Consider the following 55,284-nt stretch of genomic DNA (forward strand, 5'->3'; position numbering starts at 1 on the left):
CCCGAATTTCCCGCCCGCGTAGATCAGGGCGGCGATCCCGGCCAGGCTCACCAGCCAGGCCAGATAATTGACCAGGTTGATGATCTGCTTCGAGCCCGGCGGGGTCGTGGGCGTGATCTTGATTTCCTGGGCCAGCACGGTCGAGGCCACGTCGGTAGCCAATGCGACGATGGTCATGTCGTCTCCGAATCAGGATGTGCCGCAACCGATGTGTGGGTCGCGGACAAGCGGGTGATGATCTGGGTTCCGGCGCGATGCACATCAGCGGGAACGGCGTGGCGCAACCCGGCGCGACGGGGCGGTGGTGGGTCGAAGGGGGTGAATTCGGCCAGCTCGCCGAGTTCGATCTCGAGGAGCTGGTCGTGCCAGCCGATGTCGTAGACGTCGGTGACCAGGTCGGTGACCAGTGCCCGGTAGCGGCGAACCACCGCCGGGACCTTGCCGGGCCGTATCGGGGTCAGCACCAGCCCGATCACCTCGACTCCGGTCGGTGCCAGGCCGGCGTGCCATTCCCGCAGTCGATCGGCTGCCGCGGTCAGACCGGGTGTGCACAGACGCGCGGCCACGAGCACGCGTTGGGTGGTGTGCGGGCAGGCGGGCCAGGCCGCGCCGGTGTCCGCGGCCGGTGCCCACCAGCGCGCCAGGGTCGAGGCACCAGCGCCTCCGTGCGCGCCCAGAACCGCGAACAGCGGCGGGTGCGCGCCGGTGATCGCCAAGGGCTGTTCACGCACCGGGGCACGGTGCTGCGGGTCTGGCACGGCGACGGTGTCCGGGTTCAGCCGCGCCGGCCCGGGCGGTCGCGTGGTGTCGGCGAGGCGGTGCGCGGCGGTCATCCTCACCCTCGCTTCTGGATGTTGGAGATCACCAGATCGCCGCTGTTCGGGGTGCCGGCGCGGACGTTGATCAATTGCAGGTAGTCGATGCGGCTGCCATCGGGATGCCGCTGGACCAGGTGCACTTCGGCGGTCGTCTCGGCGACCGCGGTGATCGCCACGCAGTGCGTGCTCCCGGTGGGGATCGAGGCGATACCCGCGGCCAGGGCCTCGGGGACCAGACCGGCCTCGGGTGCGACCAGCCGCAGCGCGGCCTCGGCGTCGCGGCGCTGGTAGTAGGCGTGCTCGAAGGCCGCGATCACCCCGGCTATCGTGCGAGGGTCACCGGCGGTGTCGGTGACCACGTCACCGCTCAACCCGGTGCACGCCGCGGCGAGGACCGCGGTCGTGGTGGGCGGCGCGGCCAGGGCGGTGGGCGCCACCCCACTGGTGTCGGGTTCGTGGCTGCCCCAACGGACTACGACAGCGACGAGGACGACGACAGCGACCAGTGCCGTCCCCAGCGCGATGCCTATCCGCCCCAGTCGCGCCGTGGGCCGGGCGGTCCGGCGGTTGCGGGGTTGTGGTGGCTCCTCCGGAGGCCGATCCAGCCACCGCCACGCGTGATCGTCACCGTCGGCGGTTCCCGTATCGGGCGCAACGGCTTGCAGGGCCGCGGGTGTCGATTTCTCGAGCCACCCGGCCCCGTGTGGGGAGTCGATCTCGGTGTCCGCCATTGTCGGTGTGTCACCTCCTTCGGTGGCCGGTGTCGGGGTCGGGGTGGGCCCTCCGGGCGGAAGTTCCGGGGAGGATCAGCAGACCGAAGGGGTAGCGTCCGCTGAATCCGGCTTCCGCCCGAAGGGGTCTGGGGTGGTTCACCGGCTCGACGGAGCCACGGAGCTCGTGGACACCGGTGGGAGGGAATTCGGCCGGGAGGGCGCGGTGGCCGAGGGCGTTCTCGTCGTCGAGGTCGCCGTCGTCGGTGTGGTCGGGGCGGTCGCCAGGTCGCGGGCAACGGCGGTGAACCAGGCCGACACCGCGCGCAGCGCGGATTCGCCGGTGCCGGTCGCGGGCACGCTGTCGTAGGAGCCGTGGCGGCCGGTGGTGTCGCTGTACTGGGCGGACCCGGCCAGGGTGTAGAGCTGATCGGGGGCGGTGACGGTGCTGGTGATCGCGTCGAAGGCGTCGTTGACCCACCGGCTGGCGGTCTGGGGCGGCACAAGTTGCACCACCGCGGCGGCGAGTTTCGTGCCGAGAATCCCGACCGCGGCCAGCGGGTCAGCCATGCCGACGGTTGCCAGCTCGCCCACCGTCGCCGGAGTGATCACCGTGCGGGCGACCGAGATCGCGGCGTTGAGCCCGATCGTGCCGAGTTTGAACAGCGCCGAGAGCGCGTCGGCCTGGCTCGGTGGTGTGGTGGCCGGGTCGGAGGCTTCGGCCAGGCGCTGTCCGAGGGTTTTGGCGGGGTCGTAGGACAGTTGGTCCAGGCTGGTGCCGGACAGGTCGTCGTTGACGACGCCGACCGCGGTGGTGAACACCGTCGTGGACAAGGCGGTGGCGATGGTGGAGATCGCCGCGATCGGATCCCGCAGGTCCGAGCGCGCCGCGATGTTGGCCACCGTCGTCGCCAGCGGACTGCCGGGTGCGGTGTCGCAGGTGGCGTCGCCGCCGACACACAGATCCGCCACCCGCCCGGTCAATGTTCCGTAACCGGTCGGGGCGGTGGTCGGGGCGGTGATCCCGGCTCCGGTCAGCGCCGAGTTGAGCAGCGTGATCGTCGAGACATGGGCTCCGCCGGTGCCCGGCGCGGCCGAGGGGGTGTGCGCTTGCGGACGGCCGGGCAACACGGGTGTGCCGAGTTGGCGGGCGGGATTGGCCAGCAGCGCGACCGCTGCCACCCGGTCCGCGTCGACCGTGCTGCTGCCCGCGCCGACCCGAGTGGCGAAGCGGTCCGCCGCCGCGGCGCCGTGCGCGTATCCCGCAACCGCGAGACGGGTGTCCGGGCAGCGGGTTTCCACGGCCGCCGCGGCCTGCTCGAGCTGGTCGGCCGCTGCGGTGACCGCGTCGTCGTAGGCCAGTGAACTCCCGTCGCCGCTGCGCCCGAAGGGGATGTAGGCGCGCTGCACGGCCTGTCCCGCCGCAGCTGTCAGCGGTCCGAATACCTGTCCCAACGCGCCGGTGTCGCTGCCGGAGGCGACATCACCTTCCTCGCCGCCTTGCACACCGAGCACGTACAGCACCGGGCACGGGCCGTCCACAGCCGCGCCGGGCTCGGCTGATGCCGTCACGGTGACGTTGACGGTGGTAGTGCCGATGATCAACGCGATCACGGCGCTACGGAGTAGGTGGCGGGGTCGTATGCGGTTGCTGTGCATGAGATTTCACCTCGATGGGGGGTGCCTGCCCGCCCCGTGGCGAGGGGGCCGGGGCGGGCAGACACGATTCAGGTGGCGGGTGGTTGCGAGATGGTGGCCGCAGAGGGTGTCCGGTGGCGCGGCAGGAAGCTGTTCAGCTGCGTCAGCGCTTCGCGTGCCCCGACGGCGGCGGTGCGGGTGTGGCCGGTGTTGTATTCGCGCCAGCTCAGATCCGCCCCGAGAGCCCGGTATTCGGCGAACAGGGCGCGACTCAGCGCGATCGGGACCAGCGCGTCCTCGGTGCCGTGGTAGAGGTGCACCGGCACCCCGGGGGCGCGATAGGCGGCGGATTCTGCGGCCAGCACGTAACGCCACATCGGGTCGTTCCAGGGTTCGCGGCGTTCGCACCACGTGCCGAGTGGAATGTGCCGGTAGGTCTCGATCAGCTCATCGACGGTCAGCGTCTGGGCGTGCGCGAGGCCACGCCGTCCCTCCTCGGTGAGCAGGTGGGTGACGGGCAGATGGCTGTAGGCGCGAGCCAGTCCGACCATCCCCGCGAAGACCAGTCCGGCCCACGGTCCGGCGTCCAGGTCGGCGACCAAGGCTCGCAGGTTGCCGACGACCGCGCCGGCGGCGACGCCGCGCAGGTCGAGTTCGGGGGCGTAGTCGGGGTGGGTTTCGGCGGCCAGCACCGCGGCCCGCCCGCCGTCGCCGTACCCCCAGATCGCACACGGGCCGGATGCGCCGAAATCGGTCGAGCTGGTGATGGCCCGGCCCAGGTCGAGCACGGTGTGCGCGGCGGCGGCACCGGACAGGAACGGGTGCGCGCCCAGAGCGCTCATGCCCACGCCCTGGCCGTCGGGCACCCCGACGACCCAGCCCCGCGCCAACGCCATCGCCACATCTGCGGCCACATCCGCGAGGGCCGTCTGGTCCAGGCGCCGGGATGGGGCGATGCGCCCTCCCAGTCCCTGGAACCGCGGGCAGTACAGCAGTATCGACCCGTCACCGCCGACGGCCTGCTCGGGAGCCACCACCAGCCCCGACGCCGGCAGTGGGGCGTGGAACGCGGTGCGGGTCGAGTACACCACCTGCCACGCGCGTCCCGCTCCTGCTAACACCGGGACCTCGACCTCGCGTGCTCGTAGCAGCGCACCTGCGGGCTGGGTGAAGTCGTCGGAGTCCGGTGCGTAGAACTCGTCCTCGGTGTCGTCGATGCCGAAGGTGGTCATGGTCACCGTCCCGCGAGGTCGTGGGCCAGGGCGACCATCCACGCCACCCCGGAAGCGAGTTGGCCGCCGGTGGCGTAGCCGTTATGGCGGGCGATGGTGTCGACGTAGCGCAGCAGCACCGCCGGATTCATCAAGTCGGCGTTGTCGGCGACCAACTGCCCCCACGCCGCCGACAGCTGTCCGGCCAGCTTCGGTAGCAGCACAAAGGGATTCGAGGCGACCGTGGCCGTGATCTCACCCCAGCGGGCCGCCGCCGCCTGTCCGTCCGGTGTCGGGGTGCGCGGGTCGGCGGCCTCGACGAGCCGATCGGCCAGCCCCTGCTGCGGCCGGTAGTCGACATCCCCGCCGTCGACGTAGAAGTCGTTGAGCAGCACCGTGTTCCACGCATCGCCGAGCGCGGCCTGCAAGAGGCCGCTGAGGGTGCCCAGCGCGGCGATCGGGTTTCGCAGGTCGGCTTGGGCCGCGATCTCGGCGCCGACCCGCAGGAGCGCGGCGCGGTCGGGGGCCGAGCAGGCCAGGTCGCCGTCGGTGCAGATATCGGCGACACGGCCGGTCAGCTCGCCGTAGCCGACCGCGCCCGCGATCCCGCCGCCACCGGCCGCGGGGTTGGTGATCGCGACCTGCGAGACCGCCGCACCGCTGGTGCCCGGCGCGGGATCGGGCACCACCTGCCCGGGCCGGCCCGGTAAGACCGGGGCGCCGGGCGCGCGATCGGGGTTGGCATACAGCGCGACACCGGCGATCCGGTCTGCACCGATCGGGCCCAGGCCCGCGCCGATGTCGGCGGCGAAATCCGAGACAGCTTGTGCGCCTTGGGAGTATCCGATTCCGGCGATCAAGGTGTCCGGGCAGGTATCCACGATCTGGACCGCGGCGGCGTCGAGCTGGCGGCGGGCGTCGGTCACCGACACCGCGTAGGGATCCGGGCCTCCGCCGGGAACGGCACCGCCGAAACCGGCACCGTAGGGGATATAGGAGCGCTGCACCAGGCCGGGGGCGGCCGACAGCACCGGAGCGATGAGCGCGCCCACCACCCCGGTGTCGGCGAGCGGGTCCGCCGTCGGGGACGACTGGCCCGTGCCCTGCACACCCAGCACGTACAGTGCCGGGCACCCCGGGCCGATCGGCACCGCCGAGGCGGGCGCCGAGGCCAGCGTCAGACCGGACGCGGTGGCGGCGATCGCCACGGCAGCGGCCAGTCGGCGGACGTTCGAGGTCGTCGTGGTCACTGGCCGACTCCGACTCCGGCACCGAAGCCCGCGCCGACGGTTCCGGCGGCGACCGCGCCGACAGCGGCGACGGGGACACCGGCCACGACCGCCCCGGCGACGGCACCGGCCGCCGCACCGAGTGCGGTACCGGCGACACCGGAAGTCACCTCGCCGATGACCGGGACCGGCACGATCGTGCCCAGGGCGGCGCCCGCGATCCCGCCGACCGTGCCCCCGATCAGGCCCCCGGCGACCGCACCGGCGACCGCTGCGGGCGCACCGACCGCGACCGCACCGACCGCGCCGCCGATCCCGGCACCGGCCAGCGTCGCACCCGACACCCGATCCGAGCGCCCGGCCGGGATGCCGATCGAGTCCAGCGCGGTCGCCAGCTGCGCCTCCACGCCCGCGGAGAAATCATTGATCGCGTCCGCGCACTGCGGATCCAGCCAGCCGGGACGCGCGGTCTCCCACTGGCCGAACCGGATCACATCGTCGGGGACCTCGACCGGCGCGACCGGCTCCACCGGCTCGGGAAGATGCAGGTCCTCGATGCGGATCGGCTCCACCGGCTCGTCCGCCGACGGCGCCGGGCGCGTCGGCGCGTTGCGCACCTCCGGCGGCTGGGCGTAGTACACCGGCGGTGCCGGCGCGGACTCCGGCGGCGGCGCCGGTTCGGGGGACGGCTCCGGCGCGGGCGGCGGTGGCGGCGGCGCGGTGGTTCCGGGCTGACCGGGGCTGGTGACGCCGGGCTGGTCGGCGATCGCGGTGAGCGGCTCGGCGGCCTGCGCAGTCCCCGCTGTCGCGAGAAGGACCGCGACCGGGACCACCGCGCAGAGGGTGACGCGGGCTACGTGTGTGGTGCGCGGCGTGTGCCGGGCTCGGCGTGCGGCGCGATTACCAGGCGTATGCGACGCGTGGTGGTCGGCCGACGTGCGATGGAGCGGTGAATTCCCGGATGAGGGCATGACGAAATAAGCCTTCCAGTGAGGGTGAGCGATACGGGGAGTGGAATTGCCGCGCGAGAGTGCGGCCTAGGAATTGGGCGGCGTCTCCCACAGCGGGAGATACGCTGTGGGAGACCGCTTCTCAGGTCATCTCGGTCAGATGAAGGGCAGGATCAGGCTGAGTGCCTGTGCTGCGACGTTCAGGCCGCTCGACAGCACCGACAGCCCGGCGTTGATGTAGCCCAGAATTACGAAGGGATCCACGATCGCGTTCCTCTCAGCGTCTTTCGGATTCTCGGCGGGATCGGTGTCGACCTCGCGCTTCCAACCAAACGCCCGGAACTGCTGGAAATCCAGGGTTTTCAGGTATGCAGTTTGCGGTACCGCAACTTGCATACATTTGCTATTCACTACTTGATCAGCAGATTTGCTGCGGAATGTATGCAAGCTGCAATACCTGGAATTTCCACCGAAGTCGCTCCGCCACAACGCCGTCCATCGAGACGACCATCCTCGGCGCTCGCATCCTCGGAGCTACTGGTTTGGATGATGTGATCATCTAAACGCTTGCCGGGCGGTACCCGCTCTGGTAGGAACGAAACATCACCTGGGGGCCAACCGATCACCATAACCTCTGCCCATCCTGCCGTGGAAGACTTTCGAGGAGGGGGATTCCACTCCCATGACCCGTGATCCCGAACTACGCCGATCACCCGGATCCCGACACGCACTACCACCGCGTGTCCCCACTCTCGGCAACACCGTCCGCCGAATCCGTGACGAACGCGGTTACACCCGCGACTACGCCGCGGCCATGCTCAGAATCAGCCGAAGCTACCTCACCGATATCGAACGAGGCCGCCGAAACCCCAGCCCAGAACTGCTGGAGCTGATCATCGCCGGCTACCGACTCGATTCCGCCCTCGCCCGCCACGTGCGCGAATTAGGAGTGGCAGCGCTCGACCTCGAACCCACTGCGGTTCTGGCCAGGTCGGTCACCGCCAACGACCTGCTCATCGCCCATCTCCGCGACCTGAACGCCCGAGGCGACCTCGCCGCCTACATCGACCCGATATGGAACGTGCTGGCCTGCAACAATTTGTTCCGCGAGGCGACACCAGGACTCGAGCGCACCGGGTCGGTCCCGGTGTGGATGTTCAGCGACAACACCAAACCGATCCTGACCGACCGGCCTTTCGAACTCGACTACGCGGCAGCCTCCATTCGTGCCATGACCGGCCGCTATCGCCACACCGAGCAGGTCCGAGTGGTCTTCCGACACCTGGGCCCTAACATCGAGTTCCGGAAATCGTGGAGCGATGGCGTACGCGCCGCCTACGGGCGTGACCCCAGTGCGCTGATGCACACCATCCATCCCGTCACCGGCCAGCCGGTCGCCTACAGCCTGACCATCTCCAATCAGTCCGAGTCCGTCCTGCTGCTCATCCTCTCGCCCAAACCGTCCCCCGGCTCGACCACGAACCGAGAAGCCGACGGATAGAAAACTTTCGACACGCGCTACGACACGCCGAAGACCTCTCTCGGAGTTCAGCCGACCGCCAGGTCATGTTGATCAAGCTCAGCGTTACCGCACGCCGACATGTTGCCCGCCCGAGGCTGTCGATGCCCCTCCATCGGCAACCTGGGGGCACCGTGACATATCTGTAATCCGCTGCCATGAAGCGGACGCAAAGAACTCGTCGCCCCACAGCCGTCGAAAAATTGCTGGAATATTCGGATCGAATCGACGTCTCGACGTCGATTTCGCCGAATCCGCACTTCGGGATCCATAACTGAGCGCAGGATCTGACCATGGTTGAAAACCCTCGCACCCCCGCACCCGGTCCGGACCCACCTCTTCCCACCGGACCTCACGAGCAGACCTATCCGGTATCCGCCGGTGCCCGCAACTAGGGAAATCCGAACGCTGGTACGTCCAACAACTCAAGAGTGGACGCTTCCCGGCCACAAAGCCGGCCGCACCTGGTTCCTCACCGCCAGCGACATCGACGCCGCGATCGAAGTCTCCCGAAGCCCATTTTCGCGCCCCACCAAACGCCAACCTGCACCACAACCAACCAACCGAGCTCGACCCACCTGGCCCGGCCGACCAAACGAACCCGCCACCGCCGATACATCCCGCCTCAAGACCGATGACCGAATTCACCGATGGTTTGCGGGTCTCAGCAGGCTGATCATGTGCGCGGCGGGCTCGACGCGCCAGTGACCCCACGATGCATGTACCGCCAGCGGCGACGGGAAGCAGGTGATGCGCGCGGTGCACTGTTCGGTGACTGCCCTCGTGCGAGCTCTACGATCGTGTGCATGGCAGCTGTGCCGCATCCCGATCCGCCGCCCTCGTCCGTTCTCGCGCACCACATCTCATCCTGTGGGGACACGCTCCCTGTCCTGGGTGTGGCCGCCGCCGAGTTGCACCGCCAGGCTCTGGACAGTCCGAACGCGTCGGCCGGGTTCTACAACCGCAATATCCGAGTCGATGTCGCTTGCGTCGCGGTGAATGTCCGTATACCGCTCGAACACGCGGACATCATGGATGTGACCCAATGGCCCGAACCGCGGATCCTAGCCGCGATCGCCGCCCACGTCGCTGCGGCCCCACGCCTTTACAGTTCCTGTGACCAGCCGCGCTACCAGATCCAGGAATACATCCACGGCCACCAACTCGATGCGATCGCACCGCGCGGCACCGCCGTCCCCGAGCACGTCCCGGCCGACGTCGCCAGCCTGTTCGGGCAGCTCCGCGCGATCCCCACCGACCAGCTGCCCTCTCCGGCAGACGAACTCGACGACGATCCGCGCCGGTTCGCGAACCGGTTGTGGGACAACACCCGCCGCTTGCACGACAGCCACCGCCCGGACTTCACCGCGCTGTTCCGGCGCCTGGGCATCCCCGAGGATCCGTTCGCGCCCCTGTCGGGTGCCGCCGAATCGCTGCGTGCACGCCCGTTTCGGCTGATCCATTGCGATGTCCACCGAAAGAACATGATGATCCGCGAGGGTAGGACGGTGTTCCTGGACTGGGAACTGGCCCTCTACGGTGACCCGTTGGCCGATGTCGCGATCCACTTGGCGAAAATGACCTACCTCCCGCACGAACAGCAGGCGTTCCTCACCGCGTGGGCCGCCGCCGAAAAAGAGGCCGCACTCCCAGGCTGGCCCGAAGACCTGGACCGCTACCTCGCCGGCGAGCGGATAAAAGCCGCTGTCATCGACGCGGTCCGCTACGCGAAGGTCATCGCGGCGGGTGATCGCACCCCCGCAGGCGAACAGGCGCTCGTCGACGGCCTGACCCGACGACTCACCGAGGCCGCACCGTTGTGGGACCGTCCGGCACCTGGGCGTGATCGGGTCGAGGCCGCTCTACGCACGCGCTGAGTCTTCAAGACCCGCTGAACTGCGGATGTGCCGATCAGATTCTCGGTGCCACCGCGTCGTATAGATGGCAGCTGCGAGCGTGGGGCCGCGCGGGCACGAGAGGCTTCGCTGCTACGCGGCCGTCGGACCGTCTCTCGAGGTGAACGCTGCCTTGTACTCCAGCATCACTTCGTGATGTTGTTGGGTAGCTTGTGTTTTCCGCGATGCCGGTGTGCCCGGTCCAGCCCCCAGATGAGAGTGAGCAGGTTGTTCACCCCAGCCAACCGGCGCACAAGCCATAGCGACCACGCTGATGGAGATCGGTCACAGGCCCCAGCTTCCCACGCCTGACGCAGCGCAATCTGCAGCCGGGGTGAGCCCGGCGAACAGGGTGTGGGCACCAACCGCCACAGAGAATCCTACGGATGTAGGGTTGAACATCCTGGTATCGAGGTACCGATTCGTCGCGGCCGCTGGGCTTGAAGGGGCTGAAGTGGGGGAATCTGAGCTGCGTGAGCAGTTCTTCCGGCAGGTGGACGACCTGTGCCAGGCGGCTGGATCGCCGCCGGAGCAACTGATCGCCGAGAAAACCAAGATCAGCATTACCACCATTCGCGGCTGGCTGCCGAGCGCTCCTGAGAAACCAACGGTCCAGCGGAAGCGGGTGGTCCCTCGCAACGGTGACCAGTTCGCCCGATTGGTCGAATTCCTGATACAGCGGGCAAAAGGAAGACGACCCGACCGCCGCGAAATCGACAGGTGGGACCGCGCCCGTCGGGCAGCGTTGACGAGCGCTACCGCAGCCGATGCTTTCCACGTGGCAGCCAGGGCTGAGGTCGAGCACGCAGGTTTGGTGTGGCTTGGGATCGTTGAGCAGGTGGGCGCAGACGGCGGCCTGCCGCACGCCACGGACCTAGATCCACATGCATTGGGCGCCATACCATCTCACGTCGGACTAGGCGACGCCAGCCGATTCGACCGGTACGTTCCCCGCACGGCGAACCAGGTTGATCGCAGAGTCATGTCGGCGCTGAAAAGTCGCCGAATGGTGGTCCTCACCGGTCCATCGAAGACCGGCAAGACGCGCACGTTATACGAGAATGTGCGCCGCACGCTGCCGCAGGCGCGGATCCTCGTACCGAGCCGCCGCACGTTGAAGGCTGCGATCGACCTCCCGGAGTTCCGCGACTGCGGCGACCAGATCGTTGTATGGCTGGACGACCTCCAGGACTTCCTCGCCGGTGAGAATCCGCTGAGTCCGATCCTCCTCGCACAGATCAGCGCACGCCCGGCCCGAACCGTCATCGCAGCGACGATTCGCGACGACGCCATCGACCGTCTCACCCGCAGCACCGGGGAACTGACGCGCGACCAGCGCACGGTTCTGGCCCAAGCTGAGACCATCAGGTTGCGGTCGACCAGTGATGATGTGAGCGAGCATGCGATGGCGGCCACCCTGTATCCATCGCTGAACCTGGGCCGGTTCGGGCTGGCGGAAGTGCTTGCGGGCGCGCCGGACCTACTTCGACAGTATGAGGTGGCCCGTCACGCGGATCCGGCCCTCGGTGCGGTGACTCAGACCGTGATCGACTGGTCTCGAATCGGACGTACCGACCCGATGCCGCACAGCCAGTTGCAGCGCCTCTCCCGACATGTTCTCGAACACCATTGGCCACATGTCGATATCGATGGCTCCGCTCTCGAGGATGCGATTGCGGCGGCGCGAATGCCGAGAGAAGGCGCCGGGCAAGTCGCGGCGCTGCACACCGAACGTTTGGTCACGGGTGAGCGTGCCTATCGGCCGTTCGACTACCTCGTCGCCGCCGACGATGGTCAGGACAGACCCGCACGGGCAATCCCGCACGACTACTGGGAGGTGGCGACCCGCGATGCCGACCCCGATGTCGTGACCACCGTCGGGTTCCAAGCCCACCTACGGGGGCATGACGAGATCGCCGACAACCTCTGGCGCCGTAGCGCTGGCGTCGAACACCCCGGGGCGCTCTACAACCTGGCCGTCTCGATGCAGGTCGCTGGGAAACTGAGCGAGGCCGACGAGCTATATCGCCGGGCTGCCGCCGTAGGGTGCGTTCCAGCGTTCGCGAACATAGGTGTCTTGTGCGCGGAACGAAACAATCTGGGCGAGGCGGAAGTCTGGTATCGCCGGGGAGCAGAAGCTGGGGATGCCGCAGCGCTGCGCAACCTGGCCACTCTGCTGACGAAGACCCGGCGTGAGGGCGAGGCCGAGCACGTGCTCGCGCTGTCGGTGGGCAATGGTGACCCGGTCGCGATGTTCAACTACGCGCACGCACTGCAACGTCACGGCGACCGAATGACCGAAGTCGAACACTGGTTCCTCCAGGCCGCGTCCGCTGGACATGCCGGTGCGGCAGTCAACCTGGCCTGCATCATGTTCGACCGCAAGGACTTCGAGGCTGCCGAGCACTGGTATGGGCGTGCACACCAGGCAGACCCGGACGGCGAGGCCGGGCTGCGCGCAGCCCAGGGTCTCGGCGCGATCTATGTCGAGCGCGAAAACCTCCAGGAAGCGGAGATCTGGATACGTCGGGCCGCAGCCGCAGGGGACACGACCGCCGTCGGGTATCTCGGGCGCGTTCTCTATCTCCGAGGAGACATCGCCGCTGCAGAGGAACTGCTGCGCCTCGGCGCCGAAGCAGGCGACTTGGAGACAATGCGCAGCTACGCCGGACTGCTTCACGATAGTGGACGCGGCGAGGAGGCCCTGCCATATCTGCGGCGGGGAGCCGCGGCAGACCATCTGCCGTCGATGTCAGCCCTATGGCAGGCGCTATACCTGCGTGGAGAGCACGGCGAAGCCGATCGCTGGCTGGAACGGTGCGCCGCCGCAGGCGACCTGGATGCGATGTTCCGGCTCGGTTTCCGACACGTTCAGGCCGACAACCTCAAGCTCGGCGAAAAGTGGTACCGGAAAGCAGCCGCGGGCGGACATCGACCGGCCATGAACAACCTCGCAATCTTGTTGAACGGCAAGGGCGAAGAGGCCGAATCACAGCAATGGCTCGGGCGTGCGCGCAACGCGCCTCCCTCCAACCCGGCATCGCCGCGACAGGCGACCTGAAGTATTACTCGGTGCTGCCGGTCCTGGCTCCCGTGCGGTGCTGCCGAGCATCGCTTGCGACCACGAAGCCTGATACGACACGAGTCGATACGAGTCGCAGGAAGCGGATGGGCGTTCAATCAGCCCCCTGACCTTCATAAACATGTCATCGGGCGAGCGCAGGCGCGTTGCGTGGGCCGCAGCCGGATTGGTGTGCTTCCACCACCAACAGTTACTGAAAGAAGCGGAGCACACATGAGCATCAAGATCCTGCTGATCGTCATCGCCGTACTTCTGGGAGTGATCATCGGAATGGTCACAGCACTGCTTGCCAAGGTCCAAGGTGCCCATGCGGCTCGCGCGATCCGCGACGCCGGAGTCGGGTTCGTCGGCACCGTTACCCTCACCGCGCTCCTCATGGACCACCTCGACCTACTGTGACCGAGCTGGGCGGGTCGGTCTCTTTCGAGGCTGCGGCAGGTCCTAGTAGGTCACGGTCGAACAGAGTTGCCCACGTTACTAGCGCGATGGTCACCGATTCCGGGTACCACGACCACGCCTCGCGCAGTTTCGGAAGCGTGAGGTCCGGTGCGAGGCTGGAGCCCGGCGAATCCGATGCCTGGACCGTGGTCGGTGGGTCGGTACGCACCGTAGCCGCACACCCCGATGCCGTCCTTGGCTTTGCGTCCGGTCAGAACCAGGCTGGCCGCGAGGCAGTTCCGCACGAACCCGGCCTCGTTGTGAGCCTCGATCGCGGCGGTCCGCACCCCCTTTCGGATAAGGGTTCGATCAGATCGGCTTGGCTCGACAGGCGCGGATGGTGGACTTCGTAGTGCTCCATCAGGCTGTCGCCCCACCATGAGATTCGCAGGAACCGTCGACGCTACGGCGACGCGGACAATTCGGAGAACAGCTTCTGCGTGCCGCTCACGGCGGTGAGCGTACCGGTCGAATGCTCACAACTGGGCACTTCGCTGATCGAAAGGGCTTCGCGTCGACCAGGCGACGTCGTTGCTACGGTGAGGTCACCGATTGGATTCAGGTGCAAAGGATTCCAGGATGCGTGCAGGTAGCGAAGTCCCCGTGGCGGAGCTCGCGGGGTGGGTGTCGACGCGAGTGCCCGGCAATTGTCGGTACATACTTGGCATCGCTGGTCCACCAGCAGCGGGCAAGTCGACGCTCGCCCAGAATTTGGCCGCGGCGATCACCGCTGCACATGGGGTCGGTGCGGAGATCGCCCCGATGGACGGGTTCCACCGGACTTCGGCCGAGTTGGACGCTGCTGGCGCGCGTCACCGCAAGGGTCAGCCAGACACTTTCGATGTGTCCGGGTTCGTGGCCCGGCTGAAACTGCTGCGCGAAGCGCCGCTCGGTGAGCATGTGCCCTGGCCCATCTATGACCGTGAACTGCACGATCCGGTACCCGACGCGATCACGTTCGCCGATCAACAGATCGCGGTGGTCGAGGGCAACTACCTGCTGCTCGACCAACCCGGGTGGGTCGAGGTCCGCAGCCAGCTCGATGAGGTGTGGTACCTCGACGCTGATGACACCGTCATCGAGCAGCGGCTGACCGACCGACACCTGCTCGCAGGCAAGACCGCCGAGCAGGCGCACACCAAGATCACCGACAGCGATCTGCCCAACGCCCGCTTGATCGCGCACACCCGCGGCCACGCCGATACCGTGTTGCGCGAAACCTCCGGCAACTACCTCATCTGCGAAGTTCGCTGAGATCACGGGCCCAGTTGCGGGTGCCGAACGATCGACATGACAGCGTGGCCACCGCGGACGCGCGGGTGAGTGCGTCGATGAAGTCGCGGCTGCGGCTGTAGTAGGCGCAGAACGCACCGTGCAGGATGTCGCCAGCACCGAGGGTGTCGCCCTCGTGTACCGACGCGACTTCGATTGTGCCCTGGCGGGCTTCCTCGGCGTACACGATCGGGTCCGGCCCGCGTGTCACCGCCGCATGTTTCGGCCCGGCTGACCGAAGGTAGTCCAGGAGCACGGTGCAGTCGCCGTTGACGCCCGGTGGCGCGAAGGCCGTCGAGCAGATCGCGACATCGACCAGCGGCAGGAGCCGGTCGTGGACTGGCTTCCAGCGACCCGCGTCGAGGACGACCGGCACCCCCACCTCTCCGGCGCGACTTGCGATTCCCACCGCGAGATCGGGATGGTGGCCGTCCACGAGTACCACGGATGCCTGGTCGACACATTGGGCGAGGTCGGCGGTGAATGGGGCTTGGATCCGGGCGGCGTCGAGGCCGACGATGGTGCGGGACTGCGCGCCGAGCGCGACCACGATAGATGACACCGGCGGCTTGTCGGTGCTGTCGGGTGTCGCATCGAGGACCGTGACGTGGTGGTTGGTCAGATCGTGGCGCACGAGGTCGGCGAGCTGGTGGCGGCCGAGCGCGGTGATCAGCGTCGCAGACCGGCCCGACACGATCGCGCACGCGACCGCAGCGTTGGCTGCGGGCCCACCGGCACCCAGGAACTGATCCAGCGCTTGGGTCTTGGTGTCCTCGGCGGGATATCGGTCGACGGCGTAGGCGATATCGAGGGTGGACAGACCCACGAACAGCGCTTCGGGCACCAGGAGCTCCTTCGGGTCAGCGGATGAGCAGGTGTTCGAGGGCGGCGGTCTGATCGGAGTAGGTGCGCACGCTGACGACCGCGGCGAATTCCCGGTCGATCACCCGTTCCTGGAGGGCGGCCCAGTGCTTGGTCAGATACCAGCTGGCGCCGGTCGTGCCATGGGGGCCGAGCCCGGCGCAGAAGAACCAGTAGCGATCTGGGTGTAGCTGCGGCGCCGGGCGGACGCGGGCGATGATGCCGATGTTACGGCTGTCGTCGGAGCTGTAACGTTGACCGTCGGCGAGTTCCAGGTGTTCCAGATATCCCCAGGTGGAGCGCGGGTTGTCCTGGATGGTGAACAGCGGGTCGCTGCTGCTTTCGAGGTACATGTGGGTGCAGTCGTTGGAACTGAGCCCGAAGCTGATGTAGGGCCGGTCGCAGGCCGCCACGACATCACGATCGCTCTGGATATCGACGGTAATACCGTCGTGGTGTTGCACCATCGACATCACGTACAGCATCCCGCGGACGTCGTTTTCGGCCAGCGCGACCGGGACGTCGATGCGGTGGGCGGCGTTGAACACGCTCGCCCGTTTACTGAAGATGTGCTGACGCGGGATTCCTGCAGCCGCAAGCGCTTCGACCGAGCTCGTGGCCAGCTCGAAGGTGGGCACTACCAGCGTGGCGCCCCGGTCGACCATCTCGGCACCGAGGAAGGCTTCTAACCCCTCGTCGGCGGGGTTGTCACCAGCCGGGTGCGGGGCGGCGGCCGCGTTGGCCATCGAAAACAGTGCATGGATAGACCAGCCGGGGAACATCCGGGCCAGCACTCTGCGGTGGTGGTTCTGCGGCAGGCCCTTCATCTCGCCCGACATCCAGCTGTAGAAGGTTGCTCGGGCCGGTGGTTCCTCCCGGGCTGCGCTGCCGAGTTCGGCGGCGTGCTTGCGGTATTCGGCGCAGAAGTCCTTATGGCTTGCCAGATGCCGCTCGTCCAGCAACATCTTGAGCACGGTCCCCAATCATGTCCCCTTTTTCAGGTGTCGAGCTGTCGAGCTAGCGCACGATCCTATCGAGATCGGTGGTCCAGTGGACGGAATCGGACGGAACCAGACAGTTACGGACCGGTTCGGCGATGCGACTGGACCCCTTGAGCGCCAACACTTCTCGTACGTCGCGACGGGAAACGCGGTCCCGGGCGGCGGGGCATCGAGACGTTCGTCTGTCGCAGCCCGCACAGCAGGCTCCGGCCGATGATCCTGCGGGCAGCGCAGCAGGAGAGGAGAGACCTTGACCATCTGCATGTCCTCACCCGCGACGGGGCTGACGTCATGACCACCGCCGCGGATCCTGTGATCACTTGGCCGCCGTCACCGGAGTTCTGGTCGACCCTGTTCCCGGCCAAGACCGATGGTGCGGTCGCGCCGTACCTGTTCAAGGGCATCGTGCCGGCCGATCGGCTCGGTCCTGACGACGTGCTCGACGGACTGCGCAGGCTGCGCCGCGCGGCCGCCCACGGCGAGCCCACCAGCGCCCGCACCCGCGTCTACGTCGGCGAGGAGCGTCGCGACGAGGTGATCGACACCTTGCTGTCGGCGCCGTGGTCCGATGAGGACTTCGTCGCCTGGATGCAGCATCTCACCGGCGCCGAACGGTTCTCGCTGGTGATCAACAATTTGGAAACCACCTCCCCGAAGCTCGCGGAGGTGCTCGGTGAGCTGATCGGATCCGCCCACGCCGGATGGGGTGTGCCGATCGGCGGCAGCGAGCAGGTCGCCTTCGCCGGGAACTACGCGGGCACCGCGTTCGGCGTGCACGAAGGCTACGAGGATGCCTTCCTGGTGCATCTCGGCCCTGGAATCAAGCATTTCTACACCTGGTCCGGTGAGCTGTACCGGGAGTTGACCGGCGGCGACACGCCGACCTTCGGCGACTACACCGCGCTGCTCGAACGGGGTGAGCGCCACGACCTCGAACCCGGCGATGTGTTGTTCCTGCCGCGGCGGGTGTTCCACGTCGGGGTCCAGGACGATTTCTCGATCTCGGTGGCGGTCCCGCTCTACACCTACTCCGACACGCGCATGCTGGCCCTGTCGATCCTTCCGGCCGTGCTCGAGTCCGCCGTCGTCGACGTCGCCGAGGAGACCCCTTCGCCGATGCATTCGGTGACCGCAGGTCCCGGCCCGGTCGCCGCGGCCCTGACCGCGGCGGCCGCCAGCATGCTCGCCACCGTCTCGGAACAGCTGGAGACCAAGGTCGGTGAGCTGATCAGCGCGCGGTGGCGCACCCTGCTCAGCAACGGCGGCTGGGAGGCCGCTGAACACGACCTCGCCCGCGAAGACGCGGCGCGGGAGGCCGCGGCCGCACTCGCTGGCGGCGGCACCCACCTGCGCGTCGCGCCGCCGTACACGCTGCACGCCGATCCGGACATCGACGAGCACCTGCACCTCGGTGTCACGGTCCGCGGTCTGGTGCTGCGCGTGCCGGAGTCCCCCGCCTGGGGCACCGCGCTGGCGTCGCTGGCCAACGGTCACACCGTGCGCATCACCGACGACCTCGGAGGGGACACGCTGACGCTGCTGCTCGAAACCGGCGGCATCCAAGTCCTCACCGACCCCGACGCCGAGGAGTCGGCATGACCGCCTCGAAGGTCGCGCGCTATCTCGACGATCACCCCGACACCAAGGCCGCCATCACCAGTGTCCTGCTAAACCAGCCCGAGGTCAGCGGGAACGACCTGGTCGACAAGCACATGGCGCCGATGGTCGCCGCGCTGTACGAGCAGATCACCGCCGAGGTATCACCGGCAACGCTGACGAAAGACCAAGCAGCGCACTACATCCGGGAACTGTCGGTGTTCGCGCGCTACAACTCCGATTTCCTGCGCCAGGCCGCCGACACGGTGCAGGGCGGGTGCATGGAGCTGGCGCACGAGTTCCGCCGCAACCACCTCGAGGAGGGCGGGGAGCGAGGCAAGGTGCCCGCGCACTACACGCTCTACTCCGGGGCGCTGCTGGCCGATCTGGGCCTGCTGGTCAACGGGCACCTGCCCGCGCCGGAAACGCTCACCCTGGTGTCGCTGCACGACTGGCTGGTCATCGGCTCGTCGGTGAGCCGCATCTGCGGCGGCTACTACGCCACCGAGGGCGTAGCGATCGACGAAACCGAGCTGCTGCGCGCCATCACCGACCGCTACGCCGAACTCACCGTCGGCGCCGAAGCGAATCTGCCGCACCTGGACTACTACTACTCGCTGCACCTGGACGAGGGCCACGAAGCCGCGGCCGTGGACGGCCTCAGCGTCGAGGCTGCCCACATCGAAGGCATCGCACGGTTCATTCGCGAGTACCAGCTGTTCGGCCTGGACCTGCCACAGATCGTCGACGGCTGGCTCCAGATCCTCGAGGGCATGACGGCGTGGTGGTCGCAGCTGACCGACCGCGCCGCCACCCTCCGCTGATCCCCGCAGTAACCCACCGAAAAGAAGGAGAAATCGCCATGTCGCCGATGCTCAAGAGCGGTGTCCGCCCCGACGCACTCAAGGCCGGTGTTCGCCCCGACGCCGCGCTCAAGGCCGGTGTCCGCCCCGATGCCGCCCTCAAGGCCGGTGTCCGGCCGGATGCCCTCAAGGCCGGGCTGCGCCCGGACGCCTCCTGACGTCCAGGCACGAACACCCTGCGCGGGGCCACGCGACAGCACGACGCCAGCTCGTCTCGTGGCCCCGCCACCCTTTTCCAACTCCGATCGAGGCCACAGCTCGCGCACGCGCCACCGACAGCGGCTGCCATGGCCTCGTTCCTGAACTCAGCGTGGAGAACAGCATGACCATCGCGGCGCGCGAGTCCACCCGCCGACGCCCCTCGGCAGGTGCGTCCGGCCCGGTCCGCCGCGCCTTCGGCCCCGAGCTGATCGCGCGCATGGACGCCCTGTGCGCCCGCGGCCGCGCCGAAGGCCCCCTCGATCTGGCCCGGGACTATCTCGCGGCCGCCGTCACCGCCGCGGTCGGCATCACCGTCGGCCACCCGATCCTGACCGCGGTGTGCGTGATCTACATCGGGATCCGGCAACGGCACCTGTCGAACTTGACCCACGAGGCAATCCACACCAAGCTCACCCGCTCCCGCCGCGCGAACACCATCCTCGGGCACCTGAACTGCCTCGCGCTCGGTGAACCGTTCACCCCCTATCGGCGGTCGCACCGCATCCACCACGCCAAACTCGGCAGCCCCGACGATCCGATGCTGCGCTCCTACATCTCCCGCCGCGCCCACGCGCCCTGGCCGGACAAACGGGCCTTCGTCACCCACGTGATCATCGGCAACGCGCTGTGGCAGCTGCCCAAATACGGATTCCTCACCCTCGCAGGCAAGGCCGGTGACGAAACCTGGAAGGCCGCCGGAACCCGATGGGCGGCCTGGGCCGCCGTCGCCGCGGCGGCCGCCGCGCTCGGGCACGGCATCGACTTCGCGCTGTACTGGGCGCTGCCGCTGATCGTGGTGCGCCCCATCGTGACCTGGCTGACCGACCTGGGCAACCATGCCGGCCTGATCCACAACACCGACGTCATCCGCCAGACCCGCGGCTGGACCTCGCACGCGCTGACCCGGCACCTGCTCGGCGGCCACAACGACGACATGCACCACCCGATCCACCACTGGTTCCCCAACATCGGCTGGCGAGAGCTGCCCGAAGCCGCCACCATCCTGCGCGAGCACTACCACCGATGGGACGAGGTGCCCTGGTGCTCGGGGTACTTCTTCCGCCGCCGCGCCACCCCGCACATCCCCTGCGTGCTCGACGACATCGTGGCCACGCTCCACCTCCAGCTCACCGAACGCCAGCCCAACACCTGACTCTGCGGACGCCGCGCCGCGATAACGACCCCGAACAGGATCCGAATGTCTCTGCCTGTCAACAGTTTCGATGAATTCACCACGTTGCGTGAGGTGATCGTCGGCGAACCCCACGGCTACACCTCCCACGACGCTGATGCGAGTTTCCGCCTGTTCTACCTCGACAACGTCACTCCGACTGCGGCCGCCGGGAGCCGGGAGCTGGCGATCCCGCCGCAGCTGGTCGACGAGCTCGAGGAAGACGTGGAAGGCTTGTGCGCCGCGCTGGCCGAGGCCGGGGTGCGGGTGCTGCGTCCCGAGCCGGTCACCGAACGCACAGTGATCTGCTCACCCTGGTGGTCGGCCCGGGAGACGCCACCGCTGAACGTGCGCGACCAGACGATCATCCTCGGTGACACCATCGTGGAAACTGCCCCCCACATCCGGGGCCGGGTGTTCGAGAACGACTACCTCAAGCCCCACTTCTACCGCTACCTGCACGCCGGATCAGGGTGGATGTCGATGCCGCGGCCGGCGCTGGCGCGCCAGTCGCTGGACCCGAGCTTCTTCGACGGCCAGCCGGTCGACCTGTCGGCGGTCATCGGCGACACCGACACCCGCGTGCTGCCCGGACTGGGGCACGAACTGATCTTCGACGGCGCCCAATGCATCCGCCTGGGCCGCGATGTCCTGGTCAACGTCGCCAACACCAACCACGAACTCGGCCTGTCCTGGCTGCGGCGTGCCTTCCCCGAGCTGCGATTCCACCGGCTCGACGCCATCGCCGACAGCCACATCGATTCCATCGTGGTGCCACTGCGGGCCGGCCTGCTGATGCTGCGCTCCGCCGACTACCTCGACGCGCTGCCCGAACCGCTGCACGGCTGGGACATCGTCGTGCCGCCCGAGCAGGACGAGGACGCCTTCCCCGACTACAGCGACTTCGGCTTCAACCTGACCAGCCGCTACATCGACATCAACGTCCTCTCCGTCGACGAAGACACCGTCGTCGTGAACAGCTTGTGCCCGGATTTGATGCGCACCCTGGAGAAGAAGGGCCTGACCGTCATCCCCGTCCAGCACCGCCATCGTCGCCTGTTCGCTGGCGGTTTTCACTGTTTCACCTTGGACACGGTGCGGTCCGGCGGACGCGAGGACTACTTCGCATGAGCCGCGCCGCAGCCGGGATTACGCTGACTCCGCGGCAGACTATCGAGGTCAAATCCGATCTGCTGTATAAGATCCGAACCTTGTTGCGCGGCCAGGGGTTCGCCGAGGTCACCACCCCGACCTTCCGGCAGGCCGACGACCTGACCGGCAAACGCGCCCGCGCCACTGTGGGCGGCCGCGACGGGTGGCTGCGCAGCATGATCGGCCCCGCGTTGCGCTACCAACTCGCCCACACCCCGCGGGTGTTCGAGATCGGCGCCTGCTTCCGCAACGACCCGGCCGACCACACCCACCTCCCTGAATTCAGCATGCTCGACCTGTATGCCGCGGAGTCGAGCTACGACTACCTGATCGAGCTCGCGGAGAATCTGGTCCGTCTCGCACACCCCGGCGCCGCGCGGCGGATCTCGGTCGCCGAACACCTCGGCACCACCGTCGGCGTCGACCTCGCCCGCGAAACCCTGGACCGGCACACCGGCGCCCTCGCCGCCTACCTCGACCTGTCGGCCGATACACCGCTGCACGACCTGCTCGACGCCTATATCGCGGCCGAGCTGGAGCCACGTAGCGCCGGGATGGCCCTGTTCTTGGTCGATATGCCTCTCGGCGGCAACGAGCCGTGCGCCAAACTGCGTGAGGACACCGCCGCGGTGCTCAATCGGTTCGAGGTTTTCATCGACGGTGTCGAAGTCGTGCACGGCTACGAGGATGAGACCGATGCCGAAGCGTTCATCCGCCGCGCCAGCGCGATCGGCCTCTACAACCCCGAACAGTCGCTGGTGCAGAAGGCGATCCTCGCCGGTGCCGTGCCCTCCCGCAGCGTCGGGCTCGGCATCGGGATCGAACGACTCTGCATGGCCGCCACCGGCGTCCGCGACATCCGCCTGTTCCGGCAGTCCGCGACCTTCTGATCCAGGACGTGGCACACCTGCCACGTCCCGGACCGGCCGCTTGTGCTGCTCTAGGCTGGCCCGGCCGGTGCCCGGCCGTCACGGCCGGGTGCTGAAACCGCTTTGTTGACAATGAATTTCGAATAGAGAGGGGAACGCCGATGTATGAAGGTGGCTGCCTGTGCGGCCGGATCCGGTTCCGCGCCGACGCCGAGGCAAACTGGCCGCACCTGTGCTCGTGTGAGCACTGCCAGAAACTGGCCGGAGGCCCGGTCACAGCCTGGGTCGATTTCCCGCTCGCCACGTTCGCCTGGACCGGCAATGGCGGCGAGCCGACCTGGTACCACACCTACCCCACCACCAAGCGCGGGTTCTGCCCCAACTGCGGGTCACTCGTCGCCGCGATCGACGAAGGCGGCGACGCCATGGGCATCACGATGATGGCCCTCAACGACCACAGCGCGCTGACCCCGGTGCACCAGTCCTGCAAGGACAACGCCGTGCCGTGGCTGCCGGTCATCGAAACCGTCGACGCCGGCTCCTGACTCCGCCGATCGAATGGCCGCGCCGAGCAGTGGCGCTCGGCGCGGCCATCACGTTCACATGACCGTGGTGCGGTAGAGAAGACGCTGGTGGCGGGTGTGATCACACGGCGAGGCGGTGTGCATCGTGGCCCGGTTGTCCCAGATGACCAGATCCCCTACCGCCCACCGATGCGAGTACACGTACCGCTCGGCGGTCGCATGGGCATGCAGCCGATCGAGCAGGCTCGCCGACTCGGACTCATCGAGGCCGACGATGTTGCGGATGATCATCTCGCCCAGCAGCAGCGACCGGCGCCCGGTCTGCGGATGCTGCCGCACCAGCGGATGCACCACATCCGGCACCCGCGCCCGCTGAGCCTCCGTCAGCGGCACCTTCGCCGGGTTGTCAGCCGCTTGGCGTTCGAACAAATGCACCATCGAGTGCACCGCCTCGAGCCCGTCGACCCGGGCGCGCAGCTCGGCGGGCAGGTCATCGTAGGCCGCGGTCGTATCGGCGAACCGAGTTTGTCCACCCACCTCCGGCGCGATCACCGAGTACAGCAGCGACACCGAACTCATCGCCGGGCGAAACGACAGATCGGTGTGCCACTCCTGCTCGTTGTCGCCGTCGTACAGACCGATCGGCACGCCGTTGCGATGAATGTTGCTGATCGTCACGATCTGCGCAAAACCCGGCACCGTGAACTGATCCTGCACATGTATTTCCGGCTCACCGAACACTCTGCTCACCCGGATGTGGTCCTCGTGCGACAAGGCTTGATCCCGCACCACCAGGACCCTGTATTTCAGAAGATCGTCGATGAGGGAAGCCGAAACCGATTCCTCCAGCGGGCCGGACAGATCAATCCCGAAAACCTCAGCGCCGAATGTGGATGCCAACGGGTCGATATGATAGCGACTCACCGATGAATTCTAGCAAGAACAGCCCTGTATTCAGGCTCAAATCGGAGAGCCGGGACGGATGCTCCCCGGTGGCGGTAGATCTGCTCGAGATGAGGGTCTACTGCGGTCCGAGAGGAAAAATAGGATATCATTTCGCCATGACTCAGCCGATTCCGCTGAAAGAATCCGCCATGAACCGCGCACGGGTCGAATCGCTGGCCAGCGATCTATCACGCGTCGAGCCCGGCTTCGACGCCGAGGGGTTCGTCACCACCGTCATGGCGCAACTTCCACAGCTGGAACTCAAAGCCCGAATCGCCTGTGTCGCAGACGCTTTGGCGGATCACCTGCCCGCCGATGTCAGCACCGCGACAGCGATCGTGGTTGCCGCGCTGCCCCCGCACGACGATGCAACCTTCACCGGCAGCGACTTCGGTCTCTACACCTACGCCCCGTATTCCGATTTCATCGCCCGCTACGGATGCACCCGCGAAAACCTCGACTCCTCACTCAACGCGTTGAAAGAAATAACCAAGCATTTCACCGCCGAAGACGCGTTGCGCTATTTCCTCAACGCATACCCCGACGAGACGATGACAACTGTTGCGGAATGGAGTCGCGATCCCGACTATCACGTCCGTCGTCTCGCCAGCGAAGGAACACGCCCTAAACTTCCCTGGTCGCCCCGCATCACCCTCCCCCGTTGACGTCCCAATTCCGATATTGGACGAACTGTTCTCCGACGATTCTCGGTTCGTCACCCAATCGGTTGCCAATCACCTCAACGACATCACCGCTACCGATCCAGAACTGGTATTGACCACTCTGGGTCGGTGGCGTGAATCGCACAGGCAGCGCCCAAAGGAAATGGAATTCATCGTCAGGCAATCGCTGCGCACACTGGTCAAAAAGGGGCACCCCGGTGCGTTCGAATTCCTCGGACTGTCGATCACCCCGGCGGTCGATGTCGCAGAACTACGCCTGGACGCACCCGCGGTGGCCATCGGAAACAGCCTCGGCGTCGACTGCACCCTGCGGGCGACCGGCACCACCACCGAGCGCGTCGTCATCGACTACGTCCCGACCTACCCACGGGCCCGATCCGGCCACGGGGAAGCGATATTCAAAGGGACCACTCTCGACCTGAACCCCGGTGAATCCCGCACCGTGACCCGGACACAACCGCTGCGTTCAACAGCCAGCCGCAAACTCTCCCCCGGCACCAGCCGATTGCAGATCCAGATCAACGGCCGCCGAATCGCCGAGGCCGCTTTCGAACTGCTGCCCGCCAGGTGAAGGCACGACGGCGCTCGCGCGGGCCAACGGCAGCGTCGAACAGCGGAAACCGCCCGGAATCCGGGTGACCTCGGAATAGTCCACCGGGAACACCTCGATTCCCCGCGCATCGAGCTGCGCGGCGATCCGCTCGCTGCGCTCGGCGACGACCACCACACCCGGCCCCAGCGCCAAGGCGTTCACCTCCACCGCCGCAGCCTCCTCGCCGGTCACCGGGATCAAGTCGAAATGCGCTGCGAACCAACGCATCTGAGCATCGTCGAACACGCCCGGGTGCACGAGTGCCACCTCCGGCGCGACGATGTTGAAATGGTCGTCCAAGTGCACGATGCCACCGCAGGCGAACTCGATCGGCCGGACGGTGCGGTCGCTGCCGAGCCGGTCGAGCTGGTAGCGCAGCGCGTCGACCCCGGCCGGCGAGGTCTCCTCGCTCAGGCCGACCAGCACCAGCCCGTCGTGCAACATCACGTCACCGCCCTCGATCGTGCCCGCATCGAGATAGGCCACCCGCTCGATGCGCTCCACCAGACGCCGCACCCCCGCGAACTCCCCTTGCCGCCGCCGCGAGTGCAACCGGGACACCACGAACACATCGTCGACGACGAACCCGATATCGCGCGTGTAGTGCTGGCCGTAGGAGCCCGGCACCTGCTCGGCGAGCACCACCTCCACACCGCGGCCGCGCAGGAGATCAATGAAGCGGTCCTGCTGCGCGCGCACACGGACAGGCGAATACGGCCCCCATCGGCTGGTCTCGCGCTGGCGTGCCAGCACCGGATCCACCGACCCGGACAGATCCAGCGTGACCGGCCCAGCATGACGCATCACCACCGACCGCAGCTCCCCGAACTCGCTGTCCACCCCGACCCGTCTCACCCGAACTCCCGTCACTGCCGCGCTGTCGATCCGCTGCTCGTCGAAACCTACGCCGCCCATGTCCTTGCCAGGATCCCCGCCGCGATCTCCCCGACCACCACAGGCTGTCCGACCTTCTCCACCAGCCACCCCATCGCCCTGGCCGCCACCATAATGACGACCAGGCCGACGAAGACGACCACGAGCTGACTACCCGGCATGCACACCCCCTCGCTGTGACGCGACGGGCTGCGCCGACCGCGCCACCCACCCCGATACTATTTCTGGAAAACTGCTGTGGCGCATGGCAACTCGGACTTGGAGGCCCACCCCGCTGAAAGGGTGGACATATGCTGCTCGATCCGGTCAGCGAAGCTTCCCCACGGCGACGTAGCAGCACACCTGCTCCTCCTGCGGCGGCTCCCAGCGCTTGCGCCGCGCACGGCGACGGTCGAGTTCGTCAGCCGGTCGCCATCGATGCGGAGCAACCAGCCCCGGCTCGACGAGGTCGCAGCGCGCCAGCAACGAAGCCACGTCTCCGCGCGAGCGGGGTCGAAAGTCGATGCCATAGCTGGCGTAGACCTCGGCAGCACTTTTGACCACACCGGGTTCTATGTCGTCGGCGACGTGGCTCAGCGCCACGAAAGAGCCACGCGGCAACGCGGCGGTCACAGCGTCGACGACGTCGACCGGCTCGGCGATGAACTCCGCCACGAACGAAAGACACACCGCCACAGGCGCACCAAGGTCCAGCACGGTCGTGATCTCGTTGACGATGGTGTCGGTGTCGGTCAGATCGGCATGGGAGAAGAATGTCTGAGCATCATCAGCGAGCAGAGCCCGACCGTGAGACGCGACCACCGGATCATGGTCGACGTAGAGGGTACGCGCGGCGGGCAGGTGTTCACGTGCGACGTCGTGGACGTTCGGTGCGAGCGGGTAACCCGAACCCAACTCCACGAATTGCGCAACCTGCTCTTCCGCAGCCAGATACTCCACCGCGCGCAACAGCCACAGCCGCGTCGCGCGAGTCGCCATCTGGAAGCGCTTCGCCTCGGCGGCCAGCCGCTCGCTGGCGGCGAAATCGAGGGAATAGGCATCTTTGCCGCCCAGCAGGGCGCTGTGAATGCGGCCGCTGTGCGCTCGCTCCGGACTGTGCGTATAGCTGTTCATCCGGTTTCCCCCTCCTCGCCAGTTCCAGCCGGGTTGGAGTCCGCCGCTATTTCGGACCACCTCAGCAGTTGCGGGCCTCGGGGGTCGCCGATGAGGATTCGTAGCTGGCACCAGGCTCGGCAGATCTCCTCCCCGTCCGCTGCTACGGGTGCCGGGGCTCCATGGTTGCGCAGCTCCATGGCTGTCAGCACCCGGGAATCCTCGTCGCAGAATTTCAGGGCGTTCAAGTACTGCTGGAGCGGGGTGGCGGGCTCACGCCACGGCCCCCACACCACGGGGTCGTAATCCGCCCAGTACCGGTGGAATCCGGAGCGGTCGAGATCGGTCATGCGCTGCTGCCATTGCGGGTCGCCGATCAGCCGCAGGTATTCGATATAGGCTTTTCTGATTCTGTACCCGTCGGCGGGAAACGCAGCCGGAATCGGTGCACGCAGCAACGTCCGGGCCTCCTCGGGAGAAAGTGCCTCCCACTCAAGCAACCTCCTGCGGAACCTCTGGATGGGGGTCGGATCATCCCAGCCTTCTTCATCGGCCAGACCCATAGCTGTCCTTTCTCTGCTCGTGCGGGATCAGGTGGTAGGAAAAACCGATTCAGCTGGCCTGGCGGACCGAAACCGCAGCGGCCGTGTCGGCGTTCGAGCCGGTCAGCGTCCGGTAGGGGTCGAGGTAGTCGCGGGCGAACAGCGGCGCCCCGGGTAGGGCGGGGATGTCGAACGCGGCCACGAGTTCGGCCATGGAGTCCGCCAGCACGCTGCGGTGCTCGATCAGTTCGGTGTGGATCCGGGTGGCCTGCTCGGCGCTCATCAGGCCGTGGACCGTGTACCAGCCGCCGTGCTCGTAGATGCAGCCCAGCGCGTAGGCAGCAGCCGCCGAGTGCAGAAGCCGTTCGGCGGCTGGATGGGGTGCGGTGGCCGCCGCGATGTGCAGTGCGGTCGCGGCCAGGCGTTCCCCGGTCGCGGCGGTCAGCTCCGCGGCCGCGGTATCCGACCCCCAAACCGGTCCTGCCGCACCGTAATTGCCTTGGTGCATCCCGGCCGCGATTGTGTGCTCGCGCGCAATCAGCGGCTCGATGTACGACGGCAGACTGCCGGGGGTTTCCCGCAGGTGCAGCTCGAGCAGATCCTTGTAGTGTCGTCCCGCCGCGACCTGCATGATCTGGTCGTCGCCCTCGGCGGTGGAGATGCCGTCGGCATTGGCGATCCAGTCCGGGATGTAGTTCGAGCGCAGAATGCCCTGCGCGCCGGCGCGGCGGCGGCACATGACCAGCACGTCAAAAGCGGTGCCGGACAGCAGCGGCTTGGCCACCATCGGCCCCAGCGTCACCCACGGTGATGCACCGGCCGCGCGGAGTTCGCGTGCCCGCCGGCCGAGGATGCTGGTGGCCCAGACCGCCGCCAGTGCGGTCACGATGTCGCGCTGGACCGGTCCGCGGTCGATCATGACCGTCCGGCCCGGGCGGCGCTGACCGGCGTAACCGACGACTCCCGCCAGCGCGGCGCGAGCAGTGGCGATCGCTCCGCACGGCAGGTCCACCCGGCCACCACCCAGGGGATCACCCGTGCGGGCGAACCGTTGCTCCCACTGCACAGTGCAGTCGAATTCGCCGCTGCTGGTGATGCGCGCCCAGTCCCCGCCCAGCAACGCCTCGCGAGGCAGTACGCACTCGGCCGGATCGAACACGATCAGGCCGTGGTCCATCGCCGAGGCCGACCCGATCTTCTCCGCCAGCGCCCTCACCCGCACCCCGGGAGCGAGCTGCCCATCGGCGTCGCGTACGCGCAGCAGAAACGGCAGCACCCCTTCATCGCGGCCGTCGAATTGCAGGCGCGCGGTGACCACTGCGATCTTCGGGGACCTTCCTGCCAGGTTCGGCATGAACTTCGCCGCTTCGACGGCCGGTTTCTCTGCGATGGTTGGCTTCTCTCCGATGGTTGGGGTCGCCAGCCGGAACCCTCCGACCGCCGGATCCCAGGTGGCGGTCGTGCGGCAATGGGGTCCGTTGGTGCCGGCCAACTCAGTCAGCATCAGCACACCCACCGCCGCGCCGGTATCGAGGTCGGTGGCGCAGCGCTGTACATACTCGGTGCCGATCCCGGAGGCGAGGATGGCGCCCAGCGCCAGGTTGAGGTGCCCGCTCATCAAGGTCAGCACCGAAGGCGCGGCGATAGCCGCCTCCTCGAACAGGACCCCCCGCAGCCGGGGATCACCAGCGATATCGAGCGCGGATCCGCCCATTTCGCGGATGAGTGCCCGCAGCAGACCCGGTGTACGCGAGTGCTGTTCGGCGTACGTCAGCCCGGACGTCGGCACGTCCCGCACAGCGAGCACTGCTTCACGGACCCGTGCGTGCAGCGGGGAGTCTGGGCCGACCAACACCGTGTGCAAGGCGTCGACGAGATCGGTGTTGAGTGGACCGTCCAGCGTGCCGTGGGTTGTCATGACTGTCCCTTCGGGAGTGCCGGTGATGCGCCCGGTAAAAACGGCGGGGTCGTGTCACCGAACGCTTCGAGCTGCACGCACTTTCGTGATGGCGTGCTGAGGTGGAGCTGTGGGTGAATGGCAGCGGTGCGTGTGGGTGCACCGGCCCCGCAGAGCTGCACGACAGATCCTGGCGTCACTGAATGGACCTGCGGTTTTCCCTGCGGGGCACTGCTGTGCCTATCTCGCTGTAATCAAATGCAGCGCTGGATCAATAGTTCGGTCATTCGCCGTTGTCGGACCGACGCCGATATAGGCGGGCAACACCCCCCTTTCACGGGTTCTGGTTACTGGGAAGCCGGACTTGCAGAGAGGGTCGACGATGCGACACAACGAGATTCGGTTGTGTCACGTCGTTCTCTGCTGGCCGGACACTTTCTGTGCCGCCGAGCGCCGCGGCGGCGCCTGGGACGAAGGGGTTAGCCGAGCCACAGGCCGGTTGCGTGGAGGGTGCCGACCCAGTCCGAACAGACGTGGCGGCCGCGGGTGAGTGCGCCGAGGACGGCGAAGGCTTGCGGGGGTGTCCATGTTTCACACACCGTGGCCAGGACCAGCCAGTCCGCGCGCCATCGCTCGTTATGATGCGGCACGTCGGCGCCGGCTCGTAGCACGACGGCCATGGTGCGGCCCGGGTGCGGCCACCATCGGCGGTCGAACTGGTCTGTCGGCGTGCTGATGACGTCGGCTAGGGTGAGGGCCTGCTCGAGGTCCAGGGCCGAGCGTGCGGTGGCAAGCTGCTGGTCGAAGAACTCGAGGTAGTAGTGAGGGTTCTGGTCGAGATCGTCGAGTTGCTGAGGGCTCAGGTGCCCGGTGGCGCGGTGGTGGTCGATGAACTCGCGGTGATAGGTGTCCAGGAAGGTGTGCGGGACCGCTGCGCCGTTGTAGTCCAGCGCGACGGGGGCAGGATCGATGGTCATCGGTGGTGTCCTTGTTGGGAGCGGGATACGGGGATCAGTGCAGGCTGACGGGGAAGGCGGACAGTGCCCGGTGGAACGGTCCCGGCCGCCAGGTCGGCCGCCCTTGCGGTCGGGCGTCGGGCAGCATGTCGATGAACCGCGTGATGCCTTCGGTCGCGATCAGACGTGCCACGGCCTGCGCCGGTTTCGGGCACTGGTGCGGCCCGGCGGAATAGCCCAGGCCCCAGCCGGCCTGGAGGTATTCGCCGTCGCCGGTGTTGACGGCGGGGTCGTTGTTGCAGGAGGCCATGCTGATCACCACCGGCTGGTGGGCGGGCAGCCAGATCCCGTCGACCGTGACCCCGGCCGGTGGATAGGAGAGGCAGTAGTTCGCCATCGGCGGGTCGGTGATCTCGTTCTCGGTGACCGCCTCTCTGATCGGCACACCGAAACCATCCCCGCCTGCCACGAATCGGGGGTCGTTGAATATCAACCGCAAGGTGTTGGCCAGCAAGTTGGTCGTCGGTTCGATACCCGCCCCATACAAGGTCACCAATTGGTGGATCAGTTCCACATCGTCCAAGCCGGTGTGGTGAGCGATCAGGCGCGAGGTGACATCGTCTCCGGGCGCGGCCTTCTTAGCAGCGATGTGCCCGCCCAGCGATTGGCCCAGCACCTTGTTGACCTGTTCGGTGTCCTCAGTCGACTCGAACATGCGGGCCATCGCCCAGGCGACATCGTTGCCGACCTCGTCGGTGCAGCCGAGTATCCGGTTGAGTACCGTGAACACCAGCGGGCGCGCGTAGTCGGCGATGACGTCTATTTGGTTGGCGTCCTGGATGTCTCGTCGGTGGCACAGGGCATCCAGCAGCTTTTCGGCAGCGTCGATCACCTCGTCACGCAGGCGGAACAGATCGATGCCGTCGAGGCTGTCGATGTTGGCGCGTCGATAGCGGTCGTGGTCGGTTCCGGCGCTGCGCAGCGCGTTGGGCCGATATTCGATCATCGGCGCGATCGGGCACCCGGCGGGCATGGTGTGCTGCCATCGGCGTGGGTCGGCGGGGAAGCGTTCGGGATCGCGGAGGATTCGCAGCGCGGTGTGGTAGCGGACGACCAGCGTCGCCGGTACGCCGTGGGCGAGTTCGACGGGGACCATGGGGCCCTGGGCGCGCATCCAGGCGTAGACCGTGTGAGGGTCATCGGCGAAGTCCTGAGTGTGGATCAGGGTTCGTTCGCACACGTCCTCGATCGGTGTCGAATCCGCGTCCGACAGGGCGGGAATGGAGTTCGGCGGCACAGCAGTGGTCTCCTACGTGCTGATGGGGTGTGGAAGCGGTGATGTCGGGGCGAACGTGACCGGAAGGGCAACCAGCGCACGGTGATACAGGGTTTGCAGCCACTCGATCCGCGTGCCGGGTGCCCGCTGCATGTCGGGGAGGGATTCGAACAGCAGGTTCAGGGCTTCTTCGGCGGTGAGCATCGCTATCGCCGCCGCTTCGTCCGGGCATTTGTGCTGGCCGCCGCCCCAAGCCAGATGGGACCGGCTGCCGACCTTCCTGGTGTGGTCGGCGGCCATGACCGGATCAGCGGCACAGCCGGCCAGGCTGACCAGCACCGGCTGACGAGGATGCAGGTGTACGCCATCGCGGATCTGCAGGCTCAGGGGAAACCGCGGGCGAAGAGTCGGCCGCGGCGGCTCGACGGCCAGCACGTGCTCGAGCGCGTCCCGCAAGGTCAGCGACCCGCACATCACGTCGCCGCCGAACTCTTCGTCGGTCATTACCAGCATGAGAGCGTTGACGATCAGATCGATGGTCGGCAGGCATCCGCTGGTGTACAGCAGCAGCACCTGCTGAACCACCTCGTAGTCGTCCAGGGTTGCAGGATGCCCGCACAACCATGAGGTCACATCTGTCCTCGGGGTCATCCGGGCGGCCTCCACAGCCGACCAGACGAGCGGGGTCAGTGCGCTTGCATCTCCCATGGTGCGCAATGTCCGGACCGCGATGTCGGCCTCGTCCCAGATATCCGGAGGCAGACCCAACATCCACGAAAATGTCTGTACGACAAGCGGGCTCGCGAATTCATCAACGAGATCGGCGGAGCCTTCCATGCAGAATGTCTTGATCAGTCCGGCCGTGAATTGACCGACCGTGGTGCGTAGTGCGTGCTGATCGATGCGTTCGAGGCACTCGCGTACCGTGTGGCGCAACCGCGCGTGATCGGTGCCGCTGGCCCGCGCCAGATCCGGCCGATCCCGGCGCTCGGCACGCTGGTGGGACTGCCCTGCTTTCGGGTCGGTCGGGTAGTGCAGGGGATCGTCGAGGACTTCGCGGGCGTGTTGGAACCCGATCACCGCGGTCGCTTTCTTCCCCGGCCCGGTCTCCACCGGAACCACAAGCCCGTGGTCGCGGTGCATCTGCTGATATGTCCGGTGCGGATCGGCGAAGAACTCAGGCCCGTACAGCTGCACCGCCCGATCGGCGTCGGCGTGCGGGCATGTGCCGGTTCCTGGTGGGGATGCTGGGGTGGTCAAATGTGCCTCCGGGCAGGGAAATGACGTGCTCGGGGCACGACGAATCAAGCCGGTCCGTCGCAGCGGCCGACTATGAGGGGAAGGATCCGGACGCCCATGCGCGGTGAGCGCGGGCCGCCAGGGAAGAACGGTGGTGGATGGTTAGAGGGAGACGTGCTCGCCGAGGTTGTTCGGCGCCGCCTTCAGGCGGGTAACGCAGTCGTCGTAGGCGCGGGTCGCGCTCACCACGCAGGGGATGTTCTCGCAGATGGTCCAGTACGCGACTCGCGCGGCCAGCACACCCGGTCGCGCCGGGCCGAGGTCGAACGCTGTGGCAGCGATCCGGTCGAACTCAGCACACAGACGCAGCTCGGGCGGGTTGGTATCCGCAGGCCCCTCGGCCTGGTCCCAGTTGACCGCGGCCGGCGGAGCACTGAACCGCTGGGTGTCCTCGCGGCGCTGCCTGTACAGCAGCGCCATCCCGCACGCCACGCTCAGCGCCGGATGCGCATCGACAGCGGTGTACTTTCCGCACAGCGCATCCGACACCGCCCCGATCAACGCCAGCGAGTCCGGCCAGCTCTGCGCAATGCTGGCGTCGGTCATATCGTCCCCGCCTGCGCAGGCTGCGCACCCGGCTCGCCCACTACTGCACCGCCGCTCGCCGAACGCAACGGGGCGTACGGGAATTCGCGGCGGCTCTCGTCCTCCTCCCGGGATCGGGCCAGTCTGCGTACGCAGGTGACGGGATGTCCTGCGTGCTGTGACCGCAGCAGATGCGCTTGCACGGTGGTGATCTCCGGATCGGGCGGTGTTGCGCAGTCGCCCAGCGCCATCCTGTCGCGTTCCTCGGCGGGCATGTACGACAACAACTTCGTCATGCACATTCGAATACCTCCCATGTCTTGGGCACCAGCTATCGCCGCGCTATGCAGAGCGGCCCCGCAAGGGGTACGGCGCCGACCTGCACAGCTCGGTGTACCGAGGTGAGTAGCGTTCGCGATGCAGCGAAATAACTGGTGCTGGAACAATTTTCGGCAAACGAAGCAACGCCACACAATAGGGCGCGCGTACCCAATCACTTGTCCAGTTCATGGGTACGCAGGTCAGAGCGAAAAATTGCCTTCGCCACCCGGCGCTTTCACGCCAGGGAGACCCTGACATAGCGGCAGGCGGCGCCACGGCGAGACGATCAGACCGGATGTGCACGCGAGGACCGAGCGCGGAGTACCGTGCCGGAGCGGATATTTCACCGAATGAACCAACATGCGCCGAAGCTTCTGTGCCGCAACGGCCCAGGAGAACACGCACTTCGCATCTTGGCCGCGATCCTGTAGATCCCGACCGAGATGCACCGCGCCGATGATGTCTACATGCCGTGCCAGGGCTCGGTGCCGGCGCCGGGGTTTCGGAGCATGCCCAGGCGGCGGTGGAGTTCGCCGGTTGCGGCGGTATCGGCACCGGCCGCGCGGCGAATGTAGCCGGTGAGGGTGTGCAGGTCACGCATCGAGGTCAGCAAGGTGAACCCCGGCCAGCTGCGGAACTCCTCGAGGTCGAGACCGTACGCGCGGAAGAACTGCGCGAGATCACCTTCGGAGGCCCCGAATCGGAGGTGGTCGTGGCAGGTGGGGATCAGATCCAGCTCGCGCGGGCCGATACTGGCCTCGTCCCAGTCTCCCAGCACAACCCGCTCGTCGCCGTCCCACAGGCAGTTCGCCGGATACGGATCGCCATGGATGAACCCGACGCCCAGGACGGATTCGAGGCCCTGGTAGCGGTCGAGCAGTTCGTCGGCGCGGTCGGACAGCCAGGTCAGATCATCCGGCTCGAGAACTCGGCGTGCCGCATCCGAGCCGAGGATGGTGGTCAGCCCGGACAGCGGCGGATACGGGTGCAGTTCCAGCGGCGGGGTCGGCAATGCGTGGAGCCGGCGCAGGATGGCGCCGAGGTCTCGCATCGGAGGTTCACCGCGCTGCTGCTGCGGGTAGTAGCGCCACACCGTGACGGTGGCGTCGTCGATGTCGACGGCCCGGTCCACCAGCGGCTCAGTCACCGGAATCTCATGCTCGGCCAGCCACCGCGTCAGCGTCAGCCCCGCCTGAAACCGCAAGCCGCGGTGCTGGCGTCGCCCGATCCGGACCACCGCTGGCGGGCGCGGAAGGAGCCAGACAGCGTTGCTGTGGGCGCGCAGCAGCCGCGCGTCCCGGGCGTCGAGCCCGATCTGTTCGCAGGCGGCGATGAGGATGTCGTGCGCGGCCAGCTCCGTCATGCCAGGGCCGCGGTCGAGGGTGTGGTGTACCCGCGGATGGCCTCGTGAAGGTCTTGGGCGACGGGTGCTTGGGCATGGCGGTGCTCGCGGATCGCGGCGGTAACGGTATTCATCCCCTCCATGATGGCCGTGATCCGCTGCTCGGTGGGAAGTTCCAGGACCGGAGAGAGTATTTCCCGCGCGCCTTCGAACTCGTCGCAGGCGATCCGGGACAGGCTCAGCGAGACCCGAGCCAGGGCCTCGTCCCCGTAGGATCGGTGTTCGGGTGGACCGACAGTGTATTCGCCGATGGCATCCAGCGCCCACCGCTCGGCATGCTGGTGGTCACCAATCGCCTGATACGCGCAGCCCAGGTAGTAGGCCATCTTCGCGTGCGGGAATGTCAGAGCGCCACCGAACGCGGTCACCTCATCAGGCGCATCGCGTGCCTGCTCGGCGGCGGCAACGGTGCGCACCGCGGCGGAACGGGTAAGGCTGATATCACCGAGCCGACCAGCGCACCGTGCCTGCAACGCAAACAGCCGGACCCGGTAGTCGCCCGGCGGCGCCGACCCGGCCGCGTCGTCGATGACGTCCAGTGCCGTGTGTGGCTGCGGAGACCATTCCGCGATCAGGGCCTTCGTGCCGGCCACCCACGCCCGCAATCCGGGATGCGCGGCTTCCTGGGCCAGCAGCTCGGCAGCCACGGCATGCCGCATCGCGGCCTCAGAATTCCCCGCCACATCATCGGTGAGTTCACCCAGCAGTTGGACCGCGACCGCCCCCAGCAGGGACAGTTCGCGCCGGCGCTGGAGTCGCCGCGCCTGATCCAGTTGCTGCGCGATCTGCTTCCGCACACGCAGCAGGTCGGTCAGCAGCGGCAGAGGCGGCCGGTGCACGTAACCACGTGCAATTCGGCTCAGATCACGCGTCAGGCCGTCTTGGGAGATCCCGACCACCGGTTCTTCGCTCACCCACCGCACAAGGTCCGTCGACTCCTGCGCTGCGGTGGTGAGCAGCCGCTGCAACGCGGCGTCGGTGGCCGCCGACAGCAGGGCCCCATCCGCCTGCAGAACGTCATCGAGGCGAGTGGCCATGTCCGTGGTCGGTGGCCGCTCTCCCTGCTCGATGTGATGCAGGGTTGTCGGCGCATACACCGTCAGCGCGGCGAGAGCCTTGAGCGAGAGACCACGCCGCTCGCGCAGCCTACGCATCAACTCGCCGAATACGTTGTCACGGTCGATCATCGGGCCTGCCCGACCGTCGCGAGGCAACACACGCGGCCCAGAAAATCGTCCCGGCGAACACCAGAACGTGTCGGCGTTCACGTATTTCCCGGTGCCTGTGTTCACGTAATTCCGCAGGTGGTGGGTCCTGATTGATGTTCTACCCGACCTCCTTCTTCGGCGTCTTGGGTTGGTCCTTGCCACCGGGTCGTTTGTTCGGGCGGTAGGAGGGTCCGTTCATGAACACTTGGTGGCTGGTGTTGATGAGCCGGTCCAGGAGTGATTCGGCGACAACGGGATTGGGGAACAGTGGGTACCAGTCGACGGGTGATCTGTTCGAGGTCAGGACGAGCGAGCCGCCGGAGGTGGATCGTTCGGAGATGAGTTCGTAGAGGTCGTCGGCCTGGGGCGCGGTCAGCTCGCGCATGCCGAAGTCGTCCAGGATCAGCACGGCGGGCCGGACGAATTCGGCCAGGCGTTTGTCCCAGGTCCGGTCAGCATGACCGCCCGCGAGGGTGGCCAGCAGCCGGCTGGTCTTGGTGAACCGGACTTCGGCGCCCTGGCGGATCGCCAGATGGCCGAGACCTTGTGCCACATGTGTTTTGCCCACCCCGACCGGGCCATAGAGGACTACCGACTCGCCGACGGTCAGCCACCGCAGCGCCGCGAGATCGCGGATCTGCGCGGCGGGCAGTTTCGGGCTGGCGGTGAAGTCGAATTCCTCGAGGGTGACCTGCTGTTCGAAGTGGGCGCGGCGGATGCGGCGGGCGATGGCTTGTGATTCGCGGCGGGCGATCTCGTCGTGACACAAGACCTGCAGGAACTCGATATACCCGAGGTCGCCGGCGCGGGCCTGGGCCAGCCGGGACTCGAGGGTCTGCAACATCCCGGACAGCTTGAGCTGTCGCAGCGCCTGTTCCAGGGCGACATCAACGATCATGCCGAGACCCCTTGGCCGTGTTCGTCATCGGCCGCGTCACCGCGGTCGGCCTCCGCCGCGGTGGTGTCCATCGCGGCGTTCGTGGTGGCGCGGATCGCGGCCGGGTTGTCCGGGTTGGGCAGCGCCAACACGTTCCCGAACAGCCGCGAAGGACCATGCAAGAACGCCGCGGCGCCTCCATCGCCGCTGCTTGGCGGCGGCGGATCGGCTTCCAGGCCGGCGGCGAGGATGCCCTTGATGGTCCGATAGGACGGATCCCCGACGGCGATCGCTTTGGCGCACGCCAATTCGAGCCGGGATTCGCCGTGACGGTCGGCCAACCCGAGCACGCCCTGGGCGGCGCGGAGCCGGAACAGCGCGTTCTCGCTGAGTAATTCGGCGACCACCGCGACGGTTGCCTCACCGATCTCGGGGGCTCGTTGGCGGCACCAGGCCGGGCCCTTCATCGCGAAGGCGATCTTCTCCGGCGGATAGTGCGACAGGTCGGACTGCTTGCCGAACGGTTTGCGCACATGCGTGGCGATCAACTCGCCGCGGTCGAAGATCTGCACCATCGAATACGTCGACCGGACATCCACCTTCCGGCCGATATACCGCCACGGCACCGAATACAGAGTCCGTCCGGCCTTGACATGGATGTCCGGGCCGACAGTGCCGCTCGACCAGTCCGCGAGCACGAAGTCCTTGTCCGGCAACGGCATCAACGCGCCGCGTTCGACCGCCTCGAACACCGCCATCGGGGCCGCGCCCTCCAACGGCCGGCACCGTCGCTGCCCGGCCACATCCCGGCACCACTCGACAGCGGCCTGCTGCATCTGCGCCAGCGAGGTCCATTCCCGTCCGCGCCACAGTGAATCGCGCACATACGGCATCGGCCGCTCCACCCGCGGCTTGTCCTTGGGCTTTCCTCGGCGAGCGGGATCGACGAGAGTGCCGTAATGGTGGGCCAATTCGGCATAGGAGCGGTTGATCTTCGGGTCATACAGGTCCGGCCGCGCGACCCCGGTGCGCAGGTTGTCCGGCACCAGACGCTTCGGGACGCCACCGAAGAACGCGAACGCCTCCACATGCGCTTCGGTCCACGCCCGCTGATCCATGGTCAGCACCGGGCGCACGAACATGAACCGCGAGGTCGCCAGCACCATCACGAACGCCCAGATCCGGCGGCGTTTCCCACCCACCGGATCGGCCCACGAACCCAAATACCCGTAATCGATCTGCGCTTCCTCACCTGCGGGCGGGTCTTCCCGCAGCACCGTCACCCGGCCGCGCAGGTTCTCCTCGGGCAGGTTGGCGTCCATATAGCGTTTCAACGACGACACCGACGCGGTCAGGCCGTGTTCGTCACGCAGCCGCTGCCAGATCGTCTGCCGGGTCACTCCGGCCTTGCTCATCGCGACGATGAAGTCGCGATGCTGCTCGATCTCCGGCCAGGTGATCTGCCGCACCTTCGTGTCAGCGATCTGCGGGAACCATGCCCGCACCAGCTCGTTCCACTCCGCCGGCGACCGCTGCGGCCCACCCGGGGCGAGCCCGGCCGCCACGGCCGGATCGACGTATTTCTTCACTGTTTTGCGGTCCAGCCCAAGGCTTTCCGCGATCTGGCTCTGCGAACGACCCGCATGCCAGTGAACCAAGATCTCGACGATATCGACCACGTCGAACGTTCTCCTCGCCAAAACTCTGGCTCCCATCACCTTCATCGGATGGGAGCAGCCAACTCCTTGCGAGGACCAACCGGTCGCGTTCGGGTTCCCGATGGGGAATTACGTGAACGCGACCCTGGGGAATTACGTGAACGAGAACCAGCTCAACCTGGGGATTTCCGTGAACGCTGACACAGAACGACCTTGATCGCCGGTGATAGTTGCCTCCACGGCCTTACGCGATGACATCTGACTCGGTGCGGGCATAGGTCGCACCGTCGTCCACGGTGACAACCTCGTCGCACCACTCGATGACCGGCCCCGCATCACCGTCGAGATGATCGAGATTCGGGGTGAGCACAGCCGAGATCTCCACCCCGTGTACGCGGGTCATGTTGCGGGCCAGATTGCGCAGGCGCAGCGCCGGATGGTCCACGTCGTCGCCGAACACGGCCATTTTGGCGAGGGAGTAGCCCAAGTCGTGGGCCAGACGGCGGATTTCTGTCTCATCCCAGTGTTGACGGGTTCCGGACACATCGCGGCGGATGTAGCCGATAGCTGCGAGTGATCTCAATATGTTCATCTCCTCTGGGCAGGGGTGGGATCACCGCAGGAAAAGCCGTTGATTGGGAAGATGTTTCATGTCCTGGGGCCATAGAGCCGCCGATGGCGACCGGTGCCAAATGCTGTCGGTGTGCCTAGGCCGAGAACTCGGCCGCAGCGCCGTACTAAGTGCGGTAGTCCTGCACGGTGACGATCGCCCAGGGGCTGCACAGCTCGCGTGCGTCTCGATTGCCTATCAGCACAACCGCACTGCGCGAACAGTCGGGTTGCGTCCGGTGGCCGACGTGTATTCCATCCAGAATTCGCTGCGTATCCGGTCCCACGGCCGCGCCCACTTCGGACGTCTATCCCGTGCGGCTGCCAAATCCGTGCCAGGCGCGAACGTCACCTCAACCGACTGAGATTGGTTGTGCACGTTCATGATCTCTATCCGCAGCCGTTCCAGTCGCCAGGTCGCTTGCAGCCCGTCCACCTCCGTGATGTGTTCACTCATGCCGCCATGCCCAGGCATCGGAAAAGGCTCGGAATCCAGCCTGTGCAGGCCCTCCGCAACACGGGAGGCCACGTCGACTGGAAGCCGTACTCGATGTAGTCACCGGGAGTCCGGTCCTGTAGCTCTTCCATGTTCCGCCTCCAGCCGCCCGAAGTCGGACGCCTGAGCCGCCAAAGTGTTGCGGCCTAACCGGGTGATCTCATAGCGGTCCAGCCGGGCGCTGTCGAAGATCAGATCTCGGCGGGTCAGTTCCGTGACGGTCTGCCGGGTCTTCCACCTCGTCAGGCCAGCCGCCACCTCGATCTGCTTCTTGGTGAGCGTTCCGCCGCAGTTCAGCGCCCTGAGAACGCGCGCCTGAGCGATGGAAAGACTGCCGTCGTGGTGCTGATGTATCTGCGCACCTCGGGCTCGGTGCTCGTCACTCTCGCTTGCCATGTTTTGCCCCTTGGCGTCCAGATGCGCGGAGCGCCAACGCACTCCGCATCGGAGGGTGTGTCGGCCACTCTGGCCAAGGTGATAGCCGACACATTCATACGGTAAGTGACACGCTCTTTAAACGTCAACATCTCTACTGAAACGTAAACAGATTCAAGATGTTAATTAACATGCTAGGTGGCCAGTTGGGTGCGTGCAGACCCTGTATCGTCTTCACATATCCGCTCATCCCGACTGGAGAGGACACGTCGTGGCACCGATGTCACCGACCGTCGCGCGCTGGGAGCTGTTCGAACGGCTGCGGCGCAGGCAGACCGACCTCGGGCTGATTGGCACCAAGATCGCCAAGCAGCTTGGCTACGCGCCGAACTACTGGTACAAGATCGAACGAGACCGCATGGTGCTGCCGGAAGAGAAGCACCTGGCGCTGCTCGATCTGCTGGAGATCGACGGCGACGAGCGTGAGAAGCTGACCGAGCTACGCGCGCTGGCCAAGGCCCGCGGTTGGTGGGACGAGTACGCCGGGCTGTTCAACGCCGAACAGACTCGGCTGTGGGGCCTGGAGTACGGTGCCGAGGAGATTTCGTCGTTCGAGTCGCTGCTCATCCCTGGTCTGCTGCAGACCGAGGACTACGCACGCAGCCTCATCGCCGGCGACCAGGTCATCGTCCGCCGACCGGAGGTCCGGCGCCGTGTCCAAGCGAGAATGAAGCGACAGGAGCGCATCGGCGGCGCCGATCCGGTCCGATTCAACGTCGTGATCTGCGAAGCTGCGCTGCATCAACAGTTCGGCGGCATCGATGTCCTGCGCGCCCAGCTGGAGCGCCTGGTCGACATCATCACCACACACGACACCGTGCAAGTGCTGATTCTGCCCTTCACCAGCTCCAGCGGCCCCACTCTCGGCGGCTCCACCTTCCATATCCTCGACTTCCCCGGCGACCAGGCCGCGCCCCTGGGCTGGCACGAATCAGCCGTGGTCGCCGAGGTGATCGAAGACACCACAAAGATCGAAACCTTGACGGCGGCCTTCGCCTCCGCCGCGCAGGCGTCGCTCTCGCGTGAGGACTCTCTTGCACGGATTCGCGACGTAATCACACAGATAGGATCATCCGCATGAGCAGCACCACCCCCCGGCGCGACTGGTTCAAGTCCTCGTTCTCGGCCTCCTCGAGCAACTGCGTAGAAGTGCGATTCGACGGCGATATGGTGCTCGTCCGCGACGACAAATACAACGGCCCCGCAGACCTGCAACCCACCATCGCCGTGCCCGTCACTGCCTGGGCAGCATTCCTCGAGTTGACCCTCGGCAACGACATCCAGGGCGGCAGCATCGCTGTCCCCAGCATTACTACGGACAGCCACGGCACCGTAGTCCGCGATGCTGTCGGCACTACTTTGGAGTTCACCCCCGCCGAATGGACTGCCTTCGTCGCAGGTATTCGCGCCGGTGAGTTCATCCCGGCCTCAGTCTGACCTCATTGTGAGTTGACCTAGTGACCGTCTGACCGCAACGATCTCTAATTGGTGGCCTACCAAGTAGAGGTGGGCCGCCAATTTCATTCGCTCGTGCCGCAGGACCCTCGTACCGTCGGACGGATGCCAACCTGGACGATCGGACGGCCATGCCCCGGCCATGGCGCGCACCTCCGCGAACTTCGCCTCGAAGCACTCCGCACCGACCCCGCAGCCTTCAGCCAGCCCTTCGCCCAGGCTGCCGCGCTTTCCGACTCCGACTGGGAACGCCGCATACACCGCAGCCAGCTCCTCGTCGTCGGCGAGAATTCCGATCACTCATGGGACGGGATGATGGGCACCTTCATCGACCGCCACCGCGACATCACCACAGCCCCCCGCCCCTCCGCTGTCCGTTGCCGGTGATGTGGAGCCAGCTCCATAGCCGTAAGCTGTGTGGCTCAGATTCCTTGTCAACAAGCAACACGATCGCTCTCGCCCGACAGTCATCGACGTGCCAGCAGCCTCCAGCGCGACGTAGCATTGTCGGCCCCTCCAAGGAAGCGGGAAACTCACACTGAGCCGGTCCTCGCGCCGCCGAGGCTGGAACTCGATCCCGTTGGCCCGGTAGATGTCGGCCGCGCCCGCGACCGTGCCGGGGGCGTGGTCAGCTGCGCGAATGGGATTCCGGGTTGCCGCCTACGCCGCAGTGGGAGCGGCACTATGCCCAGAGCTGGGCAGACCCGGCCCGCGCCCGCGAAGGCAGGGAGAGCCTGAACCAGCTCACGGCGCGGGCGACCCGCGCGGTGGCCGCGCTGGGACGCCGGCATCGCGGCGGCGTGGTCGTGGTGGCGAGCCACGGCACGTTCATCGCCCGCGCCCCGATCGGCCTCGGCCTGACCCGGGTGGGCTGGCCGTTCAGCCGCGCCATGCCGATGCCCCGGGTCTATCGACTCGAATTCCGCGCCGACGGGCTACACACTGCGGGGCCCGGCCTGGACCCCGACCACTGCGAACATGCGGTCTACTGCGGCCTGCCTGCGCTGTTTCAGGGCGACACCGGCGAGAGACACCGCGGCACGAGCAGCCAGGAACGCAGCGACGACGGGAGTCAGGACGATCCAGGGGCTGCCCTGGTTGCGGTGGCGGAAGAACCGCAGCGCGCTCTTGTGATGGTTGATGATCTTGCGATACGGCGCGCTCTTGGTTGACCCGCCGACCTTGTGCATGATGGTCGCCGCCGGATCGAACACCACCCGCCACCCGGCCCGGTTCAGGCGCAGGCAGAAGTCGGTCTCCTCGAAGTACATGAAGTAGCCCGCGTCGAACCCGCCGACGGCCTCGAACGCCTCGCGGCGGATCATCATGCACGAGCCCGAGACCCAGTCGACATCCTGCACGCGGCTGCGGTCCAGATCGTCCATGAGGTATAGGCGCGTGGCGGGGTTCGACAGCCAGACCTTACCCAGCAGAGCATGCGCCACGCCGACGCCCAGCGACGGGAACCTCCGCCCCGTCGGGTAGGCGGCACCGTCTGGCTGCACGATGTTCGGGCCGACCGTACCGATACGAGGGTCGGCTTTGAGGCGGTCCACCAACTGCTCGATGGACTTCTCCTCGGGCACGGTGTCCGGGTTCAGCTGGAACAGCCAGCGGCCCGACGCACGGGCCGCACCCTGGTTGATCGCCGCCGACAGCCCCGGGTTGTCCGAGTTCGCGATGACCGTCGCCCCGAAGCTTCGGGCGATCTCGACGCTGTTGTCGCCGGAGGAGTTGTCGACCACGATGGTCTCGAAGTCGTAGCCACCCGCTGCCGCTTTGAGCGAGGACAAGCATTCGGGCAGGTCATCGGCACTCTGATAGGTGACGAGCACTATCGAGACAAGGTCGTCGGTCGATGTCTTCGGGCCGGACTCCGGCATCCTCTTCCTCATTCCGCATCTGATCGCACTCCGCCACCGACATCCGCGGCGGAAACTCCTCGTCGGGCTGGTCGGCAGCAGACTATATCCGAATGTGAGCCCGATCGCAGGAGGGTCACCGCCTGCGAACCCGCCACGCGCAGAGCCGACATCTATTGCTGTGTAACACTTTTCGCGAAAGAAGTGAACTTCGATGGCGCCCGTAGATATCGACCGACTGGCAGGTTCTACGGTGGGCATGCCTCGTCGTAGAGCTGCGATCATCGACATGTTCGGCACGCTCCTGGCGTTCTAGCGCCGCGGGCGTTCCTGGCGAGAAGTTTCGCCGGTCACGGCATCGCACTCGATGATCGGGTCGCTGCCCGGTTTGTTGAGCCAGGCCGCCGACGGCAGCGAGCCTATCGCCGCCTCGCGCTTCCGAGAGACCTACACGGCCTGGAAGAAGGCCCGCATCGCCGCCATGATCCGAGCCCACCACGTCACCGCCGATATCGGTTCCCCCGTCGAGGAGATCCACGCGGAGGGGTCGACCTGGACGATGAAACCGTATCCGGAGGTCGCCGAAGTACTCGCCGCGCTACGCGACGACCGCGTTGCCATCGTCGTCTGCACGAATTGGACATGGAACGTCGAATCGGCCCTCGACCAGGCCGGACTGACCGACCTCATCGACGGGGTCGTGGTGTCGGCCCGCGGCGGCGCCCGTAAACCCCACCTGCGGATGTTCCGCGCCGCCGTCGACCTTGCCGGAACCGAACCCGACAGGTCGTGGTAGGCGACAGCTGGACGGCTGACATCCTCGGAGCCCTGGCCGCAGGAATGTCGGTTGTCCACGTCGATCGAGACAACACGGCTGCGGGCATGCCTCTGCCCCCCGGACCCGACGAGTGCCGGACCCGCGCGACCTACTGACTACCATCCAGCTTCCTTGGACGTGCTAGAACTAGCCCTCATGCCGGTCGGGCCTGGCCCACGGGTACGACCCTGCGGTAGGCCCGTCCGGAGGTGAAATTCGGGCTCAACCCCCGTGGTGGCCGCCCTCGGCGCCGCGCCCGCCTACCGCACCGCCATGATCCGGGCCGCTACGCGACAAACCAGTCGCTGAATTCGTACACCTACTCGCCGCCACCCAGATCACCTACCGGCTCACGGCCAATCACCGACCAGCCTGGCGGGTGGATTTCCGCAGTGCCAGGGTCGAGTCCCGCTTCATTGTCGCCCCAGGCTGTCGGCGTTCACGGACATCCCCAGGTTGAGCCTTCACACGACACCCAGGCACTGCCGGATCGGCTCGAGGAGATCGAGCAGTACCGCACCGGTGATGTTGTTCCTTGTGAGGGACGGCACCCTCGTCAACGCTGCCATGCCGACAGTCGGGGTCTATCCGGGGTCGGGCACGTGTAGCAGACTACGGGTCCTGCAGGACCCCAGCGGGCAGCTGAGCGATCGGTGTCGATATCGGCTTTTGCTGGCCTCCGGCTCGGCGCTACCGCCATTCACCGCCGACCCGCGGCGTCGACAGCGTCGGCCATCCTGATTGACAAGCCTGCCGCCGACCTGCGGCCCGCGGTGGTCAGTGACCTGTTCGTCGTTTGCCTGACCACCGCACGCCTGGGAACGGCTGGCTCAAACTAGCCGGGCCGCCTACCTTGCCGTTCGCGCCGACACCGACCGCAGGACGGCCAGCTCCTATTCGTCGGTGATCACCAGTCCTGGCGACTCATCCATGGAGGCGACGGCAGGGTGTATGACCCGACGTTGTTCTCTTCCCGTTCTCGCTGGATCCGTTTGCGTTCACGGCGGAGTTCGGCAGCGAGGTCGTAGATGATGTCGAGATCATCGTCCGTCCCGCCCATGACCTCGACCGCGGAGTCACCCATCTCGACGAAGTAGTCCCAGTGCACGATTTCCTCGGCGGCGTGGCGAGGACACCCCGGGGCGGTAACGATGGTGTCGTCATCGAAGATCCTTACGCGCACCCGCACGTCACCGGCGGCGCACGGCGAGTATCCCCAGCCCCGCCGGGACCGGTTTTCGCCCGCTCCGAGCATGCACCCTCGACTGTGCGTGGCCTCTGCCGTCATCGACAGCACCTCGGCCGCTTCCACCGCCGACTCGACCCGATCACGCAGTGCCCGTCGGTGATCCGACGCAGACCACTCAATTTCAGATCCACCGCGTAGTAGGCAGCGGCCACGGTCGCCGATTCGACCCAGGCGATCTCGGCGTCCTCTCGCACACGCTCTAGGTCCTTGATCACCTTCTGCACCGTGTCGCGGAAGTTCTCGCGGTGTTCGGCCGCGCATGGCACTACCCTGTGCGGCTGCCCGTCCGGCCCGGTCACGGTCACCGGCCGTAACCTGGCTGACAGTAGTGCACGCACCTGCGGTAACAGCACATCCACTGCGGCAACAACATCTTTCTCGACTGGGTCGGCCAACCCGTCGCGGCTGAGTTGCTCGGCATCCTCACGTCGGAAATAGCGTCTGACACCGTCGATCTCGACCTTCACCGGTCTCAGGAACGAATCGTGCTCTGCCTGTTCGTCGGCGCGCGCTTGCTTGGCGCGTTCATCGCCGCGACGCAAGGCTTCGGTGTACTTCACGCCTTCCTCGACGGCGATGCGGTGAGCCCGGCGCCGACGGCGCGCGCTGCTGTTCTTGGGCATGCCCTCGTCCAGTTCCGGCAGCGGTGCCCACGCCACCCTGCCTGCGACGAAAGATCATGCGAACAGGGAAACGAGCTACCGCGGGCCCCGGGGAGGACCTTGGCCGTCACTGTCACCGAACCAGCGTGGGCGGGGTGACTCCGGCGAAAAAGGTGGAGCGCGTGCGCGTCCTGACACTCCGCCGTCAGCTTACCGTCCCTGGTCCGCAGAACGGCCCACCTTCACCGGGTTCGTGTAGCCATGTTCCGTCGCAGCTGGTCAGGTGTGATGCGCCAGCGGCTGCTGAAGGCGAGCGACCTGCGATCAGATCAGAATGCAGCAGCACCAGGCTGGCCGGGAGGAGGTTATATGCGGTCAGATTCAGCGGTTCCAGCCTTGTCGTTCATGCGTTCGAAGTAGGCGTCGTCAGCGGCCTGGATCTCTTCTTCGGTCCTCGGCGTCGGGGGCTTCGTCCTGGGTTCGGCTTGTCTGAAGGTTTCGCGAATCGTTTTGATTCCGGCTTCGACACGTTCGTCGTGGATGAGTGGACCCATCACCTTCCCAGCCTTCGCGGCGGCGTCCTTTTCGGCAGCGGCGGTCGCCTGCAGGATGAGGCTCGCCAGCCGATCTCCCCACCGGTGTGCGTCCCGGGTGAGTTTCAGGTCGCGCAGGTGTCCGGCCGAATCGACGATCGCTGTGATGGCGCCGTTGCCTGCTATACCGATGCCGCGTATGCGGGACAGGGCCGACTTGACCTGGTTGGCTTTGGTTTTCATTTCCTCGAGTGTGGCGTCGAGGTCTGGGGGTTCGCTCACAGCAGGTCCGCGAATTCGGCCTGCATGGCGGGGTCGTTGCGGACTTCCCGCAGCACGTCCAGGGGGCTTTGGGTTCCGAAGTACCCTTTGATCGTCGACTTCGTCGGGTCGGCGCCCCGCGCGCGCAGGAGGCGCACCGTGCCGATTCGATCTCCGCTGGAGGACATGATCGCCCAGTAGATCGGCGGCATCCCTTTCTCGGTCAAGGCGTTGATGTCGGCGCCCGCGTCGAGTAGCTGTTGGACGATCTCGGTGAACCCGTACTGGGATGCGAAGTGCAACGGCGTCCATCCCTCGTTGTCGCGAGCGTTGACGTCCTCGGTGTCGAGCAGACGCGCGACGGCATCGACCTGGCCCTCCATCGCGGCGTAATGCAGAGGGGTTCGGCCCCATTCGTCCGGTTCGGTCATCTACTTCTGCTCCCGTCTGTGGCTTCTGTTTCCGGTCATGTCTTCGATGTGGAACCGCTCGGGATGGCTGTTGACGTAGTCGTCGAACTCTTTCTGGGTCAAGCCGCGGCTTTGGGCATCGGCCAGCAGCCGCCGGTGCTCAAAGCCGCTATTGTGGCCGAATTCCCACTTCGGGTTCACTGGATACAACGATCTGTTGGCCGCGTCGACGTAGTATTTGCCGTCCTCGGTCTTGGGTAGCTGCTGCACCCAGGGTTTGTCGTCATAGGACTTGTTGATCGGTACCTTGACGTTCGGTTCGGATTCGACGACGTAGAAGTCTTCTTTCTCGCCGGGCCGTCCCCAGGTTCGTGTTCTGGCGATGATCGTGTCTCTGGTCTGCTGGGTCAGGTGCGGGCGGCGGAGGTTGGCGAATGTCGTGAACGGTCCGGGCGCGACGACACCGTCGGCGCCGGCCAGGGCTGGGCGCGCCCGGATCAGCGGGATCAATGCCTCGCTGCCACGGGCAACGGCCTGCGACACCGCGACCGGGACGCGGGACGCCTCCGCGAGACCGATCAGCGCGCGAATGACCGCAGCTATGCGGGCGCCGTAGATGCCGATCGCGATCGCCATTCCGCCCTGCGCGGCGGCCGCCGACCCGCCACCGGTGAACGGTGCGGCGATCCACCCGAACGCTTGGTCCACAGCGACGATCGCGATGAGTTCGATGAGCGCACGCTTGATCGTGTTCTTGGTCTGTTCCACCGAACTCGCGTACGAGTCACAGGATTTCGCGAGTTCATCACACACGGTGGCCAAGGCGTCGAACTGGCCCTTGACGATGTCGGCCTGCTCGAGCGCTTGGGGTGTTTCCGGGCTTTGCTGTGCCTCGATCAACTGCCGTGCGTTCGGCAATGGACCGGCCGCGATACGCAGGGCGTTGGCCATGGTCCGCCACGCCGCGGCGATCTTTCGCAGCACGTCGGGGTGCCCATTCGGCCACAGTTCACCCTGGACCGCGCCTTTGACCCAGTCCCACCCGGTCGGCTCCGGGTCATGGCCACCGTAGACGGCTGGGGGTTCGGGCGGCTGGTAGACCTTCAGCGTCCCTGGCGGGAAAACGAGGTCGTTCGGGTTCGGTTCCGGCGTGGATTGCGAGTTCGCGTTGGCGTGGTTGGCGGCGGTGAACTGCAGCAGGTCGTGCATCTGTCCCACCGCGAGGGCGAGTTCGCCCAGCGCGTCGACGGTGTCCCACGCGGCCGGGTCGTAGTCGTTGCTCCATGCCCGGCCGGCGTTGTCCGAACCCGCGCTGCCGCCGGACTGGCCCAGTATCTTCGTCAGCGTGTCGACGCCGTAGATCAACGCGTTGTGCACGCCTTCGTAGACCTCGGCGGCCTTGGTGAAGCCTTGCGGATCCACCTGCACAACCGGCGGCGACATTACGGCCACATCCGGGTGTTGGCCTCGATCGCAGCGGTGTAGTTCTGGTGCGCCTTCTTCGCGACCTCCCGTAGTTCATCGAGGTTCTCGCGCATCTCGTTCACACCGGTGACCCACTTGTCGTGCGCGGTCCTTTGCGCGGTCGCCGCGTCGCTGGTCCACGTCAGGTGCAAGTCGGCGATGTGGCGGTCGACCTCGCCCAGCCAGTCTTCGACCGTGCGGCCGAACTTCTGCATCGTGTCGACCGCGGCATCGAGCTGCTCTAGATCGACGCGGTAGCGACCGCTGTCTGTCACGGGAGGTCCAATCCGGTCAACCCTGTGATCGCCTGCTGGGTGGTCGTGTCGCGGTTCTCGTAGCGGTTGGCGGCTTCAGCGAGGCTTGTGGCGGATTCCTCCAGCGCAGCGATCACCGTCTCGGCGCCGTGTTTCCACTCCACCCATGACTCGTCATACGCGCTGGCCGCCTTGCCTTGCCAGCCGTCAGCGAGGAGTTCCTTGCCGATAGTGTCATCGAGCCGCTTCAGCTCATCCCTGATGGCCTGGGCTTTCCCCGACACGAATCGCGCTGCCTCCCGCAACCGGTCGACCTCAACCTGGAGCTCACCGGACACACCGCCACCCCCTAAAAGCAGAAAACGTCCTTCCACCAACCGAACTCGCCATCCAGGCTATCGGACATGATCGTGCACGACCTCGGCTCACCGGATACCAACCGGCGGTCACAAGTCGGCACAACCTGTACGCGCGAAACCCGCGAAGCAAGCCGCCAAGAAGGTTATTGGGGACTGCACGCCACCTCGGCCACCGACCGACCCTGCTCCAGGACAAGACACACCGCCTTGCCTTGGACGCAGACATTTGGGGACTGATGTGTCGCTCGGCGGAGCATGCGTGCCACTCCAAGTCGGCACGAGCGGATCGCGGCTGAAAATCCGTCGACGACGGTAGTTTCGCTGGCTACGGTGCGGGCCATGTCAAATGCTCCCCGGACCTCGCCCATTCTCGATGCGGTGCGGCTGCGGCCGTTGCGCGTGTCGGATGAACAGGTGGTCCGCGCGGCGCATGAGGCCATGGCCGACGACGACGGATTCCCCTTCGCGTTGGGGCTCACACCGGCCATGACATGGCCGCAGTATCTGTCGATGCTGGAGGACTACCGCCAGGGGATCAATCTGCCCGACGGTATCGTCGCGGCCACCTACCTGGTCGCCACCGTCGACGACCGGATCGTCGGCCGCGCGTCCATCCGGCACACCCTCAACGACGCACTACGCCGACGAGGCGGTCACATCGGCTACGCAGTCCTGGCACACTATCGACGCCGCGGCTACGGCACCGCCATCCTCCGCCACAGCCTCACCATCGCCCGCGCGATCGGCATCGATCGGATACTCATCACCTGCCATGACACCAACCTCGCCTCTCGGCGCATCATCGAATCCTGCGGCGGCGTCCTCGAATCGGTTGAACCATGTACGGATGGCATTCTGAATCGCCGGTACTGGATAGATTGAGCTGCCCGTCCGGCGCGGTTTCCTGCTTCGCCACGACTTGTCGATTCGGAGGGAGGGATTGCGCTCGATGCCTGAGAAGGCCATCACTGAGAAGGTCGTCGTGTACGTCGTCTGTGACGGCAAGCTGTTGGTGTTCCGGCACCCCGAGTTCTCCTGGGAGGAAGTCGGTATCCAGGTTCCCGCTGGGAGTATCCGGGCCGGGGAGACCCCGGAGAGTGCAGCCCTACGAGAGGCGCGGGAGGAGACCGGGCTCTCGGAGTTCGAGATCGTGCGCAAGCTCGGGGAAGCCGACTACGACATCAGCCCGTACCGGTTCGAGATCCAGCATCGGCACTTCTTCTCGCTGAAACTGTGCGAGGACGCCCCGGACCGATGGGCAAGCCAGGAAGACCACGACGGCGAATCAGAGCCGACGCGGTTCGAATGCTTCTGGATCCCACTCGAAGCCGCCCATGTCCTGCAATCGGGCCAGGGCGCGCTCCTCGCCCGGTTGTACGACTGAGAGAGCACCCCCAACCCGTCGCCAACCGCACACCGAACCTAGTTCGCTCACGGGTTCGATCAGGATAATGCGTTGCCGTCGACAGCCAGTCCCCGCAGGATCAGCGCATGATCGTGCGCCAACTCCAACCGGACGAATGGACCCTCGCCCGCACCGTGCGGCTCGACGCGCTCAGGGAGACACCACCCGGAACATTCGGGTCCACCTTCGATCTGGCGTCCCGATGGAGCGAACGGCAGTGGCGTCAATGGATGCACGGCAGGGTGTTGTTCATTGCCGAGACCACAGACGGGACAGCAGTCGGGTCGGTCGGCGGCATGATCGAAGACGATCTACCGGCCGTCGTGTCCATGTGGGTGGCGCCTGCCCATCGAGGGACCGGGCTGTCGGACCGGCTGCTGGCCGCCGTGATCGACTGGGCCATCACCGGTCGGCACCACCAGATACGGCTGTGGGCGCTCGAACACAACCACACAGCCCACGCTTTCTACCGTAGAAACGGATTCACCAACACAGGCAAACGGAAACGCTGCATCGACTGGCCGGACCGGTTCGAGATCGAGATGTCACGCGTGTTGACGATCAGCTCTCCGCTACTACCGGACGAGCTCGTGGCGGCAGCACCGGCCGACGACACCGTGCGACAGGTCATTGATGCCGAGATGCGCCTGCTGGACCCGGCGGTTCGGGCGTCTCCGCAGGCGTTGGCCGTGTTCCTCGCCCCGAGCTTCATAGAGTTCGGTGCGTCAGGCCGCAGATGGGACCGCGACTCGATCATCGCCGCCCTCGCCGCCGAACCACCCACCACGACGGCTGCCACCCAGATCCGCGGACAACTGCTCAGCCCCGACCTCGCGCATGTCACCTACATCGCAGAACGCGACGGCCAGAAATCGCTACGCAGTTCGCTGTGGCGGCGAACCGACGACGGCTGGCGAATGTACTTCCACCAGGGCACACCCGTTGCGGACAAATCGCTTTCGGGCACAACAGATCGCGTGGATGGTTGACGGTGACGGAGTGCATACCTCGGGTTGATTTCTCGTCGCCCCGTCAATTCGGCGGACCGCGCCATCCCGTATCTACGGCGGGTGCTTTGCCCCGGCCATCACGTTGACTGAGTAAGGGCCTCCCGCGGTTGGGCTATGCTCCGTGTGCTGGGATGCTTTCTCACCGGCGCCCTTTGCCCACTACCGGACCGCACAGAGCACCGGCCCGGTCGGCATTGGCGTTTACCGTTCGAAGCCCACATAGATGTCCCCGCCAGTGCGCCACTGGCCCTTCCTCAGGAACTGCGGATAGATATGCTCCTCGGTCTGCATCTGCTGCGGGCTGAAGAACCGCATATGCTCCACCGGCCCGTCAAGGTCGGCCCAATCCTGATCGAGCTCACCGGACGCCAGACACGTTAGAAAGTAGCACTCGACCTTGTGGCGGTGGTGCTTTTCTTCCCAGTATTCGAAGACGTGTACCAGCTCACCGGCGGTCACGTGGAGTCCGGTTTCCTCGTGGACCTCGCGGCGGATGCAGTCATGCAACGACTCACCGGGTTGCAGGCGACCTCCGGGTGTGTACCAGATTCGGCCGTCATCGGACACCAGCAGCAGATCCTCGCCTTTGGCGACCAGAGCGCGTGCGGTGACTTGAATCTGGAACGGTTCAGTGGTGTTGCTGTCCATGCTGTCCTTCCGTGAGCTGATCGTCGGCGTGGCCGCGAAAGCAACTCTCTGGTTCCCATTCAGGTCAGGAGAAGTTCGTACACAGCACGGCTCCGGCCTGGTCCTTTGAAGTCGGTGATGACGGATATGCCGTTAACCTCGTGGTCGCCGGGCACGTTGACGAAGCCGAGAGCTGTCCAACAGGCGTGCGCTGCGTGGTTGTCGGTTTCTGATGTCAGATACAAGCGCTCGCAGTCCCACTTCTCGGCCTGTGATCGCACGCTGTGCAGAAGCGCTCGAGCGATGCCACTTCGCCGGTGCTGCGGGTGGGTGATGACATCCTGGACGTAGATGTCTGTGGGGTCGTCTTGGCTTCGGAACGCGACCACCGCTCCCATGATGGTGTTGTCTTCCCTGATCGCGATCGGGCAGGTCGAGGAGAACAGCTTCGCGTACAGCCAGTAGTCGGACAGGGTGCGCGCACGGATAAAGGGCTGCCCGAGTTCGATGAGCTGATGGACTTCGCTCACGTGTTCGGGCTGGAGGGGCGTGACGATCACAGGTGCTCCTTGAAAGGAGTTGGGTCCGCTGACCGGCAGATGCCGCTTCGGACCACGCAGCTACGTTTCGGCGCAACTGGGTTTCGGTTGTGGTGTAGCCGTCGCTGGGTGTGGTTTGGGCGTGTCGGTGAGATGTCGTGTGTCGTTGTGAGTGAGCAGTGCCCATCGGAGTCCGGCCGTGGGGTTGATCCAGGAGGTTGGTTGCTGTCGCCAGACGGTGAGGCTCGCGTGATACATGGCGATTGTGGCGGTCGCCCTGCTGGTGGTCGGTAGGTCGAAGAAGTGGTGGAAGGCGGCATCAACGGTATCCCCGTGTCCGACGATGAGGATCCGCTTACCGGTGTGACGGGCGAGGATTTGGGTGAGCGCGTTGCGGGATCGGTGGAGGTATTCAGTCCAGGTTTCTCCGTCGGGGGCGAGTGGTTGGTTGGGGTGGTGTGCGGGGATCTTGCCGAACTCTGTGACGACATCGCGCCAGGGCCTGCCGTCGGCGGTGCCGTGGTGTTGTTCGGCGAGCTCGGTCACGATCTCCAGTTCGATGTCGAGGGCGGTTGCGATGATGGCCGCGGTTTCGCGGGTGCGTCGCAGCGGGGTGGTGTAGATGGCGTGTATCGGGTGGTGTGATTGGTGTTGCCTGAGATGCTCGGCGAGGAGCTGGGCTTGGTGGCGTCCGCGCTGGGTGAGGCCGCGGCATCCGGTGGGGCCGCCGATGATCGAGGCGGTGTTGCAGTGGGCTTCGCCGTGGCGGGCGATGAGCAGTTCGGTGGTGGGGTGTGGGCTGGTCATTGTCGGGTCGCTCTTCTTGCGATGACCTTCTCGTAGAGCTGCAAGCATGTTCGGGCGTGGTGTGCTGCGGTGAACTGGTGTGCACGTTGGCGTGCTCGGCGTGCCAGTGAGTGTCGGTACCGTCTGTCGGCGCTGAGCCGGTCGATCGCGGCGGCGAGGGTGGCGGGGTTGTGGGGTTCGATGAGGATGCCGGTGTCGTCGACGAGTTCGGCCATGTTGGCGATGTCGGTGGCCAGAACAGGGACGGCGTGGGCGAGGTAGTCGGCGATGGCGCCGCTGCCTTGGAACGTGGATTGGTTCTGATAGGGGAACAGTGCGAAGTCGGAATGTCCGACGAGCGCCATCCGGTGTTGGGCGTTGCAGTAGGTCGGCACAACCGTGACGTGTGCGGCGCCGTGTTGGACGCTTGTGCGTGTCTCGCGGGTCAGGTCGATGCCGGCTTGGTTGGGATCGTCCCAAAATGGTCCTGCGAGAATGATTTTGCACATCTTGCGTGTCTGCGCGCAGGCGGCGAGGAGACCGCGGGGGTCCTTCCAGGGTGCGGCATAGCCGTAAAGGCTCGCAGTCACGCCGTCGTCTGCAGTGTGGAGTGCTGTTTCGAGTGCCGGGCTGGGGCGGGCGGTGGTGCCTGGTGGGATGGTGGTCGGTAGCCAGCTGGTCGTGGAGGGGGCGCTGAGGTTGTGGCGCCGGGTGAAGCGGGATCGTGCGTAGTTGCCGAAGAATACGAACCCGTTCATGCTTGCAGGGGCCTGCTCGACGACCGCATGCAACGCCATGTCGGGTGCGTGGGTGGAGAACAGCGTCGGTGCGAGGCAGTGGACGTGATGGACGGCGGGTGGTCTTTTGCGGCGTCGTGCCCATAGGTGCGGTAGGAGCTGTTCGATTTCGAGGTTGCCGTAGTGGAGGCTGATGACGTCATAGGT

The 55,284-nt window shown here is 66.4% G+C and carries 61 protein-coding genes and 2 pseudogenes (1 of these 63 only partly in view); 24 read left to right on the forward strand and 39 right to left on the reverse strand.

Annotation, left to right across the window (positions count from 1 at the left end):
* Window positions 1-173: 173 nt before the first annotated feature.
* The 7 genes from HOV91_RS11315 to HOV91_RS11345 form a co-directional block, all read right to left on the reverse strand.
* A complete protein-coding gene (locus HOV91_RS11315; RefSeq protein WP_051047472.1) occupies window positions 174-833 on the reverse strand; it encodes a hypothetical protein in 660 nt (219 codons plus the stop codon).
* Between the two features lie 2 nt (window positions 834-835).
* On the reverse strand, window positions 836-1,549 hold the full coding sequence (locus HOV91_RS11320; RefSeq protein ID WP_051047473.1) for a DUF8176 domain-containing protein: 714 nt from the start codon (window positions 1,547-1,549) through the stop codon (window positions 836-838).
* A gap of 138 nt (window positions 1,550-1,687) precedes the next feature.
* A complete protein-coding gene (locus HOV91_RS11325) occupies window positions 1,688-3,187 on the reverse strand; it encodes a cutinase family protein (protein WP_043738582.1) in 1,500 nt (499 codons plus the stop codon).
* Between the two features lie 68 nt (window positions 3,188-3,255).
* Window positions 3,256-4,398 carry a lipase family protein gene (locus tag HOV91_RS11330; RefSeq protein ID WP_051047474.1) on the reverse strand — a complete coding sequence of 381 codons (1,143 nt, stop codon included), beginning with the start codon at window positions 4,396-4,398 and terminating at the stop codon, window positions 3,256-3,258.
* 2 nt (window positions 4,399-4,400) lie between these two features.
* Entirely contained in the window at window positions 4,401-5,627 is a 1,227-nt protein-coding gene (locus HOV91_RS11335) for a cutinase family protein (protein WP_245560545.1), read from the reverse strand.
* Window positions 5,624-6,439: a hypothetical protein gene (locus tag HOV91_RS11340; protein WP_051047475.1), complete on the reverse strand. Its 816-nt coding sequence runs from the start codon at window positions 6,437-6,439 to the stop codon at window positions 5,624-5,626. The genes HOV91_RS11335 and HOV91_RS11340 overlap by 4 nt, the downstream gene beginning before the upstream one ends.
* A gap of 273 nt (window positions 6,440-6,712) precedes the next feature.
* A complete protein-coding gene (locus HOV91_RS11345) occupies window positions 6,713-6,952 on the reverse strand; it encodes a hypothetical protein (protein ID WP_043738540.1) in 240 nt (79 codons plus the stop codon).
* Window positions 6,953-7,238: 286 nt separating this feature from the next.
* On the opposite strand from HOV91_RS11345, the gene HOV91_RS11350 reads away from it, so the two are divergent.
* From HOV91_RS11350 to HOV91_RS11370, 5 genes are all read left to right on the forward strand, one after another.
* Window positions 7,239-8,057, forward strand: coding sequence for a helix-turn-helix transcriptional regulator (locus tag HOV91_RS11350; protein WP_043738542.1), 819 nt, complete (start codon window positions 7,239-7,241; stop codon window positions 8,055-8,057).
* 824 nt (window positions 8,058-8,881) lie between these two features.
* The gene (locus tag HOV91_RS11355) at window positions 8,882-9,952 is read left to right on the forward strand and encodes a phosphotransferase family protein (protein WP_043738546.1); all 1,071 of its coding nucleotides are present in this window, start codon (window positions 8,882-8,884) and stop codon (window positions 9,950-9,952) included.
* Window positions 9,953-10,364: 412 nt separating this feature from the next.
* Window positions 10,365-13,031: an SEL1-like repeat protein gene (locus HOV91_RS11360; RefSeq protein WP_157227894.1), complete on the forward strand. Its 2,667-nt coding sequence runs from the start codon at window positions 10,365-10,367 to the stop codon at window positions 13,029-13,031.
* A gap of 234 nt (window positions 13,032-13,265) precedes the next feature.
* The gene (locus HOV91_RS11365; RefSeq protein ID WP_043738550.1) at window positions 13,266-13,451 is read left to right on the forward strand and encodes a hypothetical protein; all 186 of its coding nucleotides are present in this window, start codon (window positions 13,266-13,268) and stop codon (window positions 13,449-13,451) included.
* 618 nt (window positions 13,452-14,069) lie between these two features.
* The gene (locus HOV91_RS11370) at window positions 14,070-14,744 is read left to right on the forward strand and encodes a nucleoside/nucleotide kinase family protein (RefSeq protein ID WP_043738554.1); all 675 of its coding nucleotides are present in this window, start codon (window positions 14,070-14,072) and stop codon (window positions 14,742-14,744) included.
* Here the strand turns inward: HOV91_RS11370 and HOV91_RS11375 are convergent.
* The gene (locus HOV91_RS11375) at window positions 14,725-15,606 is read right to left on the reverse strand and encodes a PfkB family carbohydrate kinase (RefSeq protein WP_051047476.1); all 882 of its coding nucleotides are present in this window, start codon (window positions 15,604-15,606) and stop codon (window positions 14,725-14,727) included. The two genes, HOV91_RS11370 and HOV91_RS11375, sit on opposite strands and share 20 nt — an antisense overlap.
* 16 nt (window positions 15,607-15,622) lie before the next feature.
* Window positions 15,623-16,597: a hypothetical protein gene (locus HOV91_RS11380; RefSeq protein WP_043738557.1), complete on the reverse strand. Its 975-nt coding sequence runs from the start codon at window positions 16,595-16,597 to the stop codon at window positions 15,623-15,625.
* A gap of 240 nt (window positions 16,598-16,837) precedes the next feature.
* On the opposite strand from HOV91_RS11380, the gene HOV91_RS11385 reads away from it, so the two are divergent.
* The 7 genes from HOV91_RS11385 (at window position 16,838) to HOV91_RS11415 (ending at window position 23,021) form a co-directional block, all read left to right on the forward strand.
* Window positions 16,838-18,223 carry a JmjC domain-containing protein gene (locus tag HOV91_RS11385; protein ID WP_051047477.1) on the forward strand — a complete coding sequence of 462 codons (1,386 nt, stop codon included), beginning with the start codon at window positions 16,838-16,840 and terminating at the stop codon, window positions 18,221-18,223.
* Window positions 18,220-19,044: a DUF3865 domain-containing protein gene (locus tag HOV91_RS11390; RefSeq protein WP_043738559.1), complete on the forward strand. Its 825-nt coding sequence runs from the start codon at window positions 18,220-18,222 to the stop codon at window positions 19,042-19,044. Before HOV91_RS11385 ends, HOV91_RS11390 begins: the two co-directional genes overlap by 4 nt.
* A 38-nt stretch (window positions 19,045-19,082) precedes the next feature.
* Window positions 19,083-19,241 carry a hypothetical protein gene (locus HOV91_RS11395; protein ID WP_169334582.1) on the forward strand — a complete coding sequence of 53 codons (159 nt, stop codon included), beginning with the start codon at window positions 19,083-19,085 and terminating at the stop codon, window positions 19,239-19,241.
* Between the two features lie 164 nt (window positions 19,242-19,405).
* Entirely contained in the window at window positions 19,406-20,437 is a 1,032-nt protein-coding gene (locus HOV91_RS11400; protein WP_245560546.1) for a fatty acid desaturase family protein, read from the forward strand.
* Between the two features lie 45 nt (window positions 20,438-20,482).
* Window positions 20,483-21,586 carry an inosamine-phosphate amidinotransferase 1 gene (locus HOV91_RS11405; protein ID WP_051047478.1) on the forward strand — a complete coding sequence of 368 codons (1,104 nt, stop codon included), beginning with the start codon at window positions 20,483-20,485 and terminating at the stop codon, window positions 21,584-21,586.
* Window positions 21,583-22,497: an amino acid--tRNA ligase-related protein gene (locus tag HOV91_RS11410; RefSeq protein ID WP_051047479.1), complete on the forward strand. Its 915-nt coding sequence runs from the start codon at window positions 21,583-21,585 to the stop codon at window positions 22,495-22,497. The genes HOV91_RS11405 and HOV91_RS11410 overlap by 4 nt, the downstream gene beginning before the upstream one ends.
* Window positions 22,498-22,637: 140 nt before the next feature.
* The gene (locus HOV91_RS11415; RefSeq protein WP_051047480.1) at window positions 22,638-23,021 is read left to right on the forward strand and encodes a GFA family protein; all 384 of its coding nucleotides are present in this window, start codon (window positions 22,638-22,640) and stop codon (window positions 23,019-23,021) included.
* A 54-nt stretch (window positions 23,022-23,075) separates the two neighbouring features.
* Here the strand turns inward: HOV91_RS11415 and HOV91_RS11420 are convergent, their stop codons facing one another.
* A complete protein-coding gene (locus HOV91_RS11420; RefSeq protein WP_063711451.1) occupies window positions 23,076-23,924 on the reverse strand; it encodes a TauD/TfdA dioxygenase family protein in 849 nt (282 codons plus the stop codon).
* Window positions 23,925-24,061: 137 nt separating this feature from the next.
* On the opposite strand from HOV91_RS11420, the gene HOV91_RS11425 reads away from it, so the two are divergent.
* Both HOV91_RS11425 and HOV91_RS11430 read left to right on the forward strand, forming a co-directional pair.
* Window positions 24,062-24,610, forward strand: a complete 549-nt coding sequence (locus tag HOV91_RS11425) for a hypothetical protein (RefSeq protein ID WP_051047481.1) — start codon at window positions 24,062-24,064, stop codon at window positions 24,608-24,610.
* 160 nt (window positions 24,611-24,770) lie between these two features.
* Complete coding sequence (locus tag HOV91_RS11430) at window positions 24,771-25,199, forward strand: YhaZ family DNA alkylation repair protein (RefSeq protein ID WP_157227896.1); 429 nt, start codon at window positions 24,771-24,773, stop codon at window positions 25,197-25,199.
* Here HOV91_RS11430 and HOV91_RS11435 read toward each other — a convergent pair.
* The 8 genes from HOV91_RS11435 to HOV91_RS11470 form a co-directional block, all read right to left on the reverse strand.
* Window positions 25,095-26,075, reverse strand: a complete 981-nt coding sequence (locus tag HOV91_RS11435) for a dimethylarginine dimethylaminohydrolase family protein (protein WP_312884566.1) — start codon at window positions 26,073-26,075, stop codon at window positions 25,095-25,097. The genes HOV91_RS11430 and HOV91_RS11435 overlap by 105 nt on opposite strands.
* 47 nt (window positions 26,076-26,122) lie before the next feature.
* Window positions 26,123-26,275, reverse strand: coding sequence for a hypothetical protein (locus HOV91_RS11440; protein WP_157227898.1), 153 nt, complete (start codon window positions 26,273-26,275; stop codon window positions 26,123-26,125).
* A 145-nt stretch (window positions 26,276-26,420) separates the two neighbouring features.
* A complete protein-coding gene (locus HOV91_RS11445; protein ID WP_051047483.1) occupies window positions 26,421-27,227 on the reverse strand; it encodes an SAM-dependent methyltransferase in 807 nt (268 codons plus the stop codon).
* The gene (locus HOV91_RS11450) at window positions 27,224-27,769 is read right to left on the reverse strand and encodes a hypothetical protein (protein WP_043738562.1); all 546 of its coding nucleotides are present in this window, start codon (window positions 27,767-27,769) and stop codon (window positions 27,224-27,226) included. The genes HOV91_RS11445 and HOV91_RS11450 overlap by 4 nt, the downstream gene beginning before the upstream one ends.
* 49 nt (window positions 27,770-27,818) lie before the next feature.
* On the reverse strand, window positions 27,819-29,666 hold the full coding sequence (locus tag HOV91_RS11455; RefSeq protein ID WP_043738563.1) for an acyl-CoA dehydrogenase family protein: 1,848 nt from the start codon (window positions 29,664-29,666) through the stop codon (window positions 27,819-27,821).
* Window positions 29,667-30,124: 458 nt separating this feature from the next.
* Window positions 30,125-30,622, reverse strand: coding sequence for a hypothetical protein (locus HOV91_RS11460; protein WP_043738564.1), 498 nt, complete (start codon window positions 30,620-30,622; stop codon window positions 30,125-30,127).
* A 34-nt stretch (window positions 30,623-30,656) separates the two neighbouring features.
* On the reverse strand, window positions 30,657-31,898 hold the full coding sequence (locus tag HOV91_RS11465) for a cytochrome P450 family protein (protein WP_245560547.1): 1,242 nt from the start codon (window positions 31,896-31,898) through the stop codon (window positions 30,657-30,659).
* Between the two features lie 12 nt (window positions 31,899-31,910).
* Complete coding sequence (locus tag HOV91_RS11470; protein ID WP_174185407.1) at window positions 31,911-32,714, reverse strand: cytochrome P450 family protein; 804 nt, start codon at window positions 32,712-32,714, stop codon at window positions 31,911-31,913.
* Between the two features lie 54 nt (window positions 32,715-32,768).
* Here HOV91_RS11470 and HOV91_RS11475 point away from each other — a divergent pair, with 54 nt between their 5' ends.
* Window positions 32,769-33,161, forward strand: a complete 393-nt coding sequence (locus tag HOV91_RS11475) for a hypothetical protein (RefSeq protein ID WP_174185408.1) — start codon at window positions 32,769-32,771, stop codon at window positions 33,159-33,161.
* A gap of 117 nt (window positions 33,162-33,278) precedes the next feature.
* Here the strand turns inward: HOV91_RS11475 and HOV91_RS11480 are convergent, their stop codons facing one another.
* The 9 genes and pseudogenes from HOV91_RS11480 to HOV91_RS11520 all read right to left on the reverse strand — a co-directional run bounded on the left by HOV91_RS11480 (window position 33,279) and on the right by HOV91_RS11520 (window position 40,668).
* Complete coding sequence (locus tag HOV91_RS11480) at window positions 33,279-33,722, reverse strand: hypothetical protein (RefSeq protein ID WP_043738565.1); 444 nt, start codon at window positions 33,720-33,722, stop codon at window positions 33,279-33,281.
* A complete protein-coding gene (locus HOV91_RS11485) occupies window positions 33,719-33,997 on the reverse strand; it encodes a hypothetical protein (RefSeq protein ID WP_043738566.1) in 279 nt (92 codons plus the stop codon). Before HOV91_RS11485 ends, HOV91_RS11480 begins: the two co-directional genes overlap by 4 nt.
* A gap of 488 nt (window positions 33,998-34,485) precedes the next feature.
* Window positions 34,486-35,385: a phosphotransferase enzyme family protein gene (locus tag HOV91_RS11490; RefSeq protein ID WP_051047485.1), complete on the reverse strand. Its 900-nt coding sequence runs from the start codon at window positions 35,383-35,385 to the stop codon at window positions 34,486-34,488.
* On the reverse strand, window positions 35,382-36,611 hold the full coding sequence (locus tag HOV91_RS11495; protein ID WP_051047486.1) for a helix-turn-helix domain-containing protein: 1,230 nt from the start codon (window positions 36,609-36,611) through the stop codon (window positions 35,382-35,384). Before HOV91_RS11495 ends, HOV91_RS11490 begins: the two co-directional genes overlap by 4 nt.
* Window positions 36,612-36,750: 139 nt before the next feature.
* A complete protein-coding gene (gene istB, locus HOV91_RS11500; protein WP_043734947.1) occupies window positions 36,751-37,530 on the reverse strand; it encodes an IS21-like element helper ATPase IstB in 780 nt (259 codons plus the stop codon).
* Between the two features lie 143 nt (window positions 37,531-37,673).
* Window positions 37,674-39,188: pseudogene (gene istA, locus HOV91_RS11505) on the reverse strand (IS21 family transposase); the annotation flags it as partial.
* Window positions 39,189-39,411: 223 nt separating this feature from the next.
* Window positions 39,412-39,750, reverse strand: a complete 339-nt coding sequence (locus HOV91_RS11510; RefSeq protein WP_157227684.1) for a hypothetical protein — start codon at window positions 39,748-39,750, stop codon at window positions 39,412-39,414.
* A 225-nt stretch (window positions 39,751-39,975) separates the two neighbouring features.
* On the reverse strand, window positions 39,976-40,251 hold the full coding sequence (locus HOV91_RS11515) for a hypothetical protein (RefSeq protein WP_157227682.1): 276 nt from the start codon (window positions 40,249-40,251) through the stop codon (window positions 39,976-39,978).
* Window positions 40,252-40,332: 81 nt separating this feature from the next.
* The gene (locus HOV91_RS11520; RefSeq protein ID WP_157227680.1) at window positions 40,333-40,668 is read right to left on the reverse strand and encodes a hypothetical protein; all 336 of its coding nucleotides are present in this window, start codon (window positions 40,666-40,668) and stop codon (window positions 40,333-40,335) included.
* Between the two features lie 259 nt (window positions 40,669-40,927).
* Between HOV91_RS11520 and HOV91_RS11525 the strand changes: the two genes are divergently transcribed.
* From HOV91_RS11525 to HOV91_RS41055, 4 genes and pseudogenes are all read left to right on the forward strand, one after another.
* Window positions 40,928-41,788, forward strand: coding sequence for a helix-turn-helix domain-containing protein (locus HOV91_RS11525; RefSeq protein WP_051047323.1), 861 nt, complete (start codon window positions 40,928-40,930; stop codon window positions 41,786-41,788).
* Window positions 41,785-42,144 (forward strand): DUF397 domain-containing protein, encoded by a 360-nt coding sequence (locus HOV91_RS11530; RefSeq protein ID WP_043737219.1) that lies wholly within the window; start codon window positions 41,785-41,787, stop codon window positions 42,142-42,144. The genes HOV91_RS11525 and HOV91_RS11530 overlap by 4 nt, the downstream gene beginning before the upstream one ends.
* 123 nt (window positions 42,145-42,267) lie before the next feature.
* Window positions 42,268-42,549, forward strand: coding sequence for a hypothetical protein (locus HOV91_RS11535; RefSeq protein WP_157227678.1), 282 nt, complete (start codon window positions 42,268-42,270; stop codon window positions 42,547-42,549).
* A 245-nt stretch (window positions 42,550-42,794) separates the two neighbouring features.
* Window positions 42,795-42,986, forward strand: a pseudogene (locus tag HOV91_RS41055) (histidine phosphatase family protein); the annotation flags it as partial.
* Between the two features lie 111 nt (window positions 42,987-43,097).
* Here the strand turns inward: HOV91_RS41055 and HOV91_RS11545 are convergent.
* Entirely contained in the window at window positions 43,098-44,045 is a 948-nt protein-coding gene (locus HOV91_RS11545) for a glycosyltransferase family 2 protein (protein WP_063711429.1), read from the reverse strand.
* Between the two features lie 346 nt (window positions 44,046-44,391).
* Here HOV91_RS11545 and HOV91_RS11550 point away from each other — a divergent pair, with 346 nt between their 5' ends.
* Together HOV91_RS11550 and HOV91_RS41060 are read left to right on the forward strand one after the other, a co-directional pair.
* Window positions 44,392-44,820, forward strand: a complete 429-nt coding sequence (locus HOV91_RS11550) for an HAD family hydrolase (RefSeq protein WP_051047322.1) — start codon at window positions 44,392-44,394, stop codon at window positions 44,818-44,820.
* Window positions 44,814-44,957, forward strand: a complete 144-nt coding sequence (locus tag HOV91_RS41060; RefSeq protein ID WP_083888032.1) for an HAD hydrolase-like protein — start codon at window positions 44,814-44,816, stop codon at window positions 44,955-44,957. The genes HOV91_RS11550 and HOV91_RS41060 overlap by 7 nt, the downstream gene beginning before the upstream one ends.
* Window positions 44,958-45,748: 791 nt before the next feature.
* Here the strand turns inward: HOV91_RS41060 and HOV91_RS11560 are convergent.
* The 7 genes from HOV91_RS11560 to HOV91_RS11590 form a co-directional block, all read right to left on the reverse strand.
* The gene (locus HOV91_RS11560; RefSeq protein WP_157227677.1) at window positions 45,749-46,129 is read right to left on the reverse strand and encodes a hypothetical protein; all 381 of its coding nucleotides are present in this window, start codon (window positions 46,127-46,129) and stop codon (window positions 45,749-45,751) included.
* Window positions 46,126-46,713: a hypothetical protein gene (locus tag HOV91_RS11565; RefSeq protein ID WP_157227675.1), complete on the reverse strand. Its 588-nt coding sequence runs from the start codon at window positions 46,711-46,713 to the stop codon at window positions 46,126-46,128. The genes HOV91_RS11560 and HOV91_RS11565 overlap by 4 nt, the downstream gene beginning before the upstream one ends.
* Before the next feature lie 344 nt (window positions 46,714-47,057).
* Window positions 47,058-47,468 (reverse strand): YbaB/EbfC family nucleoid-associated protein, encoded by a 411-nt coding sequence (locus HOV91_RS11570; RefSeq protein WP_157227673.1) that lies wholly within the window; start codon window positions 47,466-47,468, stop codon window positions 47,058-47,060.
* 35 nt (window positions 47,469-47,503) lie between these two features.
* Window positions 47,504-47,917, reverse strand: a complete 414-nt coding sequence (locus HOV91_RS11575) for an ankyrin repeat domain-containing protein (RefSeq protein ID WP_051047321.1) — start codon at window positions 47,915-47,917, stop codon at window positions 47,504-47,506.
* Window positions 47,918-49,339, reverse strand: a complete 1,422-nt coding sequence (locus HOV91_RS11580) for a WXG100-like domain-containing protein (RefSeq protein WP_043737204.1) — start codon at window positions 49,337-49,339, stop codon at window positions 47,918-47,920.
* Window positions 49,339-49,635: a WXG100 family type VII secretion target gene (locus tag HOV91_RS11585; protein ID WP_043737202.1), complete on the reverse strand. Its 297-nt coding sequence runs from the start codon at window positions 49,633-49,635 to the stop codon at window positions 49,339-49,341. Before HOV91_RS11585 ends, HOV91_RS11580 begins: the two co-directional genes overlap by 1 nt.
* Entirely contained in the window at window positions 49,632-49,952 is a 321-nt protein-coding gene (locus tag HOV91_RS11590; RefSeq protein WP_043737199.1) for a WXG100 family type VII secretion target, read from the reverse strand. Before HOV91_RS11590 ends, HOV91_RS11585 begins: the two co-directional genes overlap by 4 nt.
* 360 nt (window positions 49,953-50,312) lie before the next feature.
* Between HOV91_RS11590 and HOV91_RS11595 the strand changes: the two genes are divergently transcribed.
* From HOV91_RS11595 to HOV91_RS11605, 3 genes are all read left to right on the forward strand, one after another.
* On the forward strand, window positions 50,313-50,855 hold the full coding sequence (locus HOV91_RS11595) for a GNAT family N-acetyltransferase (RefSeq protein WP_051047320.1): 543 nt from the start codon (window positions 50,313-50,315) through the stop codon (window positions 50,853-50,855).
* Window positions 50,856-50,922: 67 nt separating this feature from the next.
* Window positions 50,923-51,357 carry an NUDIX hydrolase gene (locus tag HOV91_RS11600; RefSeq protein ID WP_043737195.1) on the forward strand — a complete coding sequence of 145 codons (435 nt, stop codon included), beginning with the start codon at window positions 50,923-50,925 and terminating at the stop codon, window positions 51,355-51,357.
* Between the two features lie 107 nt (window positions 51,358-51,464).
* Window positions 51,465-52,367, forward strand: coding sequence for a GNAT family N-acetyltransferase (locus tag HOV91_RS11605; RefSeq protein WP_083888031.1), 903 nt, complete (start codon window positions 51,465-51,467; stop codon window positions 52,365-52,367).
* A 222-nt stretch (window positions 52,368-52,589) separates the two neighbouring features.
* On the opposite strand, the gene HOV91_RS11610 is transcribed toward HOV91_RS11605, so the two are convergent.
* The 4 genes in view from HOV91_RS11610 to HOV91_RS11625 are tightly spaced (at most 60 nt apart) and all read right to left on the reverse strand, a layout consistent with a single transcriptional unit that may run on beyond the window.
* Window positions 52,590-53,036: an NUDIX domain-containing protein gene (locus HOV91_RS11610; protein WP_043737192.1), complete on the reverse strand. Its 447-nt coding sequence runs from the start codon at window positions 53,034-53,036 to the stop codon at window positions 52,590-52,592.
* A 59-nt stretch (window positions 53,037-53,095) separates the two neighbouring features.
* On the reverse strand, window positions 53,096-53,575 hold the full coding sequence (locus HOV91_RS11615) for a GNAT family N-acetyltransferase (protein WP_043737190.1): 480 nt from the start codon (window positions 53,573-53,575) through the stop codon (window positions 53,096-53,098).
* A 60-nt stretch (window positions 53,576-53,635) separates the two neighbouring features.
* Complete coding sequence (locus HOV91_RS11620; RefSeq protein WP_051047319.1) at window positions 53,636-54,361, reverse strand: histidine phosphatase family protein; 726 nt, start codon at window positions 54,359-54,361, stop codon at window positions 53,636-53,638.
* Window positions 54,358-55,284: the 3' portion of a glycosyltransferase family 4 protein gene (locus tag HOV91_RS11625; protein ID WP_043737187.1), read on the reverse strand. It continues 210 nt past the right edge of the window; only the last 927 of its 1,137 coding nucleotides appear in the window; its start codon lies beyond the right edge, outside the window; its stop codon occupies window positions 54,358-54,360. Before HOV91_RS11625 ends, HOV91_RS11620 begins: the two co-directional genes overlap by 4 nt.

The sequence above is a fragment of the Nocardia barduliensis genome, from assembly GCF_013315795.1.
GTDB classification, from domain to species: domain Bacteria; phylum Actinomycetota; class Actinomycetes; order Mycobacteriales; family Mycobacteriaceae; genus Nocardia; species Nocardia barduliensis.

Excerpts from the sequence above, each read along its gene's own strand:
- HOV91_RS11315 (WP_051047472.1), bottom strand. The coding sequence starts at position 833 with ATGACCGCCGCGCACCGCCTCGCCGACACCACGCGACCGCCCGGGCCG.
- HOV91_RS11320 (WP_051047473.1), bottom strand. The coding sequence starts at position 1,549 with ATGGCGGACACCGAGATCGACTCCCCACACGGGGCCGGGTGGCTCGAG.
- HOV91_RS11325 (WP_043738582.1), bottom strand. The coding sequence starts at position 3,187 with ATGCACAGCAACCGCATACGACCCCGCCACCTACTCCGTAGCGCCGTG.
- HOV91_RS11330 (WP_051047474.1), bottom strand. The coding sequence starts at position 4,398 with ATGACCACCTTCGGCATCGACGACACCGAGGACGAGTTCTACGCACCG.
- HOV91_RS11345 (WP_043738540.1), bottom strand. The coding sequence starts at position 6,952 with ATGCAAGTTGCGGTACCGCAAACTGCATACCTGAAAACCCTGGATTTC.
- HOV91_RS11350 (WP_043738542.1), top strand. The coding sequence starts at position 7,239 with ATGACCCGTGATCCCGAACTACGCCGATCACCCGGATCCCGACACGCA.
- HOV91_RS11355 (WP_043738546.1), top strand. The coding sequence starts at position 8,882 with ATGGCAGCTGTGCCGCATCCCGATCCGCCGCCCTCGTCCGTTCTCGCG.
- HOV91_RS11365 (WP_043738550.1), top strand. The coding sequence starts at position 13,266 with ATGAGCATCAAGATCCTGCTGATCGTCATCGCCGTACTTCTGGGAGTG.
- HOV91_RS11370 (WP_043738554.1), top strand. The coding sequence starts at position 14,070 with ATGCGTGCAGGTAGCGAAGTCCCCGTGGCGGAGCTCGCGGGGTGGGTG.
- HOV91_RS11385 (WP_051047477.1), top strand. The coding sequence starts at position 16,838 with ATGATCCTGCGGGCAGCGCAGCAGGAGAGGAGAGACCTTGACCATCTG.
- HOV91_RS11390 (WP_043738559.1), top strand. The coding sequence starts at position 18,220 with ATGACCGCCTCGAAGGTCGCGCGCTATCTCGACGATCACCCCGACACC.
- HOV91_RS11395 (WP_169334582.1), top strand. The coding sequence starts at position 19,083 with ATGTCGCCGATGCTCAAGAGCGGTGTCCGCCCCGACGCACTCAAGGCC.
- HOV91_RS11400 (WP_245560546.1), top strand. The coding sequence starts at position 19,406 with ATGACCATCGCGGCGCGCGAGTCCACCCGCCGACGCCCCTCGGCAGGT.
- HOV91_RS11405 (WP_051047478.1), top strand. The coding sequence starts at position 20,483 with ATGTCTCTGCCTGTCAACAGTTTCGATGAATTCACCACGTTGCGTGAG.
- HOV91_RS11410 (WP_051047479.1), top strand. The coding sequence starts at position 21,583 with ATGAGCCGCGCCGCAGCCGGGATTACGCTGACTCCGCGGCAGACTATC.
- HOV91_RS11415 (WP_051047480.1), top strand. The coding sequence starts at position 22,638 with ATGTATGAAGGTGGCTGCCTGTGCGGCCGGATCCGGTTCCGCGCCGAC.
- HOV91_RS11425 (WP_051047481.1), top strand. The coding sequence starts at position 24,062 with ATGACTCAGCCGATTCCGCTGAAAGAATCCGCCATGAACCGCGCACGG.
- HOV91_RS11430 (WP_157227896.1), top strand. The coding sequence starts at position 24,771 with ATGGAATTCATCGTCAGGCAATCGCTGCGCACACTGGTCAAAAAGGGG.
- HOV91_RS11440 (WP_157227898.1), bottom strand. The coding sequence starts at position 26,275 with ATGCCGGGTAGTCAGCTCGTGGTCGTCTTCGTCGGCCTGGTCGTCATT.
- HOV91_RS11445 (WP_051047483.1), bottom strand. The coding sequence starts at position 27,227 with ATGAACAGCTATACGCACAGTCCGGAGCGAGCGCACAGCGGCCGCATT.
- HOV91_RS11450 (WP_043738562.1), bottom strand. The coding sequence starts at position 27,769 with ATGGGTCTGGCCGATGAAGAAGGCTGGGATGATCCGACCCCCATCCAG.
- HOV91_RS11455 (WP_043738563.1), bottom strand. The coding sequence starts at position 29,666 with ATGACAACCCACGGCACGCTGGACGGTCCACTCAACACCGATCTCGTC.
- HOV91_RS11460 (WP_043738564.1), bottom strand. The coding sequence starts at position 30,622 with ATGACCATCGATCCTGCCCCCGTCGCGCTGGACTACAACGGCGCAGCG.
- HOV91_RS11470 (WP_174185407.1), bottom strand. The coding sequence starts at position 32,714 with ATGGAAGGCTCCGCCGATCTCGTTGATGAATTCGCGAGCCCGCTTGTC.
- HOV91_RS11480 (WP_043738565.1), bottom strand. The coding sequence starts at position 33,722 with ATGACCGACGCCAGCATTGCGCAGAGCTGGCCGGACTCGCTGGCGTTG.
- HOV91_RS11485 (WP_043738566.1), bottom strand. The coding sequence starts at position 33,997 with ATGACGAAGTTGTTGTCGTACATGCCCGCCGAGGAACGCGACAGGATG.
- HOV91_RS11490 (WP_051047485.1), bottom strand. The coding sequence starts at position 35,385 with ATGACGGAGCTGGCCGCGCACGACATCCTCATCGCCGCCTGCGAACAG.
- HOV91_RS11495 (WP_051047486.1), bottom strand. The coding sequence starts at position 36,611 with ATGATCGACCGTGACAACGTATTCGGCGAGTTGATGCGTAGGCTGCGC.
- istB (WP_043734947.1), bottom strand. The coding sequence starts at position 37,530 with ATGATCGTTGATGTCGCCCTGGAACAGGCGCTGCGACAGCTCAAGCTG.
- HOV91_RS11515 (WP_157227682.1), bottom strand. The coding sequence starts at position 40,251 with ATGCCTGGGCATGGCGGCATGAGTGAACACATCACGGAGGTGGACGGG.
- HOV91_RS11520 (WP_157227680.1), bottom strand. The coding sequence starts at position 40,668 with ATGGCAAGCGAGAGTGACGAGCACCGAGCCCGAGGTGCGCAGATACAT.
- HOV91_RS11525 (WP_051047323.1), top strand. The coding sequence starts at position 40,928 with ATGTCACCGACCGTCGCGCGCTGGGAGCTGTTCGAACGGCTGCGGCGC.
- HOV91_RS11530 (WP_043737219.1), top strand. The coding sequence starts at position 41,785 with ATGAGCAGCACCACCCCCCGGCGCGACTGGTTCAAGTCCTCGTTCTCG.
- HOV91_RS11535 (WP_157227678.1), top strand. The coding sequence starts at position 42,268 with ATGCCAACCTGGACGATCGGACGGCCATGCCCCGGCCATGGCGCGCAC.
- HOV91_RS11545 (WP_063711429.1), bottom strand. The coding sequence starts at position 44,045 with ATGCCGGAGTCCGGCCCGAAGACATCGACCGACGACCTTGTCTCGATA.
- HOV91_RS11550 (WP_051047322.1), top strand. The coding sequence starts at position 44,392 with ATGATCGGGTCGCTGCCCGGTTTGTTGAGCCAGGCCGCCGACGGCAGC.
- HOV91_RS11560 (WP_157227677.1), bottom strand. The coding sequence starts at position 46,129 with ATGACGGCAGAGGCCACGCACAGTCGAGGGTGCATGCTCGGAGCGGGC.
- HOV91_RS11565 (WP_157227675.1), bottom strand. The coding sequence starts at position 46,713 with ATGCCCAAGAACAGCAGCGCGCGCCGTCGGCGCCGGGCTCACCGCATC.
- HOV91_RS11570 (WP_157227673.1), bottom strand. The coding sequence starts at position 47,468 with ATGAAAACCAAAGCCAACCAGGTCAAGTCGGCCCTGTCCCGCATACGC.
- HOV91_RS11575 (WP_051047321.1), bottom strand. The coding sequence starts at position 47,917 with ATGACCGAACCGGACGAATGGGGCCGAACCCCTCTGCATTACGCCGCG.
- HOV91_RS11580 (WP_043737204.1), bottom strand. The coding sequence starts at position 49,339 with ATGTCGCCGCCGGTTGTGCAGGTGGATCCGCAAGGCTTCACCAAGGCC.
- HOV91_RS11595 (WP_051047320.1), top strand. The coding sequence starts at position 50,313 with ATGTCAAATGCTCCCCGGACCTCGCCCATTCTCGATGCGGTGCGGCTG.
- HOV91_RS11600 (WP_043737195.1), top strand. The coding sequence starts at position 50,923 with ATGCCTGAGAAGGCCATCACTGAGAAGGTCGTCGTGTACGTCGTCTGT.
- HOV91_RS11605 (WP_083888031.1), top strand. The coding sequence starts at position 51,465 with ATGATCGTGCGCCAACTCCAACCGGACGAATGGACCCTCGCCCGCACC.
- HOV91_RS11610 (WP_043737192.1), bottom strand. The coding sequence starts at position 53,036 with ATGGACAGCAACACCACTGAACCGTTCCAGATTCAAGTCACCGCACGC.
- HOV91_RS11620 (WP_051047319.1), bottom strand. The coding sequence starts at position 54,361 with ATGACCAGCCCACACCCCACCACCGAACTGCTCATCGCCCGCCACGGC.